At 65.6% G+C, this 55,253-nt stretch carries 52 protein-coding genes and 2 pseudogenes (2 of these 54 cut by a window edge); 32 read left to right on the forward strand and 22 right to left on the reverse strand.

All coding sequences use genetic code 11. The features are described 5' to 3' along the window. The 4 genes in view from MUU56_RS29000 to dnaQ are tightly spaced (each overlapping or abutting the next) and all read left to right on the forward strand, a layout consistent with a single transcriptional unit that may run on beyond the window. Window positions 1-314 carry the 3' portion of a Maf-like protein gene (locus MUU56_RS29000; RefSeq protein ID WP_244770753.1) on the forward strand. It extends 283 nt beyond the left edge of the window, so 314 of the gene's 597 nt are visible here — the last part of the coding sequence; its start codon lies off the left edge, out of view; the stop codon is at window positions 312-314. After that, the gene (locus tag MUU56_RS29005) at window positions 307-1,167 is read left to right on the forward strand and encodes a shikimate dehydrogenase (RefSeq protein WP_244770754.1); all 861 of its coding nucleotides are present in this window, start codon (window positions 307-309) and stop codon (window positions 1,165-1,167) included. Before MUU56_RS29000 ends, MUU56_RS29005 begins: the two co-directional genes overlap by 8 nt. Next, the gene (gene coaE, locus MUU56_RS29010; protein ID WP_244770755.1) at window positions 1,164-1,754 is read left to right on the forward strand and encodes a dephospho-CoA kinase; all 591 of its coding nucleotides are present in this window, start codon (window positions 1,164-1,166) and stop codon (window positions 1,752-1,754) included. Before MUU56_RS29005 ends, coaE begins: the two co-directional genes overlap by 4 nt. After that, window positions 1,754-2,458, forward strand: coding sequence for a DNA polymerase III subunit epsilon (dnaQ, locus tag MUU56_RS29015; RefSeq protein WP_244770756.1), 705 nt, complete (start codon window positions 1,754-1,756; stop codon window positions 2,456-2,458). Before coaE ends, dnaQ begins: the two co-directional genes overlap by 1 nt. An 83-nt stretch (window positions 2,459-2,541) precedes the next feature. Here dnaQ and secB read toward each other — a convergent pair whose 3' ends face one another. Beyond that, window positions 2,542-3,018: a protein-export chaperone SecB gene (gene secB, locus MUU56_RS29020; RefSeq protein WP_244770757.1), complete on the reverse strand. Its 477-nt coding sequence runs from the start codon at window positions 3,016-3,018 to the stop codon at window positions 2,542-2,544. 69 nt (window positions 3,019-3,087) lie between these two features. Next, window positions 3,088-3,546, reverse strand: coding sequence for an FxsA family protein (locus MUU56_RS29025; RefSeq protein ID WP_244770758.1), 459 nt, complete (start codon window positions 3,544-3,546; stop codon window positions 3,088-3,090). Between the two features lie 154 nt (window positions 3,547-3,700). Between MUU56_RS29025 and MUU56_RS29030 the strand changes: the two genes are divergently transcribed. The 6 genes and pseudogenes from MUU56_RS29030 (at window position 3,701) to gyrB (ending at window position 9,031) form a co-directional block, all read left to right on the forward strand. Next, complete coding sequence (locus MUU56_RS29030) at window positions 3,701-4,405, forward strand: Tim44/TimA family putative adaptor protein (protein WP_244770759.1); 705 nt, start codon at window positions 3,701-3,703, stop codon at window positions 4,403-4,405. Between the two features lie 14 nt (window positions 4,406-4,419). After that, window positions 4,420-5,535: a murein transglycosylase A gene (mltA, locus tag MUU56_RS29035; protein ID WP_244770760.1), complete on the forward strand. Its 1,116-nt coding sequence runs from the start codon at window positions 4,420-4,422 to the stop codon at window positions 5,533-5,535. Continuing rightward, window positions 5,522-5,624: pseudogene (locus tag MUU56_RS32965) on the forward strand (Smr/MutS family protein); the annotation flags it as partial. The gene mltA and the pseudogene MUU56_RS32965, both read left to right, overlap by 14 nt. Window positions 5,625-5,743: 119 nt before the next feature. Continuing rightward, window positions 5,744-6,088: pseudogene (locus MUU56_RS32970) on the forward strand (Smr/MutS family protein); the annotation flags it as partial. Next, a complete protein-coding gene (locus tag MUU56_RS29045) occupies window positions 6,085-6,465 on the forward strand; it encodes a helix-turn-helix domain-containing protein (RefSeq protein ID WP_244770762.1) in 381 nt (126 codons plus the stop codon). The pseudogene MUU56_RS32970 and the gene MUU56_RS29045, both read left to right, overlap by 4 nt. 133 nt (window positions 6,466-6,598) lie before the next feature. Beyond that, window positions 6,599-9,031, forward strand: coding sequence for a DNA topoisomerase (ATP-hydrolyzing) subunit B (gyrB, locus tag MUU56_RS29050; RefSeq protein ID WP_244770763.1), 2,433 nt, complete (start codon window positions 6,599-6,601; stop codon window positions 9,029-9,031). Between the two features lie 133 nt (window positions 9,032-9,164). Here gyrB and MUU56_RS29055 read toward each other — a convergent pair whose 3' ends face one another. After that, window positions 9,165-9,758 carry a nitroreductase family protein gene (locus tag MUU56_RS29055; RefSeq protein WP_244770764.1) on the reverse strand — a complete coding sequence of 198 codons (594 nt, stop codon included), beginning with the start codon at window positions 9,756-9,758 and terminating at the stop codon, window positions 9,165-9,167. A gap of 160 nt (window positions 9,759-9,918) precedes the next feature. Here MUU56_RS29055 and gabD point away from each other — a divergent pair, with 160 nt between their 5' ends. After that, window positions 9,919-11,370 carry an NADP-dependent succinate-semialdehyde dehydrogenase gene (gene gabD, locus MUU56_RS29060; protein ID WP_244770765.1) on the forward strand — a complete coding sequence of 484 codons (1,452 nt, stop codon included), beginning with the start codon at window positions 9,919-9,921 and terminating at the stop codon, window positions 11,368-11,370. 63 nt (window positions 11,371-11,433) lie between these two features. Continuing rightward, window positions 11,434-12,234, forward strand: coding sequence for an aldolase/citrate lyase family protein (locus MUU56_RS29065; RefSeq protein WP_244770766.1), 801 nt, complete (start codon window positions 11,434-11,436; stop codon window positions 12,232-12,234). 76 nt (window positions 12,235-12,310) lie between these two features. On the opposite strand, the gene MUU56_RS29070 is transcribed toward MUU56_RS29065, so the two are convergent. Together MUU56_RS29070 and MUU56_RS29075 are read right to left on the reverse strand one after the other, a co-directional pair. Next, on the reverse strand, window positions 12,311-13,417 hold the full coding sequence (locus MUU56_RS29070; RefSeq protein ID WP_244770767.1) for a mannitol dehydrogenase family protein: 1,107 nt from the start codon (window positions 13,415-13,417) through the stop codon (window positions 12,311-12,313). A gap of 10 nt (window positions 13,418-13,427) precedes the next feature. After that, window positions 13,428-14,306 (reverse strand): GntR family transcriptional regulator, encoded by an 879-nt coding sequence (locus tag MUU56_RS29075; RefSeq protein WP_244770768.1) that lies wholly within the window; start codon window positions 14,304-14,306, stop codon window positions 13,428-13,430. Window positions 14,307-14,499: 193 nt separating this feature from the next. Here MUU56_RS29075 and MUU56_RS29080 point away from each other — a divergent pair, with 193 nt between their 5' ends. The 9 genes from MUU56_RS29080 to MUU56_RS29120 all read left to right on the forward strand — a co-directional run bounded on the left by MUU56_RS29080 (window position 14,500) and on the right by MUU56_RS29120 (window position 23,872). After that, window positions 14,500-15,519 (forward strand): aldo/keto reductase, encoded by a 1,020-nt coding sequence (locus tag MUU56_RS29080; protein ID WP_244770769.1) that lies wholly within the window; start codon window positions 14,500-14,502, stop codon window positions 15,517-15,519. Window positions 15,520-15,545: 26 nt separating this feature from the next. Next, window positions 15,546-15,992, forward strand: a complete 447-nt coding sequence (locus MUU56_RS29085) for an RbsD/FucU family protein (RefSeq protein WP_244770770.1) — start codon at window positions 15,546-15,548, stop codon at window positions 15,990-15,992. 209 nt (window positions 15,993-16,201) lie between these two features. Beyond that, window positions 16,202-17,188, forward strand: a complete 987-nt coding sequence (locus MUU56_RS29090) for an ABC transporter substrate-binding protein (protein ID WP_244770771.1) — start codon at window positions 16,202-16,204, stop codon at window positions 17,186-17,188. A gap of 88 nt (window positions 17,189-17,276) precedes the next feature. Beyond that, entirely contained in the window at window positions 17,277-18,830 is a 1,554-nt protein-coding gene (locus MUU56_RS29095) for a sugar ABC transporter ATP-binding protein (RefSeq protein WP_244770772.1), read from the forward strand. Window positions 18,831-18,858: 28 nt separating this feature from the next. Further along, window positions 18,859-19,833, forward strand: a complete 975-nt coding sequence (locus MUU56_RS29100; protein WP_244770773.1) for an ABC transporter permease — start codon at window positions 18,859-18,861, stop codon at window positions 19,831-19,833. A gap of 1 nt (window position 19,834) precedes the next feature. After that, window positions 19,835-20,857 carry a zinc-binding alcohol dehydrogenase family protein gene (locus MUU56_RS29105; RefSeq protein WP_244770774.1) on the forward strand — a complete coding sequence of 341 codons (1,023 nt, stop codon included), beginning with the start codon at window positions 19,835-19,837 and terminating at the stop codon, window positions 20,855-20,857. 178 nt (window positions 20,858-21,035) lie between these two features. Beyond that, window positions 21,036-22,328 carry a polyhydroxyalkanoate depolymerase gene (gene phaZ, locus MUU56_RS29110; protein WP_244770775.1) on the forward strand — a complete coding sequence of 431 codons (1,293 nt, stop codon included), beginning with the start codon at window positions 21,036-21,038 and terminating at the stop codon, window positions 22,326-22,328. A gap of 128 nt (window positions 22,329-22,456) precedes the next feature. After that, a complete protein-coding gene (locus MUU56_RS29115; RefSeq protein WP_244770776.1) occupies window positions 22,457-22,891 on the forward strand; it encodes a DUF2852 domain-containing protein in 435 nt (144 codons plus the stop codon). 219 nt (window positions 22,892-23,110) lie between these two features. Then, window positions 23,111-23,872, forward strand: coding sequence for a M48 family metallopeptidase (locus MUU56_RS29120; RefSeq protein ID WP_244770777.1), 762 nt, complete (start codon window positions 23,111-23,113; stop codon window positions 23,870-23,872). 24 nt (window positions 23,873-23,896) lie between these two features. Here MUU56_RS29120 and MUU56_RS29125 read toward each other — a convergent pair whose 3' ends face one another. Beyond that, a complete protein-coding gene (locus MUU56_RS29125; RefSeq protein ID WP_064331995.1) occupies window positions 23,897-24,094 on the reverse strand; it encodes a YqaE/Pmp3 family membrane protein in 198 nt (65 codons plus the stop codon). 130 nt (window positions 24,095-24,224) lie between these two features. Here MUU56_RS29125 and MUU56_RS29130 point away from each other — a divergent pair, with 130 nt between their 5' ends. The 5 genes from MUU56_RS29130 to MUU56_RS29150 all read left to right on the forward strand — a co-directional run bounded on the left by MUU56_RS29130 (window position 24,225) and on the right by MUU56_RS29150 (window position 29,324). After that, the gene (locus MUU56_RS29130; RefSeq protein WP_244770778.1) at window positions 24,225-24,908 is read left to right on the forward strand and encodes a phosphoribosylanthranilate isomerase; all 684 of its coding nucleotides are present in this window, start codon (window positions 24,225-24,227) and stop codon (window positions 24,906-24,908) included. Further along, window positions 24,905-26,125 (forward strand): tryptophan synthase subunit beta, encoded by a 1,221-nt coding sequence (gene trpB, locus MUU56_RS29135; protein ID WP_244770779.1) that lies wholly within the window; start codon window positions 24,905-24,907, stop codon window positions 26,123-26,125. The genes MUU56_RS29130 and trpB overlap by 4 nt, the downstream gene beginning before the upstream one ends. A 1-nt stretch (window position 26,126) precedes the next feature. Continuing rightward, entirely contained in the window at window positions 26,127-26,966 is an 840-nt protein-coding gene (gene trpA, locus MUU56_RS29140) for a tryptophan synthase subunit alpha (RefSeq protein ID WP_244770780.1), read from the forward strand. 89 nt (window positions 26,967-27,055) lie between these two features. Then, window positions 27,056-27,958 carry an acetyl-CoA carboxylase, carboxyltransferase subunit beta gene (accD, locus tag MUU56_RS29145; RefSeq protein ID WP_244770781.1) on the forward strand — a complete coding sequence of 301 codons (903 nt, stop codon included), beginning with the start codon at window positions 27,056-27,058 and terminating at the stop codon, window positions 27,956-27,958. Window positions 27,959-27,980: 22 nt separating this feature from the next. Continuing rightward, on the forward strand, window positions 27,981-29,324 hold the full coding sequence (locus tag MUU56_RS29150) for a bifunctional folylpolyglutamate synthase/dihydrofolate synthase (protein WP_244770782.1): 1,344 nt from the start codon (window positions 27,981-27,983) through the stop codon (window positions 29,322-29,324). A gap of 54 nt (window positions 29,325-29,378) precedes the next feature. Here MUU56_RS29150 and trxA read toward each other — a convergent pair whose 3' ends face one another. From trxA to MUU56_RS29210, 12 genes are all read right to left on the reverse strand, one after another. Further along, entirely contained in the window at window positions 29,379-29,699 is a 321-nt protein-coding gene (gene trxA / locus MUU56_RS29155; protein ID WP_023513835.1) for a thioredoxin, read from the reverse strand. Window positions 29,700-29,817: 118 nt separating this feature from the next. Then, window positions 29,818-33,375, reverse strand: a complete 3,558-nt coding sequence (gene addA, locus MUU56_RS29160; protein WP_244770783.1) for a double-strand break repair helicase AddA — start codon at window positions 33,373-33,375, stop codon at window positions 29,818-29,820. Continuing rightward, the gene (addB, locus tag MUU56_RS29165) at window positions 33,368-36,550 is read right to left on the reverse strand and encodes a double-strand break repair protein AddB (RefSeq protein WP_244770784.1); all 3,183 of its coding nucleotides are present in this window, start codon (window positions 36,548-36,550) and stop codon (window positions 33,368-33,370) included. The genes addA and addB overlap by 8 nt, the downstream gene beginning before the upstream one ends. Further along, a complete protein-coding gene (locus tag MUU56_RS29170) occupies window positions 36,547-37,281 on the reverse strand; it encodes a nucleotidyltransferase family protein (protein ID WP_244770785.1) in 735 nt (244 codons plus the stop codon). The genes addB and MUU56_RS29170 overlap by 4 nt, the downstream gene beginning before the upstream one ends. A gap of 13 nt (window positions 37,282-37,294) precedes the next feature. Further along, the gene (tsaE, locus tag MUU56_RS29175; protein ID WP_244770786.1) at window positions 37,295-38,791 is read right to left on the reverse strand and encodes a tRNA (adenosine(37)-N6)-threonylcarbamoyltransferase complex ATPase subunit type 1 TsaE; all 1,497 of its coding nucleotides are present in this window, start codon (window positions 38,789-38,791) and stop codon (window positions 37,295-37,297) included. A gap of 6 nt (window positions 38,792-38,797) precedes the next feature. Next, complete coding sequence (locus MUU56_RS29180; protein ID WP_244770787.1) at window positions 38,798-41,251, reverse strand: PAS domain-containing sensor histidine kinase; 2,454 nt, start codon at window positions 41,249-41,251, stop codon at window positions 38,798-38,800. Between the two features lie 290 nt (window positions 41,252-41,541). Next, entirely contained in the window at window positions 41,542-42,942 is a 1,401-nt protein-coding gene (ahcY, locus tag MUU56_RS29185; protein ID WP_244770788.1) for an adenosylhomocysteinase, read from the reverse strand. Between the two features lie 155 nt (window positions 42,943-43,097). Then, window positions 43,098-43,370: an HPr family phosphocarrier protein gene (locus tag MUU56_RS29190; protein WP_064332007.1), complete on the reverse strand. Its 273-nt coding sequence runs from the start codon at window positions 43,368-43,370 to the stop codon at window positions 43,098-43,100. 15 nt (window positions 43,371-43,385) lie between these two features. Continuing rightward, window positions 43,386-43,787, reverse strand: a complete 402-nt coding sequence (locus tag MUU56_RS29195) for a PTS sugar transporter subunit IIA (RefSeq protein ID WP_244770789.1) — start codon at window positions 43,785-43,787, stop codon at window positions 43,386-43,388. A 150-nt stretch (window positions 43,788-43,937) separates the two neighbouring features. Continuing rightward, window positions 43,938-44,399 (reverse strand): HPr kinase/phosphorylase, encoded by a 462-nt coding sequence (locus MUU56_RS29200; RefSeq protein ID WP_244770790.1) that lies wholly within the window; start codon window positions 44,397-44,399, stop codon window positions 43,938-43,940. A gap of 202 nt (window positions 44,400-44,601) precedes the next feature. Then, entirely contained in the window at window positions 44,602-46,398 is a 1,797-nt protein-coding gene (locus MUU56_RS29205; protein WP_244770821.1) for a sensor histidine kinase, read from the reverse strand. 97 nt (window positions 46,399-46,495) lie between these two features. After that, window positions 46,496-47,227: a response regulator transcription factor gene (locus MUU56_RS29210; protein WP_064332010.1), complete on the reverse strand. Its 732-nt coding sequence runs from the start codon at window positions 47,225-47,227 to the stop codon at window positions 46,496-46,498. A 312-nt stretch (window positions 47,228-47,539) separates the two neighbouring features. On the opposite strand from MUU56_RS29210, the gene MUU56_RS29215 reads away from it, so the two are divergent. The 4 genes from MUU56_RS29215 to MUU56_RS29230 all read left to right on the forward strand — a co-directional run bounded on the left by MUU56_RS29215 (window position 47,540) and on the right by MUU56_RS29230 (window position 50,959). Continuing rightward, window positions 47,540-49,150, forward strand: coding sequence for a phosphoenolpyruvate carboxykinase (locus tag MUU56_RS29215; RefSeq protein WP_244770791.1), 1,611 nt, complete (start codon window positions 47,540-47,542; stop codon window positions 49,148-49,150). Window positions 49,151-49,277: 127 nt separating this feature from the next. Further along, window positions 49,278-49,712, forward strand: coding sequence for an alternative ribosome rescue aminoacyl-tRNA hydrolase ArfB (gene arfB / locus MUU56_RS29220; protein ID WP_244770792.1), 435 nt, complete (start codon window positions 49,278-49,280; stop codon window positions 49,710-49,712). 107 nt (window positions 49,713-49,819) lie between these two features. Further along, complete coding sequence (lysM, locus tag MUU56_RS29225; protein ID WP_244770793.1) at window positions 49,820-50,335, forward strand: peptidoglycan-binding protein LysM; 516 nt, start codon at window positions 49,820-49,822, stop codon at window positions 50,333-50,335. A gap of 6 nt (window positions 50,336-50,341) precedes the next feature. Beyond that, window positions 50,342-50,959: an alpha-ketoglutarate-dependent dioxygenase AlkB family protein gene (locus tag MUU56_RS29230; RefSeq protein ID WP_244770794.1), complete on the forward strand. Its 618-nt coding sequence runs from the start codon at window positions 50,342-50,344 to the stop codon at window positions 50,957-50,959. A gap of 64 nt (window positions 50,960-51,023) precedes the next feature. On the opposite strand, the gene coaA is transcribed toward MUU56_RS29230, so the two are convergent. From coaA to hisF, 3 genes are read right to left on the reverse strand one after another with little or no spacing between them, the layout of a single operon-like run. Then, on the reverse strand, window positions 51,024-52,019 hold the full coding sequence (gene coaA, locus MUU56_RS29235) for a type I pantothenate kinase (protein WP_244770795.1): 996 nt from the start codon (window positions 52,017-52,019) through the stop codon (window positions 51,024-51,026). Then, window positions 52,019-52,339, reverse strand: coding sequence for a phosphoribosyl-ATP diphosphatase (locus tag MUU56_RS29240; RefSeq protein WP_244770796.1), 321 nt, complete (start codon window positions 52,337-52,339; stop codon window positions 52,019-52,021). Before MUU56_RS29240 ends, coaA begins: the two co-directional genes overlap by 1 nt. A 10-nt stretch (window positions 52,340-52,349) precedes the next feature. Continuing rightward, window positions 52,350-53,126, reverse strand: coding sequence for an imidazole glycerol phosphate synthase subunit HisF (gene hisF, locus MUU56_RS29245; RefSeq protein WP_244770797.1), 777 nt, complete (start codon window positions 53,124-53,126; stop codon window positions 52,350-52,352). A gap of 153 nt (window positions 53,127-53,279) precedes the next feature. Here hisF and MUU56_RS29250 point away from each other — a divergent pair, with 153 nt between their 5' ends. After that, complete coding sequence (locus MUU56_RS29250; RefSeq protein ID WP_244770798.1) at window positions 53,280-54,017, forward strand: DUF3800 domain-containing protein; 738 nt, start codon at window positions 53,280-53,282, stop codon at window positions 54,015-54,017. Window positions 54,018-54,152: 135 nt separating this feature from the next. Here MUU56_RS29250 and hisA read toward each other — a convergent pair whose 3' ends face one another. Beyond that, complete coding sequence (gene hisA / locus MUU56_RS29255) at window positions 54,153-54,893, reverse strand: 1-(5-phosphoribosyl)-5-[(5-phosphoribosylamino)methylideneamino]imidazole-4-carboxamide isomerase (protein ID WP_244770799.1); 741 nt, start codon at window positions 54,891-54,893, stop codon at window positions 54,153-54,155. Between the two features lie 239 nt (window positions 54,894-55,132). On the opposite strand from hisA, the gene MUU56_RS29260 reads away from it, so the two are divergent. Next, window positions 55,133-55,253: the 5' portion of a hypothetical protein gene (locus tag MUU56_RS29260; protein ID WP_244770800.1), read on the forward strand. 200 nt of this gene lie beyond the right edge of the window; only the first 121 of its 321 coding nucleotides appear in the window; the start codon lies at window positions 55,133-55,135; its stop codon lies off the right edge, out of view.

Here is a 55,253-nt window from a genome sequence, read left to right on the forward strand (position 1 = left end):
AGACCCATCTTCAGGCCATGTCCGGTCGCACCCATTCGCTGAACTGCGGCATCGCCCTGGTACGGGACGGAGAGACATTGTGGAGCCACATCTCCATCGCGCATCTGACGATGCGGCCGCTGTCCGGCGATTTCATCGATCGCCATCTGGCGCGGGTCGGACCGCGGGTGCTGGCGAGCGTCGGCGCCTATCAGCTCGAGGGCGAAGGGGTGCAGCTCTTCGAGCGGATCGACGGCGACTATTTCACCATTCTCGGCCTGCCGCTGCTTCCCTTGCTGGCTAAACTTCGCGATCTCGGTGCCATCGATGCATGATTCACGTGAAACAATCGGTCGCCACGCCTTCGTGACGGGCTATCCGGTCAAACATTCGCGCTCGCCGCTGATCCATGGATACTGGCTGGAAACGCTGGGATTGCAGGGATCCTATACGCGGCAGGAGGTTTTGCCCGAGGATTTCGCCGGCTTCATTTCCCGTTTGAAAAGCGGTGAATCCGGCTTCATCGGCGGCAATGTCACCATCCCGCACAAGGAAACGGCCTTTGCGCTCGCCGACCGGCCGGATGCGCTGAGCGAAGAGCTCGGGGCGTCGAACACGCTTTGGCTGGAGGACGGCCGGCTCCATGCGACCAACACCGACGGCTTTGGATTTCTCGCCAATCTCGATGCCGCCGCGTCCGGCTGGGACAGGACGGACCGGGCCGTCATCCTCGGGGCTGGCGGCGCCAGCCGGGCGATCCTCCAGGCGGTACGCGATCGCGGCGTTGCGGAAATCCACGTCGTCAACCGCACCGCCGCCCGCGCGCAGGAACTGGCCGACCGTTTCGGGCCGAGCGTGCACGCCCATCCGATGGCGGCCCTGCCGGAGGTCATGAAGGGAGCGGGGCTGTTCGTCAACACGACGTCGCTCGGCATGGATGGCGAGGCGGCACCGGATTTCGACTTCTCGCCCCTGGGTGAGGGCGCGGTAGTGACGGACATCGTCTATGTGCCGCTGGTCACGCCGATCCTGCGTCAGGCGGCCGAGCAGGGTTTTGCCACGGTGGATGGCCTCGGCATGCTCCTGCACCAGGCGGTGCCGGGCTTTGAAAAATGGTTCGGTGTGCGGCCGGCCGTCGATGCGCGATTGCGCCGGATGATCCTCGCCGACATGGAGGCGCACCGATGATCGTGCTCGGCCTCACCGGATCGATCGGAACAGGCAAGTCGACGACCGCGGCGATGTTCCGCGATCTCGGTGTGCCGGTGCATGACGCGGATGCGACGGTGCACGACCTCTATCGGACGGAGGCCGTCGCGCCGGTCGCCGCGCGCTTTCCCGAAGCGCTGCGCGATGGCGTCATCGACCGCACGGCACTGTCGGCGACGCTGGCCCGGTTCCCGGACCGCTTTGCCGCGCTGGAGGCGATCATTCACCCGCTTGTGCGGGCACGCGAGAAAGCCTTCCTCGATGCGCAGCGGGATCATGGATCGCCGCTCGTCCTGCTCGACATCCCGCTGCTCTACGAGACCGGGGGGGAAGCGCGGGTGGACAAGGTGGTGGTCGTCACCTGCGATCCGGACATACAAAGACAGCGCGTGCTCGCCCGCCCGGGCATGACGGAGGAGAAATTCCAGCTCATCCTGTCACGCCAGACACCGGATACGGAAAAGCGCCGGCGCGCCGATTTCCTCATCGATACCGGCAAGGGGCTTGAAGCGGCGCGCAAACAGGTGGAAGAGATCGTTGAAAGCTTGAAGGGACAAGAGCACTAATGCGCGAGATCATCTTCGATACGGAAACGACCGGCCTCGACAACAAGCTCGACCGCGTCATCGAAATCGGCGGCGTGGAGCTGGAGAACCATTTTCCGACCGGCCGCACGCTGCACCTCTTCATCAGCCCGGGCGACCGCAAGGTGCATCCGGATGCGCTTGCCGTGCACGGCATCACGGACGAATTCCTCAAGGACAAGCCGCCTTTTGCCGATCTGGCGCAGCAGATCCTCGATTTCTTCGGCGATGCCCGCTGGGTGGCGCACAATGCCAACTTCGACATGGGCTTCATCAACGCCGAGTTCGAGCGCATCGGCCTGCCGCCGATCCTGCAGGAGAAGGTGACGGACACGCTGGCGCTGGCGCGCCGCAAGCATCCGATGGGACCGAACTCGCTCGATGCGCTCTGCCGGCGCTACGGCATCGACAATTCGCATCGCACGAAACACGGCGCCCTGCTCGACTCCGAGCTTCTGGCCGAGGTCTATATCGAGATGATCGGCGGCCGGCAGGCGGCGCTCGGGCTCGGCATGGCCGAGAGCGGCCGGCGGACGCTGGTCGAGGCGGAGGACGATGTCGTCCTGCCGCTGGGCGTCAGGCCGAAGCCGCTTGCGCCCCGCCTTTCCGAGGAAGAGCGCGCCGCCCATGCCACCATGGTGCAGAAGATGGGCGACAAGGCGATCTGGGCGAAATACGGCGCGTGAACCTGGCCCAGCTTTTCAAAAAGCAAAAGAAAACGCCCGGTCACCAGGTGGCCGGGCGTTTTCGTTGAAAGCCGGTGGTCGCCTCAGTTGGCGTTGACCTTGGCCTTGACCTGTTCTTCGGCCATGCGCTGGGTGAACATCTGCGCGAAATCGATCGGATCGATCATCAGCGGCGGGAAACCGCCGTTGCGGGTCGCGTCGGCGATGATCTGGCGGGCGAAGGGGAAGAGCAGGCGCGGGCACTCGATGAAGAGCACCGGCAGCATGTGTTCCTGCGGGAAGCCCGCAACGCGGAAGACGCCGCCATAGGCGAGTTCGGCGTTGAAGAGCATCTTGTCGCCGTCCTTGGCTTCCGCGTTCAGCGAAAGGATGACATCGAAGTCCGTCTCGGAGAGCGGGTTTGCATTGACGTTGACGCTGATGTTGATCGCCGGCGCCTTGTCACGGGCCTGGAGCGACCGCGGTGCACCCGGGTTTTCGAAGGAGAAGTCCTTCACATACTGCGCCAGGATGTTGAGCGAGGGGCTCGCGGCGTTGTTCTCGGTTGCTGCGTCGGTCATGAAAGTATCCTCGGGGACTCTGGAAAGTCAGGCCATCTAGCATTTCGGCCCCGGGCTTACAACCCGCCGTCACGGCCGGCCGTCGCGATGAAAGTCGCTTTCGTCGAGATCGATGGTGCGCTGGGGGCCTGTCTGCGGCCGGTTGCCGGGGTGCGTGCCGCCGATGTCGACGACCACGATGTTGCGCATCAGCCGGTTCCAGAGGAACGTGCGGACGGGCGGCAGAAACAGGGCGAGCCCCACGATATCGGTGAGGAAGCCGGGAATCAGCAACAGGATGCCGGCGATCATGATCATCGCGGCATCGAGCATTTCCTTGCCCGGCGCGCGGCCGTCCTGGCCGGCCTGGCGCAGCCGGGCAAGCACGCCGAAACCCTGGATGCGCATCAGCACGATGCCGGCGACGGCCGAAAGCACGACCAGCGACAGGGTGGCAAAAAGGCCGATGCGCCGCCCGACGAGAATGAAACAGGCGATTTCCGCCAGCGGCAGCAGGAGAATGAAGAGGGGAATGAGACGTCGCAGCATGGCCTTCACTGTCGCACAGTTTAGCGCGGACCGATACTGCCGGCGCTGTTTGGGCGTGCCTTCATCGCATTCACGTCATCGCCATTTGAATGATCCGGTTTTGCGGACTATATGGGAAAGGAACAAGAAAAACGAAAACGGCTGCGGATCGATAATGGGCTCATTCGACTTTGTAACGATTTTTTTCCTGGTGGCTGCGGTGGTCATCTTCCTGCAGTTGCGCAGCGTGCTCGGCCGGCGCACCGGCAGCGAGCGCCCGCCCTTCGATCCCTATTCCAAGCGCGAGACCGCCAGCGAGGCTGATTCGGCCGATCGCGGCAAGGTGGTCACGCTGCCGCGGCGGGACGGGACGGACGAGGAGGAAAATCCCTATGCGTCCGTCGATGGCTTTGCCGCACCGGGCACCCCGCTCAACGAGCAGCTTCGCCAGATCGTCAAGGTCGACCCGTCCTTCAACCCGAAGGAGTTCGTCAACGGCGCCCGCATGGCCTATGAAATGATCGTCGTCGCCTTTGCCGACGGCGACCGCAAGGCATTGAAGAACCTCCTGTCGCGCGAGGTCTACGAAGGCTTCGACGCGGCCATCTCGGAACGCGAGAGAAACGGCGAGGTCGTCCGCTCCAGCTTCGTCGGCATCGAGAAGGCCGATATCGTCAGCGCCGAGGTCAAGGACAGCGAGGCGAATGTGACGCTGCGCATCGTCAGCCAGCTGATCTCCGCCACCTATGACAAGGCCGGCACGCTGATCGAGGGCGATGCGGAAACGGTGGCCGAGGTCAACGACCTGTGGACCTTCGCCCGCGACATCCGTTCGCGCGATCCGAACTGGAAGCTGATCGCCACCGAATCGGAAGGCTGAGCGAGGCAAGGCCAATGGACTATCGCCTGGTTCCGGCCCGGTTTTCGGCGCTTCCCGGCTGGAACGAGGATGATCCGACAGCGCTTCTTTCGGCAATGGCCCGCTGTCGCGATCACATCCGCACCGTAAAACCCTACAGGACGGGCTCGCTCGGCATCACCGCCGGCGAGCTTCTGGTGTTGCTGGATGCGGCGGCCGACGAGAAGCCGCAAGGTCCCGCCGCGGTGCGCGCCTTCTTCGAGGCGCAGTGCGTGCCCTTCCTCATCGAGAAGGCGGATGGCTCGCCCGGTTTCGTCACGGCCTTCTACGAGCCGGAAGTCGCCGTGCGGGCGGAGCCGGACGCCGCGTTCCGCCACCCCTTCTACGCCCGGCCGGAGGATCTGGTCGATATCGACGAGGACAATCGCCCGGCCGGTTTTCCGCCGGGTTTTGCGTTCGGGCTCAAGACGGCCGGCGGGATCGTCGAGCATCCCGATCGCGGCGAGATCGAGCGTGGCTATCTTGCCGGCCGCGGGCTGGAGATCGCCTATGCCCGCTCGAAGGTGGACGTCTTCTTCGCCCATGTGCAGGGCGCCGCGCGGCTGGTCTATCCGGACGGGTCGGTCAGGCGAATCACCTACGCCGCCAAGAGCGGCCATCCCTTTTCCGCGATCGGCAAGCTGCTGATCGACCGCGGCGAGATCGACGCGGCAACCGTCTCCATGGCTTCGATCCGTGACTGGCTGGCCCGCAACGAGGATCAGGTCGACGCCGTGCTCTGGCACAACCGCTCCTTCATCTTCTTCAAGGAGGCGGAGGTCGCGGATCTGTCGCTCGGCCCGATCGCCGCGGCGAAAGTGCCGCTCGTCGCCGGCCGTTCGCTGGCGGTCGACCGGCTGATCCATACCTTCGGCCTGCCCTTCTTCATTTCGAGCGACAGCCTCACCCATATGGATGGCGGCAAGCCCTTCCGCCGCCTGATGCTGGCGCTCGACACCGGAACGGCGATCGTTGGCCCGGCGCGCGGCGATATCTTCACCGGTTCGGGCGATGCGGCGGGCGCGCTGGCCGGCCATGTGCGCAATGCGGCGACCTTCCATATCCTCATGCCGAAGGCAGCGGCGGAGCGATACCTCCATGCCGAAGGATAAGACGCTCTCGAGCGAGGACCGTATCCTCTGGGGCAAGGTGGCGCGCAGCACGCGCGCGCTGCCGGGCAGGCTCGACGCCCTGACGGAGTTCGAGGCCGCCTTTGAAAAGCCGGAGGCCGGGAAGAAGCCCGAGCCGGAACCGAAGAAGACGAAGTCCGCCCCGCCCGCCGAAGGCATCGCGCTCACCATCGGCCGCGACAAGGAGACCCGGCACCACCCGCTGGAGCGCCCTGTCAAGCGCAAGATCGCCAAGGGCCGCCTGGCGCTGGAAGCGCGCATCGACCTGCACGGCATGATCCAGAGCGAGGCGCACGGCTTCCTGCTCGGCTTTCTCATCCGGGCGCACGAGCGGGGCCTGCGCCACGTGCTCGTGATCACCGGCAAGGGCACCTCGCTCGGCAGCGACGGCGCCTTGAAGCGGGCGGTGCCGCTGTGGTTCTCCCTGCCGGAGTTCCGGCCGCTGATCTCCTCCTACGAGCCGGCGGCGCGCAACCACGGCGGCGACGGGGCGCTCTATGTCCGGCTTGCCCGGCACCCGGGAGAAAAACGATGACGACACCCTTCGGCAAGGCCGTGCGGCACCTGCGCGATCGCAAGGGCGTTTCGCAGAAGGACATGGCCAGGGCGCTCGGCGTCAGCCCCGCCTATCTCTCGGCGCTGGAAAACGGCAAGCGTGGCACGCCGAGCTTCGATTTCCTCCAGCGCGTGGCGGGTTACTTCAACGTCATCTGGGACGAGGCCGAGGAACTGTTCCGCATTGCCCGGATTTCCGATCCGCGCGTGGTGGTGGATACGGCCGGCCTGCCGCCGGAATACACCGCCTTCGCCAACCGGCTTTCGGCGGAAATCCGCGACCTGCCGCCCGAGACGGTGCGCCGTCTTGCCGGTATTCTGGAAAAAGCATGCAATAACCGGGTAAAACCCGGCTGATCCCCTGAATTCTGCCGTGTTTGCCCTCTCCCTGATTTGGAACTTGAGGGCAAAATCCCTATATTCAAGGACTTGGAAAGCCGTGATTCGCCGCGCTTCCTGCCTTCCGAAAGAACCCTGGAAAGACGTTTGAATGACTGACACACCCGAGACCGAAAACGGCCCGGCCGAGTATGGCGCAGATTCGATCAAGGTCCTCAAGGGGCTTGATGCGGTGCGCAAGCGCCCCGGCATGTATATCGGCGATACCGATGACGGCTCGGGCCTGCACCACATGGTCTACGAGGTCGTCGACAACGCGATCGACGAGGCGCTTGCCGGCCATGCGGACATCGTGACGGTCACGCTCAATCCGGACGGGTCCGTGACGGTGACCGACAACGGCCGCGGCATCCCGACCGACATCCACAAGGAAGAGGGCGTCTCCGCCGCCGAGGTTATCATGACCCAGCTCCATGCCGGCGGCAAATTCGACCAGAACTCCTACAAGGTTTCCGGCGGCCTGCACGGCGTCGGCGTCTCGGTGGTGAATGCGCTTTCGGTCAAGCTGAAGCTGAAGATCCGCCGCGGCGGCAAGATCCACGAGATGAGCTTCACCCATGGCGTGGCCGACGGCCCGCTGGCGGTGACCGGCGACTGCGGCAGCGAGACCGGCACGGAAGTGACCTTCCTGCCTTCGACCGACACCTTCTCGAACATCGACTTCAACTATGCGACGCTGGAGCACCGCCTGCGCGAGCTCGCCTTCCTGAATTCCGGCGTGCGCATCCTGCTCACCGATCGCCGCCATTCGGATATCAAGCAGGACGAACTGATGTACGAGGGCGGCCTCGAAGCCTTCGTGACCTATCTCGACCGGGCGAAGAAGCCGCTGGTCTCCAAGCCCATCGCCATCCGGGGCGAGAAGGACGGCATCACCGTCGAAGTCGCGATGTGGTGGAACGACAGCTACCACGAGAACGTGCTCTGCTTCACCAACAACATCCCCCAGCGCGACGGCGGCACGCACATGGCGGGCTTCCGCGGCGCGCTGACCCGCCAGGTCGTCTCCTATGCCGATACGTCCGGCATCACCAAGAAGGAGAAGGTGACGCTGCAGGGCGAGGACTGCCGCGAAGGCCTGACGGCGGTGCTGTCGGTCAAGGTTCCCGATCCGAAATTCTCCTCGCAGACCAAGGACAAGCTGGTTTCCTCCGAAGTCCGCCCGGCGGTGGAAAACCTCGTCAACGAGGCGCTCTCCACCTGGTTCGAGGAACATCCCGCCGATGCCAGGACGCTTGTCGGCAAGGTGGTCGAGGCCGCCGCGGCCCGCGAGGCCGCGCGCAAGGCGCGTGAATTGACGCGGCGCAAGGGCGCGCTCGACATTTCCTCGCTGCCCGGCAAGCTCGCCGACTGCTCCGAGCGCGATCCCGCGAAATCCGAACTCTTCCTCGTCGAGGGCGATTCGGCCGGCGGCTCGGCCAAGCAGGGCCGCTCGCGCGAGAACCAGGCCATCCTGCCGCTGCGCGGAAAAATCCTCAATGTCGAGCGCGCGCGTTTCGACAAGATGCTCTCCAGCCAGGAGATCGGCACGCTGATCACCGCGCTCGGCACCTCGATCGGCAAGGACGAGTTCAACGCCGACAAGCTGCGCTACCACAAAATCATCATCATGACGGACGCGGACGTCGACGGCGCGCATATCCGCACCCTGCTGCTCACCTTCTTCTTCCGGCAGATGCCGGAGCTGATCGAGCGCGGCCATCTCTACATCGCCCAGCCGCCGCTCTATAAGGTGGCGCGCGGCAAATCGAGCCAGTACCTGAAGAACGAGAAGGCGCTGGAGGATTACCTCGTCGCCGTCGGCCTCGACGATGCGGCGCTGGAGCTCAGCTCCGGCGAAGTGCGTGCCGGCCAGGACATCCTGGAGCTGATCCAGGACGCGCTGCGCCTGCGCACGCTGCTCGACGGCCTGCATTCGCGCTACAATCGCGCGATCATCGAGCAGGCGGCCATTGCCGGCGCGCTCAACCTCGAGCTCAGCCACGACCGCGAGGCCTATGCCGCCAAGGCGGAAGAGGTCGCCCGCCGGCTCGATCTCATCGCCGAGGAGACGGAGCGCGGCTGGACCGGATCCGTCGCCACGGACGGCGGCCTGCGCTTCGAGCGCATGGTGCGCGGCGTCAAGGAATTCGCGCATATCGACATGGCGTTGATCGGCTCGTCCGATGCCCGCCATATCGACCAGCTTTCCGTCCGCTTCCAGGAAATCTATACGGCGCCGCCGGTCCTGCGCCGCAAGGATGGTCAGGTCGAGATTTCCGGTCCGCGCGCCCTGCTCGACGCCGTCTTCGCCGCTGGCCGCAAGGGGCTTTCCATGCAGCGTTACAAGGGGCTCGGCGAGATGAATGCCGAGCAGCTCTGGGAAACGACGCTCGATCCGAACGTGCGTTCGCTGCTGCAGGTGCGGGTGTCCGATGCGACGGATGCCGACGGCCTCTTCGCCCGCCTGATGGGTGATGAGGTGGAGCCGCGCCGCGACTTCATCCAGGAAAACGCCCTCAGCGTCGCCAACCTCGATATCTAGGCAAGGGAGCCGCCAAAAGGCGGCTATCTTTTATCGGGAAGATATTGCTCTCTCCTTCGTCATCCGCGGGTCAAGCCTGAGGATGACGACAGTGGGTGGGGCTTAGGCGGCCGTGCGCCAATTGCAAGCCGCCTCAGAGCGCGAATTGCCCTTCGGAGACGAACTCTTCCACCTTCTTGCGCCCGCTTGGCACCTCGCGCTTCATGAGGTCCTCGGGCAGCGACTCCTTCGGGGCGATCTTGCCGATCGCAAGCGCCGCTTCCACGCGGAAAACTTCCGGAATGCCGAGGACTTCTCTCGCCTTCTCCCGGTCGATGCCGCCCATGCCATGGGCATGGTAGCCGGCGCGCGTCGCCTCGAGCGCGAGATAGGCCCAGGCGGCGCCGGTGTCGAAGGCGTGGGTATAGGCCGGGCGCATTTCGCCGGCGGCGTTCTGGCGGTGGGTCTGCGAGATGATCACGGCCAGCACCGCGGCCTTGTCCGCCCAGCGGCGGTTGCCCTCGTCCAGCGTGTTGTAGATCCGCTCGAAGGCCTCGGTGCCGCGATGGCCGTAGACGAAGCGCCAGGGCTGGCCGTTGGCGGCGGACGGTGCCCAGCGGGCCGCCTCGAACAGGGAAAGCAGCGTTTCGTGCGGCATCGCCTCGCCGGTGAAGGCGCGGGGCGACCAGCGGTCGAGATAGATGGGGTCGATGGCGTGGTCCGCGGTGCGGCCGGTCGGATCGGTCATTGCAAGCCTCGAATGTCAGTTTGGCCGGCCGACCTTAGACCCGGCGGCGCGTCGCGCGAAGCGGTAAAATCGCGTTCCTGTCGCATTGTCGAACCGGTGGGGGACGCAATATAACCCTTCCGACATGTGAGAAACGGCATCGCGAAATGGGAGATATCCGATGAGCCTCAAAGACCCGAGCCTGCTGCGCCAGGCAGCCCTCGTTGGCACCCGCTGGATCGAGGCGGATGGCAGCGGCATCGCCGTGAAGAACCCGGCAACGGGCGAGCTTGTCGGCCATGTGCCGAAGCTCGGCGCCAGGGAGACGAAGGAGGCGATCGCCGCCGCCGCCGCCGCCCAGAAGGGATGGGCCGCCCGCACGGCCAAGGAACGCTCGGCCGTGCTCAGAAAATGGTTCGAGCTGATGGTCGAGAACAAGGACGATCTCGGCCGCATCCTGACGATGGAGCAGGGCAAGCCGCTGACCGAGGCCACCGGCGAGATCGTCTATGGCGCAAGCTTCGTCGAATGGTTCGCCGAAGAAGCCCGCCGCCTCTACGGCGACATCGTGCCCGGCCACCAGAAGGACAAGCGCATCCTCGTGATGAAGCAGCCGATCGGCGTCGTCGCGGCGATCACGCCCTGGAACTTCCCGAACGCCATGATCACCCGCAAGGCCGGCCCGGCCTTCGCCGCCGGCTGCGCCATGGTGCTGAAGCCCGCCTCGCAGACGCCGTTCTCGGCCATCGCCATCGCCGTCCTCGCCGAGCGCGCGGGCCTTCCCGCCGGCCTCTTCTCGGTCATCACGGGCTCTGCCCGCGAGATCGGCGCGGAGCTCACGGCCAACCCGACAGTGCGCAAGCTCACCTTCACCGGTTCGACGGAAATCGGCGCCGAGCTCTACAAGCAGTGCGCCCCCACCATCAAGAAGCTCGGCCTGGAGCTCGGCGGCAACGCCCCCTTCATCGTCTTCGATGACGCCGATCTCGATGCGGCCGTCGAAGGCGCGCTGATCGCAAAATTCCGCAACAACGGCCAGACCTGCGTCTGCGCCAACCGCATCTATGTGCAGGATGCCGTCTATGACGCCTTTTCCGAAAAGCTCGCCGTCGCGGTCGGCAAGCTGAAGACCGGCAACGGCTTCGACGACGGCGTCGTGCTCGGCCCGCTGATCGACCAGGCGGCGCTCGAAAAGGTCGAGGAGCACGTTTCCGACGCGGTGAAGAAGGGTGGGCGCGTGGTGCAGGGCGGCAAGCGCCATGCGCTCGGCGGCACCTTCTACGAGGCGACCGTCATTGCCGACGTGACGCCCGACATGGCCGTCGCCCGCGAGGAGACCTTCGGCCCGGTCGCGCCGCTCTTCCGCTTCAAGGATGAGGACGACGTCATCGCCCAGGCGAACGACACGGAATTCGGTCTTGCCTCCTATTTCTACGCCAAGGAGCTGTCGCGGGTCTTCCGCGTCGCCGAGGCGCTGGAATACGGCATGGTCGGCGTCAATACCGGTCTGATCTCGACGGCGGAAGCGCCGTTCGGCGGCGTCAAGCTTTCCGGCCTCGGCCGCGAGGGCTCGAAATACGGCATCGAGGAGTTCACCGAGATCAAATATGTCTGCCTCGGCGGCATCGCCTGAGGTCAGGGGACAGGAAAGGCCCGGCCGGCACTGTCCGGCCGGTTTCGTTTGAGAGGGAAAATCGTGGCAGCACCGAAAAACACCTTCAAGGCCGCGCTCCGCGAAGGCCGGTTCCAGCTCGGCCTGTGGGCAGCGCTCGGCAGCGCCTATGCGGCGGAAATCCTGTCCGGCAGCGGCTATGACTGGCTGTTGATCGACGGTGAGCACGGGCCGAACGACATGCCGCTGATCAGCGCGCAGATCGGGGCGCTGCACCGCTCGCCGACCCATGCCATGGTCCGCCCGCCGATGGGCGAGGCCTGGGTCCTGAAGCAGCTGCTCGACCAGGGCGCCCAGACCTTCCTCATCCCGATGGTCGAATCGGCGGCCGAGGCCGAGGCGCTGGTGCGCGCGGTGCGCTATCCGCCGCACGGCATCCGCGGCGTCGGCGCCGGCCTCGGCCGCGCGAGCGACTTCAATCGCACGCCGGATTATCTGACGACCGCCAATGACGAGATCTGCCTCATCGTGCAGGTCGAAAGCCGGGCCGGCCTCGCCGCGATCGACGAGATCGCGGCGGTGGAGGGCGTCGACGGCATCTTCATCGGCCCGTCGGATCTTGCCGCGGACATGGGGCTCCTCGGCAATCCCGGCGCGCCGGAGGTGCTTGCGGCGATCACCCACATCTTCGCGCGCACGAAGGCCCACGGCAAGGCGCGGGGCATCATGACCGTGTCGCTGCCGCAGGCGGCGGTCTACCGCGATCTCGGCGCGGATTTCATGGCGATCGGCACCGACGTCAATTGCCTCGTATCGGCCGCCGGGGCCTTGCGCCGCACCTTCCTCGGCGAAGAGGGGACGGAAAAGCGCGGCGGCGGCTACTGACCGTGCCCGCATCTCCGGCCGAATGCACTGATTCGGCTGGAAATACAGCAAGAACAATAATTTATGTCCGTATTGCTCAACCGGATTTCACCGGAACCGCTCCCGCGATCGCCGTCAGCATCGGCATCGGCACGCCCGGTGTCCAGGCCATGAAGTCGCCGATGCGGCGAACGCGCTTTTCCGCATGGTGGCTGGCAATGTCGCTAAGACGGTGCTCAAGGAAGGGATTGTCGAAGCGCTCCAGGGTCGCCGCGACATAGGCTTCCGCTTCCCTGCCGAACCCCCGGTCGGCAAAGCCGGGCACGACCTCCTCGCTGTAGATCGCCAGAAGCCTCTGCCGCACGCCGGCATCGCCGAGAATAGCCCTCACCGTCTCCTCTGCCGGCCTGTTCTCCGTCATCCAGATGTCCGCCAGCACCGTATGGCCGAGATTGAGGATGTGCAGCTTGAGCTTTTCATGGGGCGTCAGGTCGTCGACGAGCAGAATGGCCGGGTGGCTGCACGGCGCCGTCAGGCCCGGCTGGTTCTCGATTGCCCAGAACGCATAGGGTTCCGCGATGGCCCCGGCCGGCTCCAGCGGTTCCGAGACGATCCGGTCGACCAGCGTATTGCCCCAGATCACGCTTCCGCACAGCCAGCTTCGAAAATCGGACTCCGGGTAACGATCGGCTTGCAGGTCGAGGATCAGCCGTTTCAGCACGTCGCCGTTGCGGGAAACGAGTTCGCAAGGCAGGAGGGTCAGCCCGCGCCGGTTCGCCGAAAAACGGTCGTGCAGAAGCGCCAGCAGCTTGCCGGGAAAGGAAGCGGGGACGGCACCGGCAAGGTCGTCCGGCCCCGCCGCGTAGCCGGTGTCGCCGGTATTGGAGAGCACGACCTCGGCCTCCTCGCGAAAGACCTGCCGCACCGCATCCCAGTCGTTTGCCGCCGAAAGCGCGCGCGCGACGCTGGTGACCTGCTGCTCGCAATCGATGGCGCGCCCGTCCTTGCGTCCGCGCACGATCACCGGATAGCCGCCCGGCGCCGCGAGCGCGGCAAGCCGGCCCGCGCGCTCCGGGGCGCCCGTGGTCTGGACGACCGTGATGCGGCCGAGCGCTTCGCCCCTCTCCAGCGCTTCGCCGATGAAGAGGTCCGCATGCGCCTGCAGGAAGCGGCTGGTCCCGAATTGCAGGATGGGCGTGCCCATGCCGTCCTCGTCAGTTGATCGATTGCAGGAGCGTTTCGCGCGCGGATTTCAGATGCTGCCGGCAGGCCAGCTCGATCTCGATCGGATCGCGCGAGCGCAATGCCGCGATATAGGCAAGGTGCTCTTCCAGGGCCCGGGCATTGCGCTCGCGGGCATTCGTCTTGTTCCACTGGTAGTGGTAGTGGAAGACGATGGCGATGACGTCGTAGAAATCGACGATGAAGCGGTTCTTCGAGGCCCGGTGCACGAGGAGGTGGAAGCGCTCGTCGAGCTCGGAGAAATCCCGGTAGCGGTTTTCGATATCGGCGAGGATCGCGTGGTGTATCGCCTCGATCGCGTCGAGTTCCCGCCAGGCCGGATGATCCTCCGGCAGGCGGGCGAAGGCGGTTGCCGAGCGCAGCTCGAACATCTCGCGCACTTCCGTCAGCTCCAGCGCGAAGTCCCTCGTGAAGCCCTTCAGCACCCAATGGCTGTTCGGCCGTTTCTCGATCAGGCCGAAGCGGCTGAAGCGGATGAGGAATTCGCGCACGCTCGTCGTGCCGATGCCGATCTCGCGGGCGAGTTCCAGTTCGTTGATCTGCATGCCCGGCTCGGCGCCGCCGGCAAGAATCCGTCGCATGAAGCTGCGTTCGATGATCTCGGAGAGCGAATCCGTTTCCTCGGTCGGAAAATAATCGGCGGCGAGCGGCTTGCGCAGCACGACCTTGCGCCGCTTCTCCCAGGTGAGAAGGCCGACCTCCTCCAGCCGGGTCAGGATCGCGCGAACGGTCGTGCGGCTGACGCCGAGCGTTGTGCCGAGTTCCGGCTCCGAGGGCAGGTTTGCCGTCTGCTCCAGGAGCTTCAGGCAGCGATTGAAGGCGTCCTTGAAGACGGTGTTCTGCTTGGCCATGGGTGCCGCCGGTTCTCTGGTCTGTTGCGTCCCTTGCGGGCTGACCGGGCGAAAGGCCGGACGCGGGCCGCCTGAAGCGCCGGCGTCGTCATCCCCCCGTTTCCTCCTTCCCGCATATTACCCATTGACGGTGATCTGTCTATTGTCGATAAAAGACAAAACGTCGGCGGGAGGACGCCGGCGGGGAGGCTCAATGAAGACGCGCACCATCGGCAGGACGGGCCTGGCTGTGACCGAATTCGGCTTCGGCACAGCGGCGCTTGGCGGTCTCTACCGGGCCTGCCCGCGTGACGCGGCGATGGAAACGCTTCAGGCTGCCTGGGACGAGGGCCTGCGCTATTTCGACACCGCGCCCTGGTACGGCTTCGGCCTTGCGGAACGCCGCACCGGGGACTTCCTGCGCGACAAGCCGAAAGGCAGCTGGGTGCTGTCCAGCAAGGTCGGACGCATCATGGTTCCCGTCGCCGACGACAAGGTGCCGAGCTACGGCTATGTCGATCCGCTGCCCTTCGACGTGCGCTATGACTACAGCTATGACGGCATCATGCGCTCCGTCGAGCTCAGCCATGCCCGCCTCGGGCTGAACCGCATCGATATTCTCTATGTGCACGATATCGGCGTCTACACGCACGGTGCCGAGCGCAACGCCTTCCATTTGCGCCAGCTGCTCGAGACCGGCCTGAAGGCGCTGGAGGAACTGAAGGCGTCGGGCGTCATCAAGGCCTATGGGCTGGGCGTCAACGAGGTGCCGGTCTGCCTCGACGTGCTCGGAAACGCCGAGCTCGACTGCATCCTGCTCGCGGGCCGCTACACGCTGCTCGACCGCTCGGCTGTCGCGGACCTGCTGCCGCTGTGCGGGAAGAAGGGCACCTCCCTGGTGGTCGGCGGCGTGTTCAATTCCGGCATCCTGGCGACGGGACCGGTGGAGGGCGCGCATTTCGACTACATGCCGGCAACGTCCGATGTCGCGGCCAGGGTCGGCGCGATGATGGCGATCGCGCAGCAAGGGGGCGTGCCGCTCGCCGCGCCGGCGCTCCGGTTTCCGCTCAGCCACCCGGCCGTCGCCTCGGTGCTGATCGGCACCGCGAAGCCGGAGAGCCTGCGCCGCAACATGGCATTGGCACGCATGGACCTGCCGCAGGACATTTACCCGGCTTTCGAGCCGCATACAGTGGTCGCGCCGGACCTCGGGGAAAACGCCGTCCGGCAATGATTTCGATCTGGGAGGATCGCCAGGGCATGTTGAAAGGCATTCATCCGCTGCTCGGGCCGGATCTGCTGCACGCCATCCGGACCATGGGCCATGGCGACGACATCGTCATCGCCGACGCCAATTTCCCGTCGAGTTTCCTCGGTCCGAAGGTCATCCGGGCCGACGGGGTCGATGCCGTGTCGATCACCGAGGCGATCCTTGCGCATATGCCGCTCGATACCTTCGTGCCGCAGGCCGCCTGGCGCATGGAGGTGGTCGGCGATCCCGCGGCGGTGCCCGAGGTCTGCGCGACCTTCCAGGATCTCGTCCACCGGCTGGCCGGCGATTTCACGGTGCATGCGGTCGAGCGCTTCGCCTTCTACGAGATGGCGAGAAAGGCGGCCTATATCGTCGCCACGACGGAGTTCCGTCTGTATGGCAATATCATTCTGAAGAAGGGTGTCGTGCACCCGCACGAGGTATTTCAGGTCTAGCCGCCCCGGCGGCCATCGTTTGGGAGGACGGATGGCATGGACTGGAGCAGTTTCGAGCGCAGCATTTTCGGAGAACGCCCTCGCTTGCCAGCAAAGGCAGGGAGGTGTAGCCTGCCTGCAAAATGTTTTTTATCGATAAAAGATCGAGTTGCCCGCTTCCCGCGACGCGATCCCAACAGGAACGGGAAGCATTTGAGAGGAGAAACCTGATGAGCATTGTAAGATCGCTTCTGTCTCGCCGCGCCTTCACGGCGCTTGCGGGTGCCGCAGTCCTCGCCACCATGAGCCCTGCCGCGTCCCTTGCGCAGGACGTCACCATCCCGATCATCGTCAAGGACACGACGTCCTTCTACTGGCAGATCGTGCTCGCCGGCGCGCGCGCGGCCGGCAAGGATCTCGGCGTCAACGTGCCGGAACTAGGCGCGCAGTCGGAATCCGACATCAACGGCCAGATCAGCATCCTCGAAAACGCCGTGGCCGGCGGGCCGGCCGCCGTCGTCATCTCGCCGACGGAATTCAAGGCGCTCGGCAAGCCGGTCGACGAGGCGGCCAAGTCCGTGCCGATCATCGGCATCGATTCGGGCGCCGATTCCAAGGCCTTCACCTCGTTCCTGACGACGGACAACGTCCAGGGCGGCCGCATCGCGGCAGACGGCCTTGCCGCGGCGATCAAGGCCGCCACGGGCAAGGAAGAGGGCGAGATCGCCATCATCACCAGCCTGCCGGGCGTCGGCTCGCTCGACCAGCGCCGCGAGGGCTTCCTCGACCAGGTCAAGACGAAATATCCGGGCCTGACCGTGGTGGCGGACAAGTATGCGGACGGCCAGGCCACCACCGGCCTCAACATGATGACCGACCTCATCACCGCCAATCCGAACCTCGTCGGCGTCTTCGCCTCCAACCTCATCATGGCGCAGGGCGTCGGCCAGGCGATCGCGGAAAACAAGCTCGGCGACAAGATCAAGGTCATCGGTTTCGATTCGGATGAAAAGACCGTCGGCTTCCTCAAGGAAGGCGTTCTGGCCGGCCTCGTCGTGCAGGATCCCTACCGCATGGGCTATGACGGCGTGAAAACGGCGCTCGCGGTCTCCAAGGGCGAGAAGGTCGAAGCGTTCGTCGACACGGGCGCGAACCTGGTGACCCAGGAGAACATGGCCGATCCGAAGATCGACGCCCTGCTCAATCCGAAGATCTGACCGCTTCCCGCGAAGCGTTTGACGATCCGCCCGCCCGGGCCGCATGATCCGGGCGGGACGCTTTCCACGCAGTCGGGAGGAGACAGCGATGAGCAGCCTTGAAGAGCTCAGCCATCGGCATGAAGACGAGGCGAAGCTCGCCGAATCCGAAGCGGTGCCGCGCGGCGCGCCCATCCTCGAACTGCGTGGACTGCAGAAGAAATACGGCCTCGTGGAAGCGCTGAAACCGGCGACGGTCACGTTCCTCGCCGGCGAGATCCATGCCATCGTCGGCGAGAACGGCGCCGGCAAGTCCACCCTCATCAAGCTCCTGACCGGCGTCATCCGCCGCACGGCGGGCGAGGTGTTCTGGTGCGGCAAGCCCGTGCAGCTCGCCACCCCGAACGAGGCGATTTCCCGCGGCATCAATGCCGTGCACCAGGAGGTCGTGCTCTGCCCGCATCTTTCCGTGGCCGCCAACATGTTCCTCGGCGACGAGATGAACCGCTACGGCCTGATGCGCAAGGCGGCGATGGAGCGCGCGGCCCAGGCGGTGCTCGACGATCTCGGCTTCCAGCTGCCGGCCGCCGCCCTTCTCGGCAGCCTCACCATCGGCCAGCAGCAGCTGGTCGCCACCGCCAAGGCCGCCATGCGCGGCATCCGCTTCCTCATCTTCGACGAGCCGACCGCCTATCTGACGCGCCAGGAATCCGCCCAGCTCTTCCGGCTCATTCGCCGGCTACGCGACCAGGGCGTGACGATCGTCTATATCAGCCATCGCATGGAGGAGGTCTTCGAGCTGGCCGACCGCGTCTCGGTGCTGCGCGATGGCGCCCATGTCGGCACGCGCCTGATAAGCGAGACCAGCGAGAACGAGCTGATCGCGCTGATGATCAACCGCTCGATCGAGCAGATCTACCACAAGGAGAAGGTGCCGGTCGGCAAGGTCATCGTCGAGACGCGCGGCCTGTCCGGACCGGGTTTCAGCGATGTGTCGCTGTCGGTGCGCGCCGGCGAGATCGTCGGCCTCTACGGCCTCATCGGCGCCGGCCGCAGCGAGTTCGCCCTCGGCCTCTATGGCCGCCAGCCGGTCTCGGCCGGCGAGATCTTCTGGGACGGGGCGAAGGTCGATATCCGCAACGAGCGCCAGGCGATGGAGCTCGGCATCGCGCTCGCCCCGGAAAGCCGCCGCGACCAGGGGCTCTGCCTCAACCTGCCGATCGGCCTCAACATCAACCTGCCGGTTTTCAGGAGGCTGAGCTCGGGCCTGACGATCCGCCGCGGCGACGAGGCCGCCAACGCCGACCGGCAGATCCGCGACCTGCGCATCAAGACGCCGTCGCGCCGCGTGCTCGCCTCCGCCATGTCCGGCGGCAACCAGCAGAAGATCGTCATCGGCAAGTGGCTGAGCCATGGCGCGCGGCTGTTCATCTTCGACGAGCCGACCGTCGGGGTCGACGTCGGCACCAAGGCGGAGATCTACCGCCTGTTCGGCGAACTCCTGAAGCAGGGCGCCGGCATCATCCTCATCTCGTCCTATCTGCCGGAAGTCTATGAACTGGCCGACCGGCTGCACGTCTTCAGGGGCGGCCGGCTCGTCGCCAGCCATGACCACCGGGCGGCCACCCATGAGGACGTCCTGACCCAGGCCATCGGCATCTGAACCGCCGCGCGAAAAAAGGGAGAAGAACATGAGCGTGGACACGACGACGGAAAGCGCACCGGCACCCAAGAAGGGCACGAACATCCTGCTCGGCCTGACCCTTCTCGGGCTGCTGCTGTTCCTCTGGCTGCTGCTGGGCGTCTCCACCAATGCCTTCTGGACGCCGAACAACATCAGCAACCTCCTGCGCCAGGGGGCGATGACGGCGATCCTGGCGGTCGGCCAGACCTTCGTCATCATCACGGCCGGCATCGACCTCTCCGTCGGGGCCATCGTCGGCTTCACCAGCGTCATCGTCGCCTGGCTGCTGCAGGCGGGCGTGCCGCTCTGGCTGTCGATCATCCTGACGCTGCTGATCGGCGTCGCCATCGGCGCCTTCCACGGCTTCGGCATCGTGCGCATGGGCCTGCCGCCCTTCATCATCACCCTGGCGACGCTGACCTCGCTGCGCGGCATCGGCCTGCTCATCACCAACGGCGCGACGATCTCGATCAGCCACGAAGGCTTCACGAACTTCTCCCGCGCCGATTTCCTCGGCGTGCCCAGCCTGTTCTGGATGGTCATCCTGGTGGCCATCCCCGCCTTCGTCTTCCTGCATCTCTCGCGCTGGGGGCGCTATCTTTTCGCGGTCGGCTCGAACAAGGAGGCGGCGCGGCTTTCCGGCGTCAATGTCGACCGCACCATCTATCTCGCCTATATCCTGTCGGCCACCTGCGCCGCCTTCGTCGGCCTGTTGCTCGCCTCGCGCATCGGCATCGGCAATGCCACGCAGGCGGAGGGCTGGGAGCTGCAGGCCATCGCCTCCTCCGTCATCGGCGGCACCAGCCTCTTCGGCGCGGTCGGCTCGGTGCACGGACCGCTGCTCGGCGCCTTCATCCTCGCGACCATCAACAACGGCGCGAACCTCCTCAACATCAACTCCTTCTGGCAGCGCATCATCACGGGCCTCCTCATCATCGTCATCGTCTATTTCGACCAGCTGCGCCGCCGCGGAAGCCGTTGAGATGAAAGCTGTCGTCTGTGTGGAACCCGGCCGCCTGGAGGCGGCCGAGCGCGAGAACCCGGCCGGCCTGCCGGAGGGCTGGGTGCGCGTCGCCGTCAGCCATGTCGGCATCTGCGGCACCGATTATCATATCTTCGAGGGCAAGCATCCGTTCCTCGAATATCCCCGGGTGATGGGCCACGAGGTCTCGGCGACCGTCCTCGATCCCGGCACGAGCCCGCTCGCCGCCGGCGCGCCTGTGGTCGTGAACCCCTATCTCTCCTGCGGCACCTGCGTCGCCTGCCGGCAGGGCAAGCCGAACTGCTGCGCGGCGATCCGCGTGCTTGGCGTGCACACGGACGGCGCCTTCTGCGAGGAAATCCTGCTGCCGGCGGACAATCTCTATCCGGCCGACGGCCTGTCGCTGGAAGCGGCGGCGACGGTGGAGTTCCTGGCGATCGGCGCTCACGCGGTGCGCCGGTCGCTGGCCCCGGCCGGTTCGCGCGCCCTCGTCATCGGCGCCGGCCCGATCGGCCTCGGCACCGCGCTCTTCTCGCGCATCGCCGGCCATGACGTCACCCTGATGGACACCTCCGCCGAGCGGCTCGCCATGGCGGCGGAGCGCTTCGGCCTGGCAAAGGGCATCCTTGCCGGCCCCGGTGCGGCCGAGGCGGTGCTGGCGGCCACCGGCGGCGAAGGCTTCGACGCCGTCTTCGACGCGACGGGTTATGCGCCATCCATGGAGGCGGCCTTCCACCATGTCGCCCATGGCGGCGCGCTCGTGTTGGTTTCGGTGGTGAAGGAGGACATCCGCTTTTCCGATCCCGAGTTCCACAAGCGCGAGATGATGCTGATCGGCAGCCGCAATGCCACGCGTGCCGATTTCGAGCATGTGATGGCGAACATCCGCGCGGGCCGCGTGCCGGTCGAGGCGCTGGTGACCCATCGCACCACGCTCGAGCGCGTCCCGGTCGACCTTGCCCGCTGGGCGACCGAAAAATCGGGTCTCATCAAGGCCGTCGTGCGCATATCGCCTGAAAGCTGAAACCGCGATGAAAAGCCTGAAATCCGTTCATGCCCGCGAAAGGTTCACAGGTTTAGGATGTCCATGCGGCGTGTTGCCACGCAGCGAAAACATGCTAGTCTTTTCGCATCTGCGGAAACCGGGGTGACACGGTGCAGAGGGCTCTGAGCCCCGCACCCAGAATGGGGTATCGCGTCCGATGTATTATCAGCTCTACGAACTCAACCATGCGGTGATGGCACCCTGGCGCGCCGTGGCGGACCAGATGCGTCTCGCCTTCCGCAACCCGCTCAATCCGCTCACCCACACCTATTTCGGCCGCACCATGGCCGCCGGTTTCGAAGTGCTGGAGCGCAGCACCCGGCGCTACGGCAAGCCCGATTTCGACCTTCCGACCACCCTTATCGACGGCCAGAGCGTTTCCGTGCATGAAAAGGTCGTCTGGCAGCGCCCCTTCTGCAATCTCGTGCATTTCGAGCGCTGTCTGCCGGCCGGCCACCGCAAGGACCCGAAGATCCTGATCGTCGCGCCGATGTCCGGTCACTATGCGACGCTGCTGCGCGGCACGGTCGAGGCGCTGCTGCCGCATGCGGAGGTCCACATCACCGACTGGGTGGATGCGCGCATGGTGCCGCTGTCGGACGGTGGCTTCGATCTCGACGATTATATCGACTACGTCATCCAGATGCTGCATGCGCTGGGGCCGGATACCCATGTCATCGCCGTCTGCCAGCCGGCGGTGCCGGTGCTGGCCGCCGTCGCGGTCATGGAAGCCGACAACGATCCGCTGTCGCCCTCCACCATGACGCTGATGGGCGGGCCGATCGACACGCGCATCAACCCGACCGCCGTCAACAAGCTGGCGGAAGAAAAGCCGATCGAATGGTTCCGCGACAATGTCATCATGCCCGTGCCGTGGCCGCAGCCCGGTTTCATGCGCATGGTCTATCCGGGCTTCCTGCAGCTGTCGGGCTTCATGTCGATGAATCTCGACCGCCATGTCATCGCCCACAAGGAATTCTTCGCCCATCTCGTCAAGAACGACGGCGATGCGGCCGAAAAGCACCGCGACTTCTATGACGAATATCTTGCCGTCATGGATCTCACCGCCGAGTTCTACCTCCAGACGGTCGAGACCGTGTTCATGAAGCACGCGCTGCCGAAGGGCGAGATGATGCACCGCTCGCGCCCGGTCGATACGACGGCGATCCGCAAGGTGGCGCTGCTCACCGTCGAGGGCGAGAACGACGACATCTCCGGCGTCGGCCAGACGAAGGCGGCGCAGACGATCTGCACCAACATCCCCGACCACATGCGCATGCATTACATGCAGCCGGATGTCGGCCATTACGGCGTCTTCAACGGCTCGCGCTTCCGCCGGGAGATCGCCCCGCGCATCCTGTCCTTCATCGGCGAGCATGGCCGCGGCGAAAAGGCAAAGCCCGTGACGCCGCGCGTCATCAAGGGCGGCAAGGCTGGCGCGGGCGCCTGATTTTTTGGTCCGCTTTCAGGCACTTGCCCGAATTGTCGGTGCATTGTCTTGAACGCGATCCGCGCTCTGCCCACATCGGATTCACCGGAAACCAGGGTGGTTTCCGCCGATCGTGAGGAAGATTGCACATGAACCAGTCAGCGCTTATTCGTCCGGACTGGACGCCTGCGACCATCGCCCTGATGGTGCTCGGCTTCGTGGTGTTCTGGCCGCTCGGCCTTGCCATGCTCGCCTACATCATCTTCGGCGACCGTCTGAAATCCTTCAAGAAAGACGCCAACGACACCGTCGACGGCATGTTTGCCTCCTGCCGCGGCAAGTTCGGCCGCCGCGCCGGTTCCGCCTTCCGCGGCGCCACCGGCAACGTCGCCTTCGACGACTGGCGTGATGCCGAACTCTCCCGCCTCGACGAGGAACGCCGCAAGCTCGACGAGATGCGTGAGGAATTCGACTCCTACGTCCGCGAGCTTCGCCGCGCCAAGGACCAGGAGGAATTCGACCGCTTCATGCGCGAACGCCGCGCCAAGGGCCAGGGCGACGTGCCGGGTTTCCCGGCGACCTGAGCGGACGATACCGCGTGGAGATAGGGCATTCCGTCCCCACACCCTCCGTCATGGTCGGGCTTGACCCGACCATCCATGCCGCCGGCTGGTGGATCCTCGGGTCGAGCCCGAGGATGACGGAGGAGTAAGGGATCGCGACCCTGGAAAAGACCGGCGCCTCGAGCGCCGGTTTTTCGTCGGGGCGTTTCAGTTTCGGCCGAATCGGCTATGAAAGGCAGCATGTTCCCCTCGCTTCGCAAGCCCAGAAAGGCCCTGAAGACGCCGCCTCCGCCGGAGCGGCGGGAAATGGACGTCAACGGCAAGCGCCTGCCGCTCACCATCAGGCGGGATTTTCGCGCGACGCGGCTCACCCTGCGCATCGAGCCGGGCGGGCGGGCGCTGCGCATGACGGTACCGGGCGGCATTGCCGAGCGCGAGATCCGCGATTTCCTCGATCGCCACCAGGGCTGGCTGATGACGAAGCTCGCCAGGTTCCGCACGACGAACGAGCTCATGGACGGTGGCTATGTGATGATCCGCGGCGTCTCCCATCGCATCGAGGCGACCGGCCGGCTGCGCGGCCTGACGGAGGCCCTGATCATCGACGACGAGGCGGTGCTGCGTGTCGGCGGCATGGAGGAGAGTATTCCCCGCCGCATCTGCGATTTCCTGAAGAAGGAGGCCCGGCTGGAGCTGGAACGCCTCGTGGCCGTGCATGCCGGCCGCATCGGCAAGCGCGTGAAGTCGCTGACGCTGCGCGATACCCGCAGCCGCTGGGGGTCCTGTTCGGCGGATGGTGCGCTCAGCTTCTCCTGGCGCATCGCCATGGCGCCGCCCGGCGTGATCGATTATCTCGCCGCCCACGAGGTGGCGCATCTTAAGGAAATGAACCACAGCCCGGCCTTCTGGGCGCTGTGCGAGCAGCTTTGTCCGACGACTGCCGATGCCAAGCGCTGGCTGAAGCGCAACGGCAGCCTGCTGCATGCGGTCGATTTCGGCTGAAGCGGTTTTCGCCGGAAGGGCCGGTCAGCGGCCGCGATCGGCCAGCGCCTCGCGGATTTTCTTGTCCGTATTGTACTGCCCCAGCGCATAGACCGCCCAGATGGCCGCCGGCAGCCAGCCGATCAGCGTGATCTGCAGGATGAGGCAGATGATGCCGGCAATCGGCCGCCCGATGGTGAAGAACACGAGAAAGGGCAGAAGGATGGCGATGATGAGCCGCATGGGGACCTCCAGACTACAGTTCCCCTCCATATGGGCTCGTTCGAAGCGGGCGCAAGGGTGGCGCTTCCCGAGGCCTGGACGCCGTCTTTCGGCTCGACTCTTCCGGTGATTCGTGCGACTGCCTGCGCCCATGAAACGTGAAACGCCACTCGACATCAAAATCTGCGGGCTGAAGACCGAAGAGGCCGTCGACAGGGCCGTGGCGCTCGGCGCCACCCATATCGGCTTCATCTTCTTTCCCAAGAGCCCGCGCAACATCGAGCCGTCCGACGCCGGACGACTCGCGGATCGGGTGCGTGGCCGGGTGAAGATCGTCGCCGTCACGGTGAATGCCGACAATGACGACCTCGACGAGATCGTCGACCAGCTCTCGCCGGACATCCTTCAACTGCACGGCAGCGAAAGCCCGGAGCGCGTGCTGAACGTCAAGGCCGTCTACGGCCTGCCCGTCATGAAGGCCTTTTCGGTGCGCGAGGCGGACGATCTGAAGAAGATCGATCCCTATATCGGCATCGCCGACCGGTTTCTCTTCGATGCCAAGCCCCCGGCGGGCTCCGAGCTTCCGGGCGGCAACGGCGTCTCCTTCAACTGGACGCTCATGCATTTGCTTGACGGAAGCGTCGATTACATGCTTTCCGGTGGGTTGAACAAGGATAACCTCGCCGAGGCCGTAAGGCTGACCGGCGCGCTGGGCATCGACGCCAGTTCCGGGGTCGAGAGCGCTCCGGGCGTCAAGGACCTCGGCCTGATGGACGCATTTTTTGAAGCGGCACGGGAAGCGGAACGCCAGACCGCCGCAGGGAGAGGCAAGTGAACCAGTCACCCAACCTGAATTCGTACCGCGAGGGTCCGGACGAGGACGGCCGTTTCGGCATTTTCGGCGGTCGTTTCGTCGCCGAAACCCTGATGCCGCTGATCCTCGATCTTCAGGATGAGTGGAACAAGGCCAAGACCGATCCGGCCTTCCAGGCGGAGCTGAAGCAGCTCGGCGCGCATTATATCGGCCGACCGAGCCCGCTCTATTATGCCGAGCGCCTGACGCAGCATCTCGGCGGCGCGAAGATCTATTTCAAGCGCGAGGAGTTGAACCACACCGGCTCGCACAAGATCAACAACTGCATCGGCCAGATCCTTCTCGCCAAGCGCATGGGCAAGACGCGCATCATCGCGGAAACCGGCGCCGGCCAGCATGGCGTGGCCTCGGCCACCGTCGCCGCGCGCTTCGGCTTCCCCTGCGTCGTCTACATGGGCGCGACGGATGTCGAGCGCCAGGCGCCCAATGTCTTCCGCATGAAGCTGCTCGGTGCCGAGGTTCGCCCGGTCACCGCCGGCCACGGCACGCTGAAGGACGCCATGAACGAGGCGCTGCGCGACTGGGTCACCAATGTCGAGGACACCTATTACCTGATCGGCACCGCCGCCGGCCCGCATCCCTATCCGGAGCTGGTGCGCGACTTCCAGGCCGTGATCGGCACGGAAGCCCGCGAGCAGCTGCTGGAAGCCGAAGGCCGCCTGCCGGATATAGTGGTCGCGGCCGTCGGTGGCGGCTCCAATGCCATCGGCATCTTCCACCCCTTCCTCGACGACGCGAACGTCCGGATCGTCGGCGTCGAAGCGGGCGGCAAGGGGCTTGACGGCGACGAGCACTGTGCCTCGCTCACCGCCGGCTCGCCGGGCGTGCTGCACGGCAACCGCACCTATCTGCTGCAGGATGCCGACGGCCAGATCAAGGAAGGCCATTCGATCTCCGCCGGCCTCGACTATCCCGGCATCGGCCCGGAGCATGCCTGGCTGCACCAGATCGGCCGCGCCGAATATGTGCCGATCATGGACGAGGAGGCGCTTGAGGCCTTCCAGCTCCTTACCCGGCTTGAAGGCATCATCCCGGCGCTGGAGCCGAGCCACGCCGTCGCCGAGGTGATCAAGCGGGCGCCCAAGATGGGCAAGGACCAGATCATCCTGATGAACCTCTCCGGCCGCGGCGACAAGGATATCTTCACCGTCGGCAAGATCCTCGGCATGGAGCTCTAAGATGACCGCACGCATGGACAAACGCTTCGCCGATCTCGCCGCCGAAGGCCGCCCGGCCCTCGTCACCTATTTCATGGGCGGCGATCCGGATTATGCCAGCTCGCTGGAGATCATGAAGGCGCTGCCAAAGGCCGGCTCCGACGTCATCGAGCTCGGCATGCCCTTCTCCGACCCGATGGCCGACGGCCCGGCCATCCAGCTGGCCGGTCAGCGCGCGCTGAAGGGCGGCCAGACGCTGGCCAAGACGCTGCAGATGGCCCGCGATTTCCGCAAGGGCGACGATGCGACGCCGATCGTGCTGATGGGCTATTACAACCCGATCTACATCTACGGCGTCGAGCGCTTCCTCGACGAGGCGCTGGAGGCCGGCATCGACGGCCTCATCGTCGTCGACCTGCCGCCGGAAATGGACGACGAGCTCTGCCTGCCGGCACTCACCAAGGGCATCAACTTCATTCGCCTCGCGACGCCGACGACGGACGACAAGCGCCTGCCGGCCGTCCTGAGGAACACGTCCGGCTTCGTCTACTACGTCTCGATGAACGGCATCACCGGCTCGGCCCTGCCGGATCCCGCGCTGATCGGCGGTGCGGTCGGCCGCATCAAGGCGCATACGAAGCTGCCGGTCTGCGTCGGTTTCGGCGTCAAGACGGCGGAGCATGCCCGCGCCATCGGCGCCTCGGCGGACGGCGTCGTCGTCGGCACGGCGATCGTCAACCAGATCGCCTCCAGCCTCACCGCGGACGGTACGGCGAGCGCCGCCACCGTCGCCGGCGTCGAGACGCTGGTGATGAGCCTTGCCTCGGGCGTGCGCGGCGCGCGCCTTGCGGCAGCGGAGTGAAATTCCCACATGGGAACGGATAAAGGTGATGCCGGGGAAAGCATGATGCGGTTTTCCCGGGATTGCGCAGATTAACGGGAGACTAGAGCGTGAACTGGATCACGAATTACGTTCGGCCGAAGATCAACTCGATGCTCGGCCGCCCCAACCGGGATGTTCCCGAAAATCTCTGGATCAAGTGCCCGGAAACCGGCGAGATGGTGTTCCACCGCGATCTCGAGGAGAACAAGTGGGTCATTCCCGCCTCGGGCTACCACATGAAGATGCCGGCCAAGGCCCGCCTCAAGGACCTCTTCGACGACGGCGTCTATGAGGCCTTGCAGCAGCCGAAGGTCGCGCAGGACCCGCTGAAGTTCCGCGATTCGAAGAAATACACTGACCGCCTGAAGGACAGCCGCGCCAAGACCGACCTCGAGGACACGATCGTCGCCGGCGTCGGCAGGATGCGCGGCGTCAAGATCGTCGCCGTCGTGCACGAGTTCAACTTCATGGGCGGTTCGCTCGGCATCGCCGCGGGCGAGGCCATCATCAAGGCCTTCGAACGGGCGATCGCCGAAAAGTGCCCGCTCGTTATGTTCCCCGCCTCGGGCGGCGCGCGCATGCAGGAAGGCATCCTCTCGCTGATGCAGCTGCCGCGCACCACGGTCGCCGTGGAAATGCTGAAGGAAGCCGGCCAGCCCTATATCGTCGTGCTCACCAACCCGACGACCGGCGGCGTGACGGCCTCATACGCCATGCTGGGCGACATCCACCTTGCCGAGCCGGGCGCCGAGATCTGCTTTGCCGGCAAGCGCGTCATCGAGCAGACGATCCGCGAAAAGCTGCCCGAAGGTTTCCAGACCTCGGAATACCTCCTGGAGCACGGCATGGTCGACCTCGTCGTCAAGCGCCATGACATTCCCGATACGCTCGCCCGACTTCTGAAGATCCTCACGAAGAAGCCGGCGACCGCGTCCGTCACCAATGACGCGGTCGCCATCGCGGCCCAGTAGGCCCGGACCGGCGGAGGGCGGCATGACCATGGTAACGGCCAGCGAAGCGGCAGCGGAGATCGAGAAGCTTCTCGGTCTCCATCCCAAGGGGTTCGATCTTTCGCTGGACCGCATCACGCGGCTGCTTGCCGCGCTCGGCGATCCGCACCTGAAACTGCCGCCGGTCATCCATGTGGCCGGCACCAACGGCAAGGGCTCGGTGACGGCTTTCTGCCGCGCGATCCTGGAGGCCGAGGGCCTCGGCGTCCACGTCCACACCTCCCCCCACCTCGTCAACTGGCACGAGCGCTACCGTCTCGCCGTCAAGGGCGAGCGCGGTGCATTGGTCGGCGATGCCGTGCTGGCCGATGCGGTGCGCCGCGTGGCGGAGGCCAATGGCGGCGAGAAGATCACCGTCTTCGAGATCCTGACCGCCGTCACCTTCCTGCTCTTCTCCGAACATCCGGCCGACGTGGCGATCATCGAGGTCGGCCTCGGCGGCCGTTTCGACGCGACGAACGTCATCCCGCGCCCGGCCGTTTCCGTCATCATGCCGATCTCGCTCGACCATCAGGCCTATCTCGGCGACCGCGTCGAGCTGATCGCGGCGGAAAAGGCCGGCATCATGAAGCGCGGCGCGCCGGTCGTCATCGGCTACCAGTCGGAAGAGGCGGCCCGCGACGTGCTGATCGAGACCGCCGAGCGGCTCGGCTGCCCGCATGCCGTCTACGGCCAGGATTTCATGGCCCATGAGGAATTCGGCCGGCTCGTCTACCAGGACGAATTCGGCCTTGCCGACCTGCCGCTGCCGCGCCTGCCCGGCCGCCATCAATATGCCAATGCCGCCGCGGCGATCCGCGCCGTCAAGGCCGCCGGCTTTGCCGTTTCTGAACAGGCGCTGGAGCAGGGCCTCGGCCGGGTCGAATGGCCGGGCCGCCTGCAACGGCTGACGGACGGCGCGCTCCTGCGGCTTGCCCCGCGCGGCAGCGAGATCTGGGTCGATGGCGGGCACAATCCCGGTGCCGGCCAGGTCATCGCCGAGACCATGGCGAATTTCGAGGAGCGCGAGCCGCGCCCGCTCTTTCTCGTCACCGGCATGATCAACACCAAGGATCCGGTCGGCTATTTCGAGCCCTTCGGCGGCCTCGCCGAACGGGTCTTCACCGTGCCGATCCGCGGCTCCGATGCCGGTCTCGATCCCGTGGCGCTTGCCGATGACGCGGCACGCGCCGGCCTGGAGGCCCAGCCGCTGTCGACCGTTGCCGATGCGCTCGCCGAAATCGCCCGCATCACCGAGGAGGACGAGGTGCCGCCGCGCATCCTGATCGGCGGTTCGCTCTATCTCGTCGGCGACGTTCTCGCCGACAACGGCACGCCCCCCACCTGAGCACGAAAAAGCCCGGCCGAAGCCGGGCTTGATCGGGTCAAATCGCGCGGCCGGTCAGGCGGCGCTGGAGATCCAGCTCGAAAGGGCCGTCTTCGGCGCGGCGCCGACCTTGATGTCGGCGACTTCGCCGCCCTTGAACATGGCGAGCGTCGGAATGGAGCGCACGCCGTACTGGGCGGCCAGTTCCGGATTCTCGTCGATGTTCAGCTTGGCGACCTTCACCTTGCCGGCGAGTTCCGTCGAGATTTCCTCGAGCGCGGGGGCGATCATCTTGCACGGGCCGCACCATTCAGCCCAGAAATCGACGATGACCGGCTCTGCGGAATTGAGAACTTCAGCCTGGAAGTTGGACTGGTCGACTTTTACGGTAGCCATGAGGCTCTCCTTGGATGGTGATCGTTGTACCCAATGTGATGCAGGTGCGGGCCGCTTTCAAGGCCCGGCACCGCTCCGCCGGCGCCCCGCGGGGCGATCGGCCGTCCCGTCCGGTATCTCACTTCGAGGCGAGTTCGGCAAGGCTCGCCTCCATCAGGCCGGCGTCCAGCCAATAGGTTTTTGCCGCTTCCGTGTAGATCAGCCCGCAGCGGATTTCCCGCTCTGGATAGAGCGGCGCGAGGATCGCGCGGTAGATCGCAAGCTGCGCCCGGTGCTCGAAGGGAATGTCGGCTAGCGAGGCCGGCGGCACGCGGTTCGTCTTGAAATCGACGATCTCGACAGCTGCATCGGTGATCGCCATGCGGTCGATACGGCCGGAGACCGCATAGTCCCGGCTGCCGAGCGTCAGCGTACCCATGATCGACACTTCCGCCCGGGCCGCGGGTGAAAAGATCGCGGCGAGGTCCCCGTCGCCGATCACCGCGAGCGCCGCCTTGACCAGCGAGGCCCGTGCGCTTTCCGGCCAGTGGGCGGCCGCCCGTTCGAGATAGCGCCGCGCCGCCGCCGGCCGTTCCGCGGCATTAAAGGCGGGCAGGACCTGGAGGAAACGGTGCAGGATGCGTCCCCGCTCCATGGCAAGGCCGGCGCCGGGAACGCCGCCCTTCCGGCCGAAGAGCGCCGAAGGCACCAGGAGGTCCGCCGCATCCGTCTCGATCACCGCCGCCGCGCCCGAAGGGCTGAGCGGCCGGGGCAGCGATTTCTGCGGCGGCAGGGGCCGGCCCAGAGCCTCGGGAAGCGTGACGGTCGCCTTCTCCTCGGCAGGGGCCGTGGTGACCGCCTCCGGGGTCGCCGCGCCGGCCTCGCGCCAGGCAAATCCCGGCCAGCTCTCGCCCGCCGTCGAGAAGGTCCTTTCAACGCACCGCGCGCCATCGGCAGAAAGCGCCGCCGTGATCATCTGATGCCAGGTGTCCTTGTTCTCCAGCCGGCCACGATAGCCGCAGACGACGAGGCGGTCCGCCGCGCGTGTCATCGCCACGTAGAGCAGGCGGCGGTATTCCTCTTCCGCGCCGGCCTTGATGCGCTCCGCATCGGCCGCCGTCAGCGCGTTGCCGAGGTCCTTGAGCGGCAGCCAGGCCGGCAGGCCGCCGGCAAGGCCGGGCGCCGTAAGGAAGCGCAGATGCGGCATGTGGCTGGGGCTGAAGGGTTTCGCGCCGCCGTCGACGAGAAAGACGACCGGCGCCTCCAGGCCCTTGGCGGCATGCACCGTCATGATGCGGATTTCGCCGCGCGCCTTGTCCTGCTCGCGCTTGACGGTCGGGGCTTCGAGTTCCAGCGTGGAGACGAAGGCCTGCAGGCCCGGCAGGCCGTTCTCCTCCTGCTCCAGCGCGAATGTCAGGAACTCGTCGATGATCTCGCCGGCTTCCGTCCCGAGCCGGGCGAGGAAGGCCCGCCGCCCGCCGCCGGCACCCAGGATGCGCGCATAGAAATCGTGCACGGCCTGGCTCTGCGCGTCGCGCAGCACGTCCCTGAGGCGCCGCACGATGCCGGCCAGCGCCGGGTCCTCTTCCGCCGCCGCGACGAGCCGCGGCCAGAGCCCCTGTTTTTCGCCGCGCCGCGCCGCCAGCGCGAACAGTGCCTCCTCATCGAGGTTGAACAGCGGGCTCTTCAGCAGCGCGGCCAACGAAAGGTCGTCCTCCGGCAGCACGGCGAAGCGGCCGAGCGCCATCAGGTCCTGCACGGCGATGTGCTTCGTCAGCACCAGCCGGTCGGCGCCGGCGACCGGCAGGTTGTGCCGCTGCTTCAGGGTGCGCGTCAGCGCATTGACGAAGGCATCGCGCTTGCGCACCAGCACGATGACGTCGCCGGCCGCCATGGGCCGCGCCTTGCCCTTTTCCATCACCGTCTCCCGGCCGATCCAGGCCGCGAGCGTATCGGCGATGCGCCGGGCCAGCACGTTGATCGGCGCCTCCTCGGCCACCGCGTCGAAGGGCGCCGTCCAGTCCTCCTCGTCGAGCCCCGGCGGGGCGGCGATCACCTCCCAGATATCGACCGCGCCCGGCTCGCGCCCGCGGTTGGAGGCGTGCACGATCTCGCTGCCGTCCGGCGTCAGCCCGCGCGCATTGGCGGGGTCGAGAAAGACCTGGTCGACGGCCGAGAGCACCTCGCGCGTCGAGCGGAAGGAAAGCAGCAGCCGGATGGGGCTGAAGGCGGCCTTCGCCGCCTGCGTGCGGCGAAGAACCGCGCGGCCCTCCTCGGCGAAACGCTCCGGCCGGGCGCCCTGGAAGGAATAGATCGACTGCTTCTCGTCGCCGACGGCGAAGATCGTGCGCTCCCGGTCCCGCGCCGTTTCGCCGGCGAAGAAATCGTCCGTCAGCGATTTGACGATCTGCCATTGCCGCGGGCTGGTGTCCTGCGCCTCGTCGACAAGGATGTGGTCTATGCCCTGGTCGAGCTTGTAGTGCACCCAGGCGCTCACCCGCTCGCGCGTGAGCAGCCGCGCGGTGCGGTCGATCAGGTCGTCGAAGTCGAGCAGGCTGCGCGCACGCTTCAGGTCCTCGTAGTCGCCGATCAGCCGTTCGGCGATGATAAGCGCCGCGTGCGTCGCCTCGTACATGCGGAACCGCCGCAGCCGGTCGTCGCAGGCGATCACATGCGCCTGGGCGGCCAGAAGCGCGGCTTCGAGGTGGGGCGCACTGTCGCGAACCTTCTTCGACAGGAACGACCGGTCGAGGCTGCGCGGCGAGCCGGCACCGGTGAAGAAGAGATCGTGCAGCGCGGCGCGCCGGGCCTCGGCATCGGCCAGCCGGGCGACGCCACGCAGGCCCGCGGCGGTGGCCTTGACCGTGTCGCTGCCGAGGCTCTCCGCCGCCGCGAGATAGGAATCGAGCGCCGCGCCCTGCAAACCGTCGAGCGGCCAGAAGGCGGCGAGGATGTCGTCCGCCGTCTCGTGCGGGTCGAGCCCGGTTTCCCGGCGCAGCACGGCCTCCACGCCGCCCGCCTTCGCGGCGCCGTCCAGGAAGTCGCGGATCGGCCCGCGACTCGCCACGATATCGGCGATCAGCCGCTCCAGCCCGGTGTCGTCGGCGATGTCGAGTACGGTGGCGAAGGCGGCGGCGAGCGTGCTGTCGTCCTCGTTCGTCGTCGCCGTCAGCAGCGTGCGGCGCGCATCGGCCAGCAGCACGGCGGCGGCCCGGTCGTCGAGCACGGAGAAGTGGCCGGCGACATTGGCTTCCAGCGGGAACTGGTGCAGCAGCGCCTCGCAGAAGGCGTGGATCGTCTGGATCTTCAGCCCGCCCGGCGTTTCGAGCGCGCGCGCGAAGAGGCGGCGCGCCTCGGCGAGCTTGAACAGGTCCGGCTCCCGGCCCTCGATCGCCGCCACGCGCTCGGAGAGCGCTTCGTCGGAGAGCGTCGCCCATTCGGCCAGCCGCTCGAAGACGCGGTTCGACATTTCGGAAGCCGCGGCCTTGGTATAGGTGAGGCAGAGGATGGCGGAGGGCCGGCAGCCGGCGAGAAGCAGGCGGATCACGCGCTGCGTCAGCACATGGGTCTTGCCCGAGCCCGCATTGGCCGAGACCCAGGCCGAGCGCGCGGGATCTGAGGCCGCCGCCTGTTTCTGCGTGGTCCAGCTCAGCCAGGCGGCGGGCTCGGCGGAGGCGGGCCGGTCTTCGTCAAGCATCCTCGCCCTCCCCGTTGCTTTCCGCCGAGGACCATTCGGCGACGCGCGCCAGATGGTCGTATTCCCCGCCATAGTCCCGTTCCTGCTCGGGAATGAGCCGGGAGGCGAAGCCGTAGCGGCCCTCGATAAGGCCCGTCAGCAGCTTTTCCAGCTCCGCCAGGGCTTCCTCGGCAAGCTCGACGGCGGATTTCGGCGTGACATTCGCCGATTTGGCATGCTCGTTGTTCACCTGTTCGGCCTTGAACCGTTCGCCGGGTTTGAGGCGCACATAGAGAAGGTTCGCCGGCTCGCGAAGCCCCGGCCCGCGGAAGGCGCCGCGCCGGATCGCCGCCGCCTCCAGCGCGAGCTGCGGGTCGAGCAGCGCCCGCGCCACCTTCAGCGACGGCGTGCTGCCGGTCTTGTAGTCGAGAAGGTCGGCGCTGCCGTCCGGCAGGATGTCGATGCGGTCGGCAATGCCGGTCAGGCGGATGCCGCCGACCGAAAGGTCGAGCGAGGCCGGCACCTCCGTCAGGCTCTCGCGCACGCCGCCCGCCCGTTCAAGGTGCCAGTGGACGAAGGCGCGGGCGACGGCGGCAAAGCGCGGCCGCCAGACGGCGTCGATATGCGGGGGCAGGGCGACGGCGTCGAATTCTTCCGCAAGGATGTGGCCGATGAGGGTGAAGGGCTCGCCGCTCGCCTCTTCGCGCACGAAGCGGTCGACGATGCGGTGGTAGAGCGAGCCGCGCTCGGCCGGTCCCGGATCGAGATTGAAGGGCGCGACCGGATCGAGGCGCAGGATGTGGCGGGCATAGATCGCATAGGGATCGCGCCGGAGACGCCCCACCTCGCTGAAGGAGTATTTCCTCGGCTGCAGCTCGGCCGGCGGATGCGGTGCCGGGCGGCGGGCATTCGGCACGGGCGGGCTGCGGTCGATCGCGTTCGCCCAGTCGATGAGGCTTTTTCCGCGCGAGCGCAGGTCTGTGGCAAGGGCGGGGCCGCCGACGGCGATCAGCCGCTGCAGCCAGCGCGAGGCGACGGTCGGCGCGGTGCCGTTGCGCAGCGCCCGCGTCAGCACCAGTTTCGGCGCGGCCGCGGCCATCTGCAGGTCGTGGCCGAGCTGGCCGATGCGCCGCTCCGGCGGCTCCAGGCCGATCTCCACCTTCATGACGCGCGACAGGAAGGCGTCGTTCGCCGCCTGCCCCGGCCAGGTGCCTTCGTTGAGCCCGCCGATCACCACGGTGTCGACGCTCTGCAGGCGCGATTCGAGCGCGCCGAAGATGAAGACGCGCGGATGGCGCATGGAGCGCGGCTTGACGCTTTCGCTGGCCGCCAGGGCCTCGATGATGTCGCACCATTGCGGCCCGTCGGCCTCGATCTGCCCGTCCGTCTCGATCACGCTCTTGAAGAGGTTCGCAAGGCTGTCGCCCGCCTCGCCGGACCAGAGGGCGGCAAGGTTGCGGTGCTCGTCCACCGCCACCGCCTCAAGCGCGCGTCCCGTCCGTTCCGACCAGTCGGAGACCGCGAGCTTCGAGGAGAAGCGCCGGCCCGTGCGGCTTTCCTGCACGAGCGCGCCGGCAAGCGGCTCGACGGCTTCTGCGATGCGGCGGGCGAGGTCGCGGGCAAGCGGGATTACGGCCTCGGAAAGCGCCATGCGCCATTCCGGCGGGTGGCGGTCCTGCGCCTGCCGGGCAAGGGCGGCCTCGAGCAGCGGTTCGAGTGTGGCAATGTCGATCTCGGCCGTGCCGCCGCGCAGCGCCGTCAGCTCCAGCGCCGTGACGGCCTCGGCAAGGTCCGCCATGGGCAGCCCGAAGCGGGCAAGCGGATGTTTCAGCAGCGCGACGAGCGGCACCGGGTCGCCCGGCCGCAGCGCCGCCTCGGTGAGGAGCCGCAGGAGCGTGCCCTGCGGCGTGGAGAGCAGGGGCGTGCCGGCCGAATCGTCCGCCTCGATGCCGAAGCGGGCAAGCTCCGCCGCCACGCGCCGGCCGAGCTTGCGGTCGGGCGTGATCAGCGCCGCCTGGGCGTCCTCGCCATCCTCCAGCGCCAGGCGCAGCGCAATCGCGATCGCCACCGCTTCTTCCCGCTCGTTGGCCGCCTCGACGAGCGACACGGCCTCGAAGGCCTCGGCCAGGCGGCCCGCATCGAGCGCGCCGCGAACCTCGCCCCAGCCGGCCGTCGCCTGCGTCGGCAGGAAGGCGCTGGAGAGGACCTGCGAGCGATATTCCAGCGCTTCGGGCGGCGTTCCGAGCAATTCGACATCCGCGCGCGTGCAGCCCATGCGGGCGAGCAGGCGGTGGAGGCCGTATTGCGGATGGCTGCGGGCGGCGGCATCGGGCTTCGGGGCGCCGTCGCCGCCGGCCTGGTGGCCGACGAGCAGCCATTCGGCATCGGACATGAAGCGATCGAGCCCCGGCAGGATGACGACGCCGTTCGGCAGGTCCGCCACGGCCGCGATCAGGCCGGCGGTCGCGGGAATGGAGCCGGTCGAGCCGGCGATGATGACGGGGCCGGCGGGCGGCGTGGCGCGGTAGCGTTCCGTCTCGGCATGCAGCGTCGCGTTGCGCCGCAGCGACGGGGAGGAGCGGTTGAGCTCCGTCAGCCGCGCCGGCCAGAATTCGCTGGCGATCTTTAAAAATTCGGCGGTGAGCTGCCACCAGAGCGCATGGTTGGAGACGTCGAGATTGTCGAGCGCCAGCCAGTCGAGCTCTTCCGTCTCCATCGCGTCGATGATCTCTGCGAGGTTGCGGGCAAGCCAGACGGCATCGGCGGGGCTCGCGGGCGCGACGAGCGGGCTTTCCGCATGCACGGAGGTGACCGCCGCGGGCAGCTGGTTGCGCCAGGCGAGCACGAGGCGGGCGAGTTCGAGAAGGCGCGCCGGGCCGGACAGCGGCTCGGCCATGTCGAGCAGCGCCGGCGCCGCCTCGTCGAAGAAGCCGCTGTCGTCGTCCGTCTCGCCGAGCGCGCGGATGACCGGCAGGATGGCCGAGCGCCCGCCAAAGAGATCGACGAATTCCGAGCGCAGCACGCGGGCCGAGCGACGGGTCGGCACATAGATCGTGACGTCGGCCAGCGCCAGCGGGTCGGCGGGATCATAGGTGAAGCCGGGCACGAGCCGGCCGTCGACAAGGCTCTGGGCGGTCGTCCTCAAGAAAGGCAGGCTCGCCGGGATGGAATAGATGCGCCCGCGCGCGCGCGTCACGCCGCCGCCTCGCGCGCCGCGCCGATGACGGCTTCCGCCGCGCCGATCGCCTCCGGCGTGCCGACGGTGATCCAGTGGCCGTCCATCACGATGCCGTAGAGGCGGCCGTTTTCAATCGCCCGGTCGAAATAGATGTTGAGGTTGAAGGCGTCCTCGGGCGCGTCGTCGAAGAGGGCCGGCATCATGGCGATGGCGCCGGCATAGACGAAGGGTGTTCCGTCGCCCTCCCGGTAGCGCGCCAGCCGCCCGTCGGCGTCCATCGAGAAATCCTTCTTGCCGTTGTGGCCGGTCGTGTCCTCCAGCTTCACACAGAGCAGCAGCATGTCCATGCGCTGGGGGTCGAAAGCCTCCGCCAGCCGTTCGAGATTGCTCGGCTCGCCGGGCTTCTCGCCGATCCAGAAGAGGTCGGCATTCATCACGAAGACGGGGTCGCGGCCAAGCAGTTTCAGGCCCTTGGCCAGCCCGCCGCCGGAATTCATCAGGCGCTCCGTCTCGTCGGAGAGGATGATCTGCGGCACCGCGCGGCCGGCAAGATGCGCGATCATCTGGTCGGCGAAATGGTGCACGTTGACGACCGCGCGCTTGACGCCGGCCTCCGCCAGCGCATCGAGCCCGTAGTCGATCATCGCCTTGCCGGCGACCGGCACCAGGGGCTTGGGCATCGTGTCGGTGATGGGGCGCAGGCGGGTGCCGAGGCCGGCGGCCAGCACCATGGCGTCTTCGATCTTCATCGGCTGCTCGCGATCATGATTCGGTCGCGAGGATTCCAGCCTTTTCGCACCACTCGCGCAAGGGGGCGAGGTCGGGATGGGCGAGCGCCCGTTCCAGATTGCGCAGGGTGCGCGGCATGTGGCGCATATAGGCCGGCTTGCCGTCGCGCTGCATCAGCCGCACCCAGAGGCCGACGAGCTTGCAGTTGCGCTGCGCAGCCATGACGTGCCAGTCGCGCAGGAAACGGTCCCGGTTAAAGCCGGGCTCCGCAGCCCGCAGCGACAGGTAATGGTCGAGCACGCTTTCCGCCACGCCCTCCGGCATGTCGACGCGCGCATCCTGCACCAGCGAGGCGACGTCATAGGCCGAGGGGCCGATCATCGCATCCTGGAAATCGATGATGCCGACCCGGTCGGTGCCGGTCGCTTCCGGCCGCCAGATGATGTTCGGCGAGTGGAAGTCGCGCAGCAGCAGATTGTGCTCGGCGGCGGCAAGGCTGTCGATCAGTCCGTCCCACAGGGCGACATAGCCACGGCGCTCGTCCTCGCTTGCCGGCGTGCCACGCTTGTAGGGCAGGTACCAGTCGGTGAGAAGGCTCACCTCGATCTGCATGGCGTCGCGGTCGAAGTCCGGCACGCGGTGCACGATGTCGCCGGCGACGGGAAGGTCCCGCTCAGCGGCCTCCCCGTGCAGATGCGCAAGGCAGGCGGCGCTTTCGCGGTAGCGCTCGGCGATCGGCACCCCGTTTTCGTCGAGCACGCCTGCGCTGCCGAGGTCCTCGATCAGGATGATGCCTTGCTCGATATCCATCGCATGGATGGCCGGGGCGCGCAGGCCGCGGGCGACGAGATAGCGGCCGACGGCGATGAAGGGTTTCACGTCCTCGGCGATATGGGCGATCTGCTGGTAGTATTTGCCATGGGCAAGGATCGGCCCCGGCGCGTGGCGCGGCGAATCCATCAGCACCAAACGCGCGCCGCCGGCATCGACATGCTCATAGGCACGCACCGAGGCGTCGCCCGTCAGGTGGCGGCGCACCGCATTTCGGTAGCCGGCTTCGTCGAGAAAGGCGCGGATCGCCAGCGAGCGGCGAATGCGCGCCAGCGCCGGTGCCGGGGCGTCGATGGTGACGCGCCGCCCGTCCCCCTCATGCAGGAAGGTGAGCGTGATGCCGTCCGCCGGCAGCGCGCCAAAACCCTTTTCCGGCCATTCGACAAGGCAGATGCCGTCGGAGAGCGCTTCGTCGAAGCCGAGTTCGTCGATCTCCGCGGCATCGGCGATGCGGTAGAGGTCGAAATGGGCGACGGGGATGCGCAGGTCGTAGCTCTGAACCAGCGTGAAGGTCGGGCTCGGCACTTCGAGATCGGCGTCGCCGGCGATCGCCCGGATCAGCGCGCGGGAAAAGGTCGATTTGCCGGCGCCGAGATCGCCCGACAGCGCGACATAGTCGCCGCGCTTCAGACCGAGCGCCATGTCCTCGCCGAAGCGGATGGTGGCGGCTTCGTCGGGAAGGAAGAGGTCGAGCGCCATCCGGGCCTATTCCGCCGCGGCGAAGGAGGTCATCGTCGCAGACGGGATGCGGCAGGTGACATCCGTGCCGCGCCCCTCGCGGCTGTCGATGGTGACGGTGCCGTGGTGCAGGCTGACGAAGCTCTCGACGATCGAGAGGCCGAGGCCCGCGCCGCCGCGCCGGCCATGGCTTTCGAAGCGATCGAACACCGTCTTCAGCACGTCCTGCGGAATGCCGGGCCCGCGGTCGGAAACGGTGAAGACGAGGTCGGCGCCCTCGCGCCAGCACTTGAGGCCGATCGAGCTGCCTTCCGGCGCGAAATTCGCGGCATTGCTCAAAAGCTTGATGAGGATCTGCTTGAGGCGCTGCTGGTCGGCGACGATGGTGCCGAGATTGTCGGGGGCGGTGATCTCCAGCGTCACCTGCGCCTCGTGCAGCCGGTCGGCGAACTGCATGGAGACGTCGTCGAGCAGGTCTGTCAGGTTGATCTCGCTGTAGTCGAGCTCCATGATGCCGGCATCGACGGTGGCAAGGTCGAGGATGTCGTTGACGATGGTCAGCAGCACCGCCGATGATGTCGCGATATGGTCGACATATTCGGCCTGCCGCTCGTTGAGCTCGCCCATGGTCGGCGTCTTCAGGAGATCGGCGAAACCGATGATGTTGGTCAGCGGCGAGCGCAGCTCGTAGGAGACGTGCTGGACGAAATCGTTCTTCAGCGCATCGGCCTTGCGCAGCGCCTCGTTCTTTTCGGTGAGGGCCCGGCTGACGCGCACGCTGTCGGTGATGTTGACGAAGGTCAGCATCGTCTGGGCGTTGGAAAGCGGGATGACGGCGAAGTCGAGCACCAGGCCGGTGCGCAGCTCCAGCACCCCCTGGCAGGAGGGGCGCTCGTCGTCGAAGCTGGTGATGATATGGGCGAAGCGCTTCCAGCCGTCCGGCTTGTCGTAGGACGGCGCGCAGGCCTGCTCGATGGCGCGGATATGGGTGCCGGATTTCGCCTCGGCCTCGCTGATGCCCCAGAGCGCGCGGAAGGCCGGGTTGGAGAGGCGGATGCGCCCGTCCGGGCTGAACACGGCGACGCCCTCGGCGAGGTGGTCGATCGTCTCGTCCTGCACCTGCACCAGCGTGTTGTAGCGCGTTTCGAGATCGACCTTTTCCGTCAGGTTCTCAAAGACCCAGGTCGCGCCGCCCTGCGGGCGTGCGGTGGCGAAGACGCGCAGCGTCTGGCCGTTCGGCAGGTGCCAGAGGTCGGTCTGCGTGTCGATGGCGCGGTAGACGGAAAGCGCGTTGTCCTTCCACTGTTTCCAGTTGAGCTGTTCCGGCAGCTTTCCGCCGGCGCGAAGGCGGTCGAGCAGTTCGCCATTGCCGGGCTTGCCTTCGAGGAAAGCCGTGTCGATCTCCCACATGCGCTGGAAGGCCTGGTTGTAGAACTGCAGCCGCTGCTCGCCGTCGAAGATGGCAACGGGCGTCGCGAGATGATCGAGCGTCTCGGCATGGCTCTTCAGCGTGCGCACCAGTTCCTCGCGCACCGCCTCGATATCGGAGACATTGACGGCGATGCCGGCAGAGCCCGTCGGGCTGCGCGCATCGACGACGTCGAAGAAGCTGCGGTTGCCGTGCACGACGGTGGAGACCTTGTCGCGGAACGGCGCGTCATAGGTGCTGGCGGCGCGGATCTTTTCGCGCGCGATGGTGGGGAGAAGCTCGCGGCCCTCGGTGACGGCGGCGGCGGCATCCCTGGCCTCGACGGCCTCGGCATAGGCCTCGTTCACCCAGGCAAGCGAGCCGTCGGCGGCGCGCTGCCAGACGGGCAGGTCGATCTGGTCGAGCAGGCCCTGCAGCGTGGTGAGCGCCTGGACCAGCCGGTCGCGCTCCAGCCTGAGCTCGGCGGCTTCCGCGCGCAGATTGTTCAGCGCCACGAAGCGCACGAAGGCCTGGCCGCCGGAAACGCGGCCCTGCGCTTCCAGCACTTCCTCGCGGCTCGTTTCGAGGATCAGGTCGAAACTCTGCGCCTGTGAGCGCAGCCGCTCCACGGCGCGCTCGATCTCGGCGGCGGAGGTGGGCTTCAGCCAGCGGCCGAAGGCGAGGAAATCGCGATCGGCCTGCGGCGCGCCGGTCTCCGCCGGCAGCTGGCCCAGAAATTCCGGCTTCTCCGAAAGGCCGTCCCAGACGACGATGCGCCGGTCCTTGTCGCCGATCAGTGCCTGCAGGCGGGAAACGTTGTGGCGGGCGTCGGAAAGATGCGCCTTCAGTTCGCGGCTTTCCGCCTCCATGCGGCCGCGCTGGCGGATCATCCAGATCGCCGAGACCATCGCTGCCGACATCACGCCAAGCAGCATGGAAACGGTGACGATCTCCGTGGTGGCGAGATAGGGGCCGGCGGCGTGCGCCGGGCCGGCAAGGGCCGTCAGCGCCGAGCCGGCCGACAGTGCCGATACGAGACGACGCCTGCCGCCCGTAAACCATTCGTTAACCATAAATTTATTCTGCGCAAGCGAATGCGCCCTGTTCCGCTCCGGCACGGCAAAAGCCTGCCCGGAACGGCCTCGTTTTCTGTCCGCCATCATCCCCGGTATGTCTCCGTCCGTTTGCCGCCTGATCGACAAGACATCCCAATCCGGCGCGAAGGGTCCGCATCTGCACGCCGAATCAATGCTTTAAACGATACTTGTTTCCAGAATCGTCGGGAAGGGACGCGCCCAAAAAAGAAGCTGCGCGCCTTGTCAAGCGCGCAGCCCCTAGATGTTGTGGATAACCCGGGTAAGGATCAGTATCTGTAGTGTTCGGCCTTGAACGGACCCTGGGTCGTCACGCCGATATAGCCGGCCTGCTCATCGGAGAGTTCCGTCAGGCGCGCGCCGAGCTTGGCAAGGTGCAGGCGGGCGACCTTCTCGTCGAGCTGCTTCGGCAGCACGTAGACCTCGTTCTTGTAGATCTCGCCCTTGGTGAAGAGCTCGATCTGGGCGAGGACCTGGTTGGAGAAGGAGGCGGACATCACGAAGGACGGGTGGCCGGTGGCGTTGCCGAGGTTCAAGAGGCGGCCTTCCGACAGAAGGATCATGCGGTTGCCCTTCGGGAACTCGATCATGTCGACCTGCGGCTTGATGTTGGTCCACTTGAGGTTCTTGAGCGAGGCGACCTGGATCTCGTTGTCGAAGTGGCCGATATTGCCGACGATCGCCATGTCCTTCATCTCGCGCATATGCTCGAGGCGGATGACGTCCTTGTTGCCGGTGGTGGTGATGAAGATGTCGGCGGTGGAGACGACGTCTTCGAGCTGCACGACCTCGAAGCCGTCCATGGCGGCCTGGAGAGCGCAGATCGGGTCGATTTCCGTCACCTTCACGCGCGCGCCGGCGCCGCGCAGCGAGGCGGCGGAGCCCTTGCCCACGTCGCCATAGCCGCAGACCACGGCGACCTTGCCGGCCATCATGACGTCGGTGCCGCGGCGGATGCCGTCGACCAGCGATTCCTTGCAGCCGTACTTGTTGTCGAACTTCGACTTGGTGACCGAGTCGTTGACGTTGATCGCCGGGAAGGGCAGCAGGCCCTTCTGCTGGAGTTGGTAGAGACGGTTGACGCCGGTGGTGGTCTCTTCGGTCACGCCCCTGATGGCGTCGCGCTGCTTGGTGAACCAGCCCGGGGAGGCGGCGAGGCGCTTCTTGATCTGCGCGAAGAGGATTTCCTCTTCTTCCGAGCCGGGGTTCACCAGCACGTTCTCGCCGGCTTCGGCGCGCGCGCCGAGCAGGATGTACATGGTGGCGTCGCCGCCGTCGTCGAGGATCATGTTGGAGAAGCCGCCATCGGCCCACTGGAAGATCTTGTCGGTGTATTCCCAGTAGTCGGTGAGCGTCTCACCCTTCACGGCATAGACCGGGATGCCGGCGGCGGCGATCGCGGCGGCGGCGTGGTCCTGCGTGGAGAAGATGTTGCACGAGGCCCAACGCACGTCCGCGCCGAGCGCGACCAGCGTCTCGATGAGCACGGCGGTCTGGATCGTCATGTGCAGCGAGCCGGTGATGCGTGCGCCCTTCAGCGGCTTGGACGCACCGAATTCTTCGCGGCAGGCCATCAGGCCCGGCATTTCCGTTTCGGCGATCTGAATTTCCTTGCGGCCGAAATCGGCGAGCGCGATGTCGGCAACGTGGTAGTCCTGCGTGGTGGTCATGGGGTCTCCAGCCTTTTGGCACGTGCGTCGTGAAGATGCCTGCGCACATGCGTGGAACGAACAGATCCTGTTCGTGATGGCGCTTCCTATCAGGAAACGCTGGCTGGAGCAACAGGATATAAAGAAGTCTTTATATCCTTATATCGACACGTGGCCTACATTTCTTCGCCGAAACGATCGGCCACCAACGCATCGAGCGCATCGAGCACCTCGCGGGCCTGGGCGCCGACCGCCGTCACCAGCACGGAACAGCCGGGGCTGGCGGCGAGCATCATCAGCCCCATGATCGAGGTACCGCCCACAGTCATGCCGTCCTTGGAGACGGTGACCTCGGCGTCGTAGCCGTCGACCGTCTGGACGAATTTCGCCGAGGCGCGGGCGTGCAGGCCGCGCTTGTTGATGATGAGGAGCTCTTTCGAGACGGTCATGGAGGGCGGAGAACCTTATTTGCCGCTCAAGACGCGGCTTGCCACGTTGATATATTTGCGGCCGGCCTCGGAGGCGTCGATCAGCGCCTTCTCCATGTTGTTCTCGCTGCGGATGCCGGCAAGCTTGATCAGCATGGGAAGGTTCACGCCGGCGATCACCTCGATGCCGTCGCCGCTCATCACGGAAATGGCGAGGTTCGAGGGGGTGCCGCCGAACATGTCGGTGAGGATGATGACGCCATGGCCCTGGTCGGCCTTCATCACCGCTTCCAGGATATCCTGGCGGCGCTGGTCCATGTCGTCCTCGGGGCCGATGCAGACGGTCTCGATCGCCTTTTGCGGACCAACGACATGTTCAAGGGCGTGCCGGAATTCCTCCGCAAGCTTGCCATGGGTGACAAGCACCAGTCCGATCATCAGCAGTCGCTCCAGTTTCCCAACTCAAACGGACGGCGGAATACCGCAATGCAGCAATTTCGTCCACCGTTGGGGTGGCCATCATGTCAATGAAAAGACCAAGTGCAAGCCCAAAATGCCCGATTCCGCTTTTTGACGGGGCTTTTGGGGTCAACTCTTCAGGATTTCCGGGTGAATTGCGGCCAAGGTCGAAAAAGCGCCCACGCCGGGCAAGAGCGGCAGCCGGGTAAGCGGCAGCAAGAACGACGGCAGGACCGCGACGGTTTCCCCTTCCGGCGGCAGGCGCTCGGCGAAAGGCGGTTCGATCGGCCGGATCGCCCGGGTCAGAACGGCCGCTTCGATCGTCCCCACCGGCACGATCCCGGCCCCGCGGATCTCCGCCAGGCCGGCGATGCTTTTGGGTGCACGCGCGATGAGCCGGCCGTTCGCTTCGGTGATGAAAACCTGGTCATCGCTGATCAGGGCGGCGAAAAGGCCGCGAGCGCGGGCCTCCTCGATGCAGTGGAGCGCGACGGCGCTTTTTCCGGTGCCGGAAGGACCGACGAACAGAAGCCCCGTCGTGCCGATGACGATGGCGGTGGCATGGAGGTTGACGGGCGCTGCGTTCGGCATGCCCCTCATCCCGCTGCCGCGACATTCTCCCCGCAGGCGGGGAGAAGGGGGGTGCTGCCTGGGCTTCCCAAGACAATGACCCTTGTCGTGAAAGGAAAATTCCGCCTCTTGCCCCTTCTCCCCGCACGCGGGGAGAAGGTCGCGGCAGCGGGATGAGGGGCGGCTCTCCCCGCAGGTCTCGTCTTTGCCTGCGAAACCCCGCTCATTTCTGGTTGCCGGTCGGCAGCGACAGCGTGAAGCGGGCGCCGGCCAGTTCCCCGGTCGCCTTGTCGACGATGTTGTCGGCCTTCAGCGTGCCGCCATGCGCCTCGGCGATCTGCCGCGAGATGGAAAGGCCGAGGCCGGAATTCTGGCCGAAATCCTCGGTGGCGGGGCGGTCCGTGTAGAACCGCTCGAAGATGCGGTCGATGTTTTCCGCCTGGATGCCGGGGCCGTTGTCCTCGACCTGGATGATGCAGCGGTCGTTCCGCCCGCGCGACAGGCGCACGACGATGCGCCCGCCGGGATCCGGCACGAAGGAGCGGGCATTCTCGATGAGGTTGGTGACGATCTGGCCTATGCGCAGCTCGTAGCCCGATATCTCGAATTTCGCCTTCGGATTGTCCTTGCGGTCCACCACGAAATCGAGGGTGACCGGCTTCTTGCGCGTGTTGACCTGGCGGGAAATGTCGATGAGGTCGCCGAGCAGCTTTTCGAGGTCGACGGTGCGGGCATCGCTGCGGGCAAGCTCGGCATCGAGACGGGACGCATCCGAGATGTCGCTGATCAGGCGGTCGAGCCGGCGCACGTCGTGCTGGATGATGTCGAGGAGGCGCTTCTTCGATTCGTCCGTGCGCGCGAGCGGCAGCGTCTCGACGGCGCTGCGCAGCGAGGTCAACGGGTTCTTCAGCTCGTGGCTGACATCGGCGGCAAAGCTCTCGATCGCGTCGATGCGGTCGTAGAGCGCGTTGGTCATCTGGCGCAGCGCAATGGAAAGGTTACCGATCTCGTCCTGGCGCACCGAGAAGTCGGGGATTTCCTCGCGCTCCTTCGCCCCGCGCCGCACGCGGATCGCCGCCGCCGCAAGCCGGCGCAGCGGATTGGCGATGGTGCTGGAGAGCAGCAGCGACAGCGCGATGTTGACGAGGCCGGCAACGCCCGCGACGCGCATGATGGCAAGCCGCTCGGCATGGACGATCTTGTCGATGTCGCCCGCCTGGGTGGAGAGCAGCAAGACGCCGAGCACGGCGCGAAACCGCTGCACGGGCACGGCGACCGAGACGATCAGCTCGCCCTTGTCGTTGACGCGCACGACCGCGCCGCGCACGCCGGTCAGCGCGTTCATCACTTCCGGATAGATCGAGCCGTCGCCGCCGGGCGCTTCCTTGTACTGCGGCAGGTTGCTCGGCTGGAGGATGCGGTTGAACCAGACGTTCATGCGCTCGATGAGGCTGGTGCTCTCCGGCTCCACTGGCGGCAGGTCGAAGCGCAGCACCTGGCCCTGCGTGTAGAGGTGCCGCGAATCGAGCAGCAGGTTGGCGTCCGTGTCATAGATGCGCGCGCGGGTGCGGGTCGGCGAGATCAGCCTTCTCAGCACGGGCGCGACGCGCTCCGGATTGATCGGGAATTCGAGGTCCTCGTCGTTCGGCAGCGGCGTGATGCTCTGGCCGGCCTGCAGTTCCAGCAGCTTTTCCGGGTCGATGGTGATCGAGTTGGTGTCGACGGAGGCGGAGGCGGAGATCGCGCCGGCGATGATCTCGCCCTGGGTCAGGAGGCTCTCGACGCGTGCATCGATCAGCCCCTCGCGGAACTGGTTGAGATAGAGGATGCCCGCGACGAGCACGACGAGCGCGACGAGGTTGAAGAACAGGATGCGGCGCGTCAGGCTCGAAAAGACGGCGTTGCCGAAGATGCGCCGGGCGAGCGTGAAGGGATGGGTCCAGCGGCGGCGCAGGGATCGCGGCGCGGGCCGGCCCTCGACGTCTTCCCCATCCTTTTCCGGCCCGTCTTTTTCCGACATTGTCTGCAACAAGCGGCTTCATCCTTCATGCCGGCGGCATGGTGCCGCCTGACCGCGGCATGCCATCGCCGCCGCGGTCCATGCAAGCGAAATCGCGTTATGCGGTCTCGCGGAACCGGTAGCCGACGCCGTAGAGCGTTTCGATCATGTCGAAGTCGGTGTCGACCATCTTGAACTTCTTGCGCAGCCGCTTGATGTGGCTGTCGATGGTGCGGTCGTCGACATAGACCTGCTCGTCATAGGCCGCGTCCATCAGCGAATCGCGGCTCTTCACCACGCCGGGGCGCTGCGCCAGCGAATGCAGGATGAGGAATTCGGTCACGGTCAACGTCACCGGCTCGCCCTTCCAGGTGCAGGTATGGCGCTCCTGGTCCATGACGAGCTGGCCGCGCTCCAGCGAGCGGGCCGCCACTTCCCCGGCCTTCGCCGTGCTGCCGGCGGCCCCGGCGGAGGCGGCGGCCTCGCGGCTCGAGGCCCGGCGCAGGATCGCCTTGACGCGCTCGACCAGCAGGCGCTGCGAGAACGGCTTGGTGATGAAGTCGTCCGCGCCCATCTTCAGGCCGAACAGTTCGTCGATCTCCTCGTCCTTCGAGGTGAGGAAGATGACGGGGATATCGGATTTCTGGCGCAGCCGGCGCAGCAGTTCCATACCGTCCATGCGCGGCATCTTGATGTCGAAGATCGCAAGATGCGGCGGACGGGCAAGAAGGCCGTCGAGCGCCGAGGCGCCGTCCGTATAGGTCTCCACCTTGTAGCCTTCGGCCTCCAGAGCGATCGACACGGATGTCAGAATATTCCGGTCGTCGTCAACGAGTGCGATCGTCTGCATCCTGCTAGTCTCCATATTCATCGGCGCCTTTCCCGACCTCGGATCGTTTCCTGTCCTGGATGTGATGCGCCTTCCTGGGGGTAAAGGTGGAACAAATTGTGGCGAAGATAAAGGGAGACGTTTCGGGCCGGCCGGCCGAGTCATTTTTAAATCGATTATTCAAACGATTAAAAAAGTCACATAATTGTTTAAATCGATTAATTAATTGATATCATTGCCTAATTTCTATTTTCCTCTTGTCTTTGTGACAGCCGCGCATTAGGTTCCCGCAAAATTCACACCAGTCTTGTCGCCTTGGAGGAAAACTGGACCATGCAGGAACTTGGCGTTCGCAACCCCGCTCAGGGGCTCACCGCGATGGGTATCCACACCGACGGCACGGTCCGGTACAACTTTGCAGCAGAGGCTCTCTATGAAGAGGCCCTCGGTCGCGGCGAAGCGGTCAAGACGGCCCATGGCGCCCTTCGCGCCCTCACCGGCCAGCACACCGGCCGCTCGCCCAAGGACAAGTTCGTCGTGCGCGACGAAAACACCGAGGGCGCCATCTGGTGGGACAACAACAAGGCCGTCTCGCGCGAGCATTTCGATGTGCTGCACGCCGACATGCTGGCCCATGCGGCCGGCCGCGACCTCTTCGTGCAGGATCTCGTCGGTGGCGCCGATGCCGATTACGCCCTGCCGACCCGCGTCGTCACGGAACTCGCCTGGCATTCGCTGTTCATCCGCAACCTGCTCATCCGCCCGGAAGAGAAGGATCTTGCGACCTTCGTGCCGAAGCTGACGATCATCGACCTGCCGACCTTCAAGGCCGATCCGGAGCGCCACGGCGCCCGCACGGAAACCATGATCGCCTGCGACCTGACGCGCGGCATCGTGCTGATCGCCGGCACTTTCTATGCCGGCGAGATGAAGAAGTCGGTCTTCACCGTGCTCAACTGGCTGCTGCCCTCGGAAAAGGTCATGCCGATGCACTGCTCGGCCAATGTCGGCCCGGATGGCGACGCGGCCGTGTTCTTCGGCCTCTCCGGCACCGGCAAGACGACCCTGTCGGCCGATCCGAACCGCACGCTGGTCGGCGACGACGAGCACGGCTGGGGCGAAAACGGCATCTTCAACTTCGAAGGCGGCTGCTACGCCAAGGCGATCCGCCTTTCGGCCGAGGCCGAGCCGGAGATCTACGCGACGACGCAGCGTTTCGGTTCCGTTCTGGAGAATGTTGTGCTCGACGCCAACGGCGTTCCGGATTTCAACGACGGCTCGCTGACGGAAAACACCCGCTGCGCCTATCCGCTGGATTTCATCCCGAATGCCAGCGAGACCGGCCGCGCGCCGCATCCCAAGACGATCATCATGCTGACGGCCGATGCCTTCGGCGTCATGCCGCCGATCGCCAAGCTGACGCCCGACCAGGCCATGTACCACTTCCTTTCCGGCTACACCGCCAAGGTCGCCGGCACGGAACGCGGCGTGACCGAGCCGGAAGCCACCTTCTCGACCTGCTTCGGCGCGCCCTTCATGCCGCGCCATCCGGCGGTCTACGGTAACCTTTTGAAGGAGCTGATTGCCGAGCACGGCGTCGATTGCTGGCTGGTCAACACCGGCTGGACGGGCGGCGCCTATGGCGAAGGCCGCCGCATGCCGATCAAGGCGACGCGCACCCTGCTCGCCAGCGCGCTGGACGGCTCCCTGAAGGACGCGCTCTTCCGCCGCGACGACAATTTCGGCTTCCAGGTCCCCGTTTCGGTGCCGGGTGTCGATACGAAGATCCTCGACCCGCGCTCGACCTGGGCCAACGGCGCTGCCTATGACAAGCAGGCCCGCAAGCTCGTCGACATGTTCATTGCGAACTTCGAGAAGTTCGAGGACCATGTGGACGGCGGCGTGCGCGATGCCGCGCCGGGCCTGAAGGTCGCTGCCGAATAAGGTGCATCGGCGATGATTCACGTGAAACCTGGCCCTTGAGGCCGGGTTTTTCGTCTGCGTTTTCGTCTTTGGCGGCGGCTTCCCGTTTTGCCCGGTGCCGGTTAAAACGGCCGGGAAAGGAATTTCCATGGCCAGCACCCCCCTCTACATCAAGAGTTCCATCACGATCGCCGGCTGGGAGCTGACCGAGCAGTTCGTGCTGGCGGGCGGTCCGGGCGGGCAGAACGTCAACAAGGTCTCGACGGCCGTGCAGCTCTTTTTCGACCTGCGCAACTCGCCCTCGCTCACCGATCGGGTGAAGGCCAATGCGGAAAGGCTGGCCGGCCGCAAGGTCTCCAAGGACGGCGTGCTGATGATCGAGGCGAACCGCTTCCGCAGCCAGGAGCGCAACCGGGAGGATGCGCGTGAACGGCTGAAGGAGCTGATCCTCAAGGCGGCCGAACCGCCGCCGCCGGTGCGCAAGAAGACGAAGCCGACGAAAGGTTCGGTCGAACGCCGGCTCAAGGAAAAGTCGGGCCGGTCGGACGTCAAGCGCATGCGGGCCAAGCCAGGCGGCGAATGATTGCCGCAACCCGGCCGTTTACCGATGAGCGTGAAACGGAATCTTTCCTTTGCGGAAGGGCTCTGCTTTAGTTCGGAAAACCAGGCAGGAAGACCAGGGAGGTAGCCATGGGTCTCTTCAGCTTCATCAAGACCGCCGGCAAGAAGCTCGGCATCGGTGGCGACGACGAAGCGCCGGAAGCGGCGGCGGTCAAGAAGGAGCTCGATTCCTTCGATCTCGGCACGCAGAATGTCGAAGTCTCCGTCGAGGGCGACAAATGCGTGCTGAAGGGTGTCGTGGCCGACCAGACGGCCTTCGAGAAGGCGGTGATCGCCGTCGGCAACACACTCGGCATTTCCAGGGTGGAGGCCGCCGACCTCAAGGTCGTGCCGGCCGATTCCGGCCTCAAGCCTGGCCAGGCCGACATGACCGCACTGGTTGAGGCCGCAGCGCCCGCACAGGCGCCGACCCTCTACACGGTCAAGAAGGGCGACAATCTCTGGAAGATCGCCGAATCCCACTACGGCAAGGGCAAGGGCGCCAGGCACATGCTGATCTTCGACGCCAACCGGCCGATGCTGTCCCATCCGGACAAGATCTATCCCGGCCAGGTGCTGCGCATCCCGGACCTGGCGGAAGCGTGAGCGCGCATGGCTGAGCGCGGTCTCGCCCCGGGGCTCCGCTATTTCCCCGGCCATTTCGACCGTCCGGCGCAGGAAGCCCTCGTCGCCGCCATCCGGCAGGTCGTGGCTGAAGCGCCGCTCTTTGTGCCGCGCATGCCGAGGACCGGCAAGCCGATGTCGGTGCGCATGACCAATTGCGGCCCGCTCGGCTGGGTGACGGACAAGGCGGGCGGCTACCGCTACCAGCCGGCCCATCCCGAGACCGGCCGTCCCTGGCCCGCCATTCCCGATGCGCTTCTTGCCCTGTGGAACGAGGCTTCCGGCTTCGAGAAGCCGCCGGAAGCCTGCCTCGTCAATTTCTACGATCCGGACGCCAGGATGGGCCTGCACCAGGACCGGGACGAGACCGAATTTGCCGCGCCCGTCGTGTCCGTCTCGCTGGGCGACCAGTGCCTGTTTCGTGTCGGCGGTGTTTCACGCAGCGATCCGACACGGTCGTTCCGCCTTGCGAGCGGCGACGTCTTCGTATTCGGCGGCGAAAGCCGGCTGATCTTTCACGGGGTCGACCGGATCTATCCGGGCACGTCGACGCTGTTGAAGAATGCCGGGCGCATCAACCTGACGCTTCGCCGGGTCAATCCGTAGCCGGCTTGGAGCAATTCCAGCAAAAGTGCGAAGCGGTTTTGCGTCCGGAATTGCGTTAAAACAGCTAGAGCTTGCGCAGCGCCACCGTCTCGATGAGGTGGTTCCGGCCCTTCTGCAGGATGAGGTCGGCGCGCGGGCGGGTCGGCAGGATGTTCTGGTGCAGGTTCTTCAGGTTGATGTTGCGCCAGAGGTTTTCCGCGATCGCAAGCGCTTCCTTTTCGCTGATCGTCGCGTAGCGATGGAAATAGGAATCCGGGTTGCGGAAGGCGGTTTCCCGAAGGCGCATGAAGCGCTCCACGTACCAGGCATGGATCAGCGTCTCCTCGGCGTCGATATAGATCGAGAAATCGAAGAAATCGGAGACCATCGGCACGATCTTGCCGTCCGCCGGCAGGTTGCGCGACTGCAGGACGTTGATGCCCTCGAAGATCAGGATGTCCGGCCGGTCGATGGTGCGGAAGGTGTTGGGCAGCACGTCATAGGTGAGGTGCGAATAGGTCGGTGCCTTGACGTCCTTCTTGCCGGCCTTGATGGCCGAGAGGAAGCGCAGCAGCGCGCCGATGTCGTAGCTTTCCGGGAACCCCTTGCGCTCCATCAGGTTCTCGCGCTGGAGCACGGCGTTCGGATAGAGGAAGCCGTCGGTCGTCACGAGGTCGACCTTGGGGCTGGACGGCCAGCGCGACAGCAGTTCCATCAGGATGCGCGCCGTGGTGGACTTGCCGACCGCGACCGAGCCGGCGATGCCGATGACATAGGGCGTCTTCGCCTCGTCCGAGAGGCTGAGGAAGCGCTTGCGCTGCTCGAAGAGCATCTGCGAGGATTCGACATGGGCCGACAGCAGACGCGACAGCGACAGATAGATGCGCCTGACCTCGTTGAGATCGATCGGGTCGCCCAGCGAGCGCAGCCGCTGCACCTCGTCGGCGGTCAGCGTCAGCGGCGTATCGGCGCGGAAGCGCGCCCATTCGTCTGCCGGGAAGAAGCGGTAGGGAGAATAGTCGTGATTGCCGAAATCGTCCGGAATATCCGTCTGGTTCTTGTCGCGCACTGCCTGGATCATCAACTCTTCCGGCTGGCCTTCTCCGCTAGGCCGGACTGGCTTGTCCGCCGCTCCAGCTCCCCCATGACATCTTGTAACGGGACGCCGCCGATTTTCAATACGACGATCAGATGATAGAGCAAATCGGCCGTTTCGCTCGTCAAGGCGGCCTTTTCGCCCTCGATCGCGGCGATAACGGTCTCGACGGCCTCTTCTCCGAGCTTTTTTGCCGCTTTCTGCTGTCCGGCGGCAACGAGCTTCGCCGTCCAGCTTTCCGACGGATCGGCCGCGGCGCGGGCGTCGACGATACGTTCGAGATCGGCAAGGGTGAAGGTGCTCATGTGCCTCTCCTCAGTCGAGCCGCATGGCGATGCCATGCTCGGCCATGTAGCGCTTGGCTTCGCCGACGGTGTAGGTGCCGAAGTGGAAGATGGAGGCGGCGAGCACCGCCGTCGCATGCCCGTCGCGCACGCCCTCGACGAGGTGGTCGAGCGTGCCGACGCCGCCCGAGGCGATGACCGGCACGCAGACGCGGTCGGCGATGGTGCGGGTCAGCGCGATGTCGTAGCCGCCCTTCTGGCCGTCGCGGTCCATCGAGGTGAGCAGCAGTTCGCCCGCGCCGCGCTCCACCATCTTTTCCGCGAAGGCGACGGCGTCGATGCCGGTCGGCTTGCGGCCGCCATGGGTGAAGATCTCCCAGCGGTCTTCCTCGCCTTCCTGCGAAACCTTCTTCGAATCGATCGAGACGACGATGCACTGGTTGCCGAACTTGTCGGCGGCTTCCGCCACGAAATCCGGATTGGCGACGGCGGCCGAGTTGATCGACACCTTGTCGGCCCCGGCAAGCAGCAGCTTGCGGATATCGGCGACCGAGCGCACGCCGCCGCCGACGGTGAGCGGCATGAAGCAATGGTCGGCGGTGCGGGCCACGACGTCGAAGATCGTGTCGCGGTTGTCGGAGGAGGCGGTGATGTCGAGGAAGCAGAGTTCGTCGGCCCCGGCGGCGTCATAGGCCTTTGCCGATTCCACCGGATCGCCGGCATCGACCAGATTGACGAAGCTGACGCCCTTGACGACACGGCCGTCCTTCACGTCGAGGCAGGGGATGACGCGGGCCTTGAGAGTCAAAGGACGGCCTCCTTCTTTTTGCTTTGCGCGTCCTCGCCGCGCTGCGGCGGCGGGCGTCGGGGGTCGTCCTTCACGTCGAGGGAGGGGATGACACGGGCTTTGTGGGTCATATTGTATCTGCTACTCTCGCGCTGATTGTAGTGGGCCAGGCGAATGTTTAGTGACTACATTGTCTACATCGACGAAAGTGGGGATCACAATCTCGCGCAAATATCCCCGCACTATCCGATATTTGTTTTGGCGTTCTGCATATTCGAAAAAGAAAGCTATGTCACACACACAGTGCCTAATTTTCAGCGATTGAAGTTCCGCTGGTTTGGCCATGATGCGGTGGTGTTTCATGAGCGCGAGATTCGGCAGCAGCAGGTGCCTTTCAAGTTTCTGCAGAATGAAGAAAAGCGCGCTCGATTCCACAGTGATGTGAACACGCTCATCAGCGAGTCGGAGTTCACTGTGATCGCAACGGTTATCAATAAAGAAAAATTGAACGGGCGATACAGGACGCCGGACAATCCTTATGAGATGAGTTTGCAGTTTTGCCTTGAACGTCTCCACCGCTTCCTCATCGAAAAAGGACAGGCCGAACGCACAACATACTGCATATTTGAGAGGCGGGGAAAAAAGGAAGACGCTTCGATAGAACTGGAGTTTCGCCGAATCTGTGATGGCGGAAACTTTAAGGGAATAAAGATCAACTGCCTTGATATCCAGTTTCTGGATAAAGCGGCGAATTCAAGCGGACTTCAGATTTCTGATTTGATCGCCCGCCCGATTGGGTTGGCCGAACTGCGCCCAAATCAGCCGAACCGGGCCTATGACATCATCCAGCGTAAGTTTCGCAGAAGTGCAACAGGGCTGGTGAAAGGCTACGGGCTCAAAACATTTCCCTGAAAGCGAAAGGCCTCGGATAAACCGAGGCCAGACGCCGACTGGGAACAACCCCCTGTCCATTTAATCTAAATATAGTCGAACAAACTGCGAACGTCAAGGTTATATTGACAAACGCGAAAAAACGAGTCCTACGAATCACTTAGCCAATCTGGCGTTGCGGATCATGGCGAGCGCTTCCGCGGGATCGATGCGCCCGTCATAGAGCGCCCGGCCGGAAATCGCGCCTTCGAGCTTGCGGGCGTCGGGGGCGACGAGGCGGCGGATGTCGTCCATCGAGGCAAGGCCCCCGGAGGCGATGACGGGGATGGCGACGGCGTCGGCGAGTTCCAGCGTCGAGGTCCAGTTGATGCCGGTCAGGATGCCGTCGCGGTCGATGTCGGTGTAGATGATCGCGGCGACGCCGGCGCCCTCGAATTTCCTGGCAAGCTCGATGACGCCGAGTTCGGATGCCTCCGCCCAGCCCTCGACGGCCACCTTGCCGCCCTTGGCGTCGATGCCGACGGCGACCTTGCCGGGGAATTTTTTGCAGGCCTCGATGACCAGCGCCGGATCGCGCACGGCGACCGTGCCGAGGATGACGCGGGAAAGCCCGCGCGACAGCCAGCTTTCGATATGGTCGAGCGTGCGGATGCCGCCGCCGAGCTGCACGGGGTTCTTCGTCGCCTTGAGGATGGCGTCGACGGCGGCGCCGTTGACGCTTTCCCCCGCGAAGGCGCCGTTGAGATCGACGACGTGCAGCCATTCGAAGCCCTGGTCCTCGAAGGCTTTCGCCTGGGCGGCCGGATCGGGATTGTAGACGGTGGCCTGGTCCATATCGCCGAGTTTCAGGCGAACGCACTGGCCGTCTTTCAGGTCGATGGCGGGAAAGAGGATCATGTCAGGGCTCGTATATGGAAGATACGCACAAAAAGTGAACAGATTCCGTGTGAAAACCCGGAAGTTGCTATGGACTCTTCTTCTTGCAATCCATAGGAGTCGGAGTCGTCAACACAAAAAGCCGGGATTCCGGCCCGGCTTTTTGCGCCCGTAGCAGTTGAGATGCCAAGGGAAATAGGACTTTTACCTACAGTCGGCAAAGAGCACATGGCCTTTCCGGCGTCAAATGAAATCCTTTGATGGCTGGCATCTCGTTTAGCTCCCAAGAGGTAAAACGAATGGCATATTTTAGTGACCCGCAAGCAAAGGATATCTGGAAAGCTCGCTGGCTTGGCGAAGGAGTTCAGGCTCTTGTTGAAC

Source organism: Shinella yambaruensis, assembly GCF_022899355.1.
GTDB classification, from domain to species: Bacteria; Pseudomonadota; Alphaproteobacteria; order Rhizobiales; family Rhizobiaceae; genus Shinella; species Shinella yambaruensis.

What these genes read in the sequence shown, in the direction of transcription:
- MUU56_RS29100 (WP_244770773.1), top strand. Translation starts at nt 18,859, where the DNA reads ATGAGCGTGGACACGACGACGGAAAGCGCACCGGCACCCAAGAAGGGC.
- MUU56_RS29250 (WP_244770798.1), top strand. Translation starts at nt 53,280, where the DNA reads ATGTTTAGTGACTACATTGTCTACATCGACGAAAGTGGGGATCACAAT.
- MUU56_RS29190 (WP_064332007.1), bottom strand. Translation starts at nt 43,370, where the DNA reads ATGACCGTCTCGAAAGAGCTCCTCATCATCAACAAGCGCGGCCTGCAC.
- MUU56_RS29045 (WP_244770762.1), top strand. Translation starts at nt 6,085, where the DNA reads ATGACGACACCCTTCGGCAAGGCCGTGCGGCACCTGCGCGATCGCAAG.
- MUU56_RS29055 (WP_244770764.1), bottom strand. Translation starts at nt 9,758, where the DNA reads ATGACCGATCCGACCGGCCGCACCGCGGACCACGCCATCGACCCCATC.
- MUU56_RS29195 (WP_244770789.1), bottom strand. Translation starts at nt 43,787, where the DNA reads ATGATCGGACTGGTGCTTGTCACCCATGGCAAGCTTGCGGAGGAATTC.
- secB (WP_244770757.1), bottom strand. Translation starts at nt 3,018, where the DNA reads ATGACCGACGCAGCAACCGAGAACAACGCCGCGAGCCCCTCGCTCAAC.
- gyrB (WP_244770763.1), top strand. Translation starts at nt 6,599, where the DNA reads ATGACTGACACACCCGAGACCGAAAACGGCCCGGCCGAGTATGGCGCA.
- MUU56_RS29070 (WP_244770767.1), bottom strand. Translation starts at nt 13,417, where the DNA reads ATGGGCACGCCCATCCTGCAATTCGGGACCAGCCGCTTCCTGCAGGCG.
- MUU56_RS29025 (WP_244770758.1), bottom strand. Translation starts at nt 3,546, where the DNA reads ATGCTGCGACGTCTCATTCCCCTCTTCATTCTCCTGCTGCCGCTGGCG.
- arfB (WP_244770792.1), top strand. Translation starts at nt 49,278, where the DNA reads ATGGCCAGCACCCCCCTCTACATCAAGAGTTCCATCACGATCGCCGGC.
- MUU56_RS29180 (WP_244770787.1), bottom strand. Translation starts at nt 41,251, where the DNA reads ATGGTTAACGAATGGTTTACGGGCGGCAGGCGTCGTCTCGTATCGGCA.
- MUU56_RS29240 (WP_244770796.1), bottom strand. Translation starts at nt 52,339, where the DNA reads ATGAGCACCTTCACCCTTGCCGATCTCGAACGTATCGTCGACGCCCGC.
- trxA (WP_023513835.1), bottom strand. Translation starts at nt 29,699, where the DNA reads ATGGCTACCGTAAAAGTCGACCAGTCCAACTTCCAGGCTGAAGTTCTC.
- tsaE (WP_244770786.1), bottom strand. Translation starts at nt 38,791, where the DNA reads ATGGCGCTCGACCTCTTCCTTCCCGACGAAGCCGCCACCATCCGCTTC.
- MUU56_RS29030 (WP_244770759.1), top strand. Translation starts at nt 3,701, where the DNA reads ATGGGCTCATTCGACTTTGTAACGATTTTTTTCCTGGTGGCTGCGGTG.
- MUU56_RS29005 (WP_244770754.1), top strand. Translation starts at nt 307, where the DNA reads ATGCATGATTCACGTGAAACAATCGGTCGCCACGCCTTCGTGACGGGC.
- MUU56_RS29205 (WP_244770821.1), bottom strand. Translation starts at nt 46,398, where the DNA reads ATGTCGGAAAAAGACGGGCCGGAAAAGGATGGGGAAGACGTCGAGGGC.
- MUU56_RS29095 (WP_244770772.1), top strand. Translation starts at nt 17,277, where the DNA reads ATGAGCAGCCTTGAAGAGCTCAGCCATCGGCATGAAGACGAGGCGAAG.
- MUU56_RS29210 (WP_064332010.1), bottom strand. Translation starts at nt 47,227, where the DNA reads ATGCAGACGATCGCACTCGTTGACGACGACCGGAATATTCTGACATCC.
- MUU56_RS29080 (WP_244770769.1), top strand. Translation starts at nt 14,500, where the DNA reads ATGAAGACGCGCACCATCGGCAGGACGGGCCTGGCTGTGACCGAATTC.
- trpA (WP_244770780.1), top strand. Translation starts at nt 26,127, where the DNA reads ATGACCGCACGCATGGACAAACGCTTCGCCGATCTCGCCGCCGAAGGC.
- MUU56_RS29090 (WP_244770771.1), top strand. Translation starts at nt 16,202, where the DNA reads ATGAGCATTGTAAGATCGCTTCTGTCTCGCCGCGCCTTCACGGCGCTT.
- MUU56_RS29115 (WP_244770776.1), top strand. Translation starts at nt 22,457, where the DNA reads ATGAACCAGTCAGCGCTTATTCGTCCGGACTGGACGCCTGCGACCATC.
- coaA (WP_244770795.1), bottom strand. Translation starts at nt 52,019, where the DNA reads ATGATCCAGGCAGTGCGCGACAAGAACCAGACGGATATTCCGGACGAT.
- lysM (WP_244770793.1), top strand. Translation starts at nt 49,820, where the DNA reads ATGGGTCTCTTCAGCTTCATCAAGACCGCCGGCAAGAAGCTCGGCATC.
- phaZ (WP_244770775.1), top strand. Translation starts at nt 21,036, where the DNA reads ATGTATTATCAGCTCTACGAACTCAACCATGCGGTGATGGCACCCTGG.
- hisA (WP_244770799.1), bottom strand. Translation starts at nt 54,893, where the DNA reads ATGATCCTCTTTCCCGCCATCGACCTGAAAGACGGCCAGTGCGTTCGC.
- MUU56_RS29215 (WP_244770791.1), top strand. Translation starts at nt 47,540, where the DNA reads ATGCAGGAACTTGGCGTTCGCAACCCCGCTCAGGGGCTCACCGCGATG.
- ahcY (WP_244770788.1), bottom strand. Translation starts at nt 42,942, where the DNA reads ATGACCACCACGCAGGACTACCACGTTGCCGACATCGCGCTCGCCGAT.
- MUU56_RS29120 (WP_244770777.1), top strand. Translation starts at nt 23,111, where the DNA reads ATGTTCCCCTCGCTTCGCAAGCCCAGAAAGGCCCTGAAGACGCCGCCT.
- MUU56_RS29150 (WP_244770782.1), top strand. Translation starts at nt 27,981, where the DNA reads ATGACCATGGTAACGGCCAGCGAAGCGGCAGCGGAGATCGAGAAGCTT.
- MUU56_RS29170 (WP_244770785.1), bottom strand. Translation starts at nt 37,281, where the DNA reads ATGAAGATCGAAGACGCCATGGTGCTGGCCGCCGGCCTCGGCACCCGC.
- MUU56_RS29230 (WP_244770794.1), top strand. Translation starts at nt 50,342, where the DNA reads ATGGCTGAGCGCGGTCTCGCCCCGGGGCTCCGCTATTTCCCCGGCCAT.
- MUU56_RS29130 (WP_244770778.1), top strand. Translation starts at nt 24,225, where the DNA reads ATGAAACGTGAAACGCCACTCGACATCAAAATCTGCGGGCTGAAGACC.
- MUU56_RS29200 (WP_244770790.1), bottom strand. Translation starts at nt 44,399, where the DNA reads ATGCCGAACGCAGCGCCCGTCAACCTCCATGCCACCGCCATCGTCATC.
- coaE (WP_244770755.1), top strand. Translation starts at nt 1,164, where the DNA reads ATGATCGTGCTCGGCCTCACCGGATCGATCGGAACAGGCAAGTCGACG.
- mltA (WP_244770760.1), top strand. Translation starts at nt 4,420, where the DNA reads ATGGACTATCGCCTGGTTCCGGCCCGGTTTTCGGCGCTTCCCGGCTGG.
- MUU56_RS29125 (WP_064331995.1), bottom strand. Translation starts at nt 24,094, where the DNA reads ATGCGGCTCATCATCGCCATCCTTCTGCCCTTTCTCGTGTTCTTCACC.
- MUU56_RS29085 (WP_244770770.1), top strand. Translation starts at nt 15,546, where the DNA reads ATGTTGAAAGGCATTCATCCGCTGCTCGGGCCGGATCTGCTGCACGCC.
- MUU56_RS29075 (WP_244770768.1), bottom strand. Translation starts at nt 14,306, where the DNA reads ATGGCCAAGCAGAACACCGTCTTCAAGGACGCCTTCAATCGCTGCCTG.
- MUU56_RS29105 (WP_244770774.1), top strand. Translation starts at nt 19,835, where the DNA reads ATGAAAGCTGTCGTCTGTGTGGAACCCGGCCGCCTGGAGGCGGCCGAG.
- addA (WP_244770783.1), bottom strand. Translation starts at nt 33,375, where the DNA reads ATGCTTGACGAAGACCGGCCCGCCTCCGCCGAGCCCGCCGCCTGGCTG.
- dnaQ (WP_244770756.1), top strand. Translation starts at nt 1,754, where the DNA reads ATGCGCGAGATCATCTTCGATACGGAAACGACCGGCCTCGACAACAAG.
- gabD (WP_244770765.1), top strand. Translation starts at nt 9,919, where the DNA reads ATGAGCCTCAAAGACCCGAGCCTGCTGCGCCAGGCAGCCCTCGTTGGC.